This window comes from Pseudoalteromonas sp. SR44-5, from assembly GCF_014163675.1.
In the GTDB taxonomy this organism is placed as follows: Bacteria; Pseudomonadota; Gammaproteobacteria; order Enterobacterales; family Alteromonadaceae; genus Pseudoalteromonas; species Pseudoalteromonas rhizosphaerae.
This window is the reverse complement of sequence record NZ_JACJDT010000013.1, coordinates 57,672-112,220: the sequence shown is the minus strand read 5'-3', so window position 1 is coordinate 112,220 and position 54,549 is coordinate 57,672. Positions and strand designations below refer to the sequence as shown.

Genomic DNA, 54,549 nt, shown 5'->3' with positions numbered 1-54,549 from the left:
TGAGCAAGTTGCTGAAGACGAGCCAGTTGTTGAAGACGAACCAGTTGCTGAAGACGAACTAGTTACTGAAGATGAAGCAGTTGTTGAAGATGAACTTACAGATGCGTTAGAAGATGAATATCATGGTGATTTCGCGACTGAACTTGAAGATCCACTGGAACAATCGTTGTCAGATGATCAGCTTGATGATGATTTTATGGCTGATCTCACCCAAACAGATTTTGATGCATTGCTTAGTGAGTTGGCTGAACCTGAGTCTTTAGAAATAGATGATAGCAGCGAGTTTGAAGTTGATTTCAATGCGTTACTCAGTGAAGATCTTGCTGCACTTGAAGAGCTTTCAGTACCTGATGATGTGCCGTCGGCGGAGCAATTAAGTGAAGACGTGAATACATCAACAAATGAGGACATCGTTGCGGATGAATTTGTCGATATTGATGCTTTGATTGAACAAAGTGATGATACAAGCTTAGATTATGAACCTTATGATGATGTAAATATGGATGTCGGATTAAGTGAGTTTGATGCCTTACTTGCTGGAGATAACCCAACTGATGTGGATGCTGAAAGTGGCGGTTATTCTGCAAAACTTGATTTAGCACGTGCTTATATTGAAATAGGGGATATGGATGCAGCCCTTGACGCTATTGACGAAGTGATAGCAAATGGTCCCGAAGAAGTACAAGAAGAAGCACAAAGCTTAAAAGCAAAATTACTGTAAGTTGTTTCTGCATTTATAGTTAAAACGGGGAGTAAATTTAGTTTACTCCCCGTTTTTTTAGCAATAGAAAAAAGGTCGCTTGGCTACTGTGCGCTTAATTTGTATAGAGTCACTTTTATTGCAGCGTCAGATAGCATAAAATGCCCCGTTCATTAGCACAGTAGGTAAAGCAGTAATTATGCGAGTAGCACTTGGAGTTGAGTACAACGGCGCCCGTTATAGTGGTTGGCAACGTCAATCGCATGTAAATAGCGTACAACAAGAAGTAGAAACCGCGCTTTCGCGTATTTGTAATCATCCAGTTGAAATAGTCTGTGCTGGGCGCACTGATGCCGGCGTGCATGGCACTGGGCAAGTGGTGCATTTTGATACCGATGCTGAACGCGATATGGTTGCATTTACTATGGGTATGAATACCTTGCTACCGAAAGATATTGCTATTCGCTATGCAAAACCGGTGAGTGATGATTTTCATGCACGTTTTAGTGCTACAGCTCGTCGTTATCGTTATGTTATTTACAATAACGCCTTTCGAGGAGCAATATTAAATGAAGGCGTTACGCATTTTCATCACCCACTTGATGAAACTAAAATGCAAGAAGCATGTCAATATCTATTAGGCGAGCATGATTTTACGTCATTCAGAGCTTTGCATTGTCAAGCGAATACTGCTACACGTACTATTCATCACTTGTCAGTTGAGCGTCAAGGCAGTTATGTGATTATTGATATTAAGGCTAATGCATTTTTACACCACATGGTGCGTAACATTACCGGTTGCTTAACCGATATTGGTATTCATAAGCAGCAACCTGTGTGGCTAAAAGAGTTACTTGATTTAAAAGAGCGAGCCAAAGCCAGTGCGACGGCAAAGGCGGCAGGTTTATACTTAGTTGATGTTGACTATCCGGCGCGGTTTGAAATTCCGTCGACACCACTTGGCCCTTTATTCTTAACGGATGTGAAGGGTTAATTGGTGATAAATTAAACATAACCTTGCAGGCATTTCACTACTAAGACCAGTTTTTTATACCGCCTGTGTGGAATTCATGTTTTAATTGAAAAAATTTGTCTGTCAATAATGATTTGGCAGGAACGCAGCAAAGCACAGAATAGTATTAAGAGAGTTGCAAATGAGTTGGTTAGAAAAAATCCTACCTAAAACAACAAAGTCTTCGGCTCGTAAAGAGATCCCTGAAGGTGTTTGGGCAAAGTGTACAGATTGTGATTCGATTTTATATAAAGCTGAATTAGAAAAATCACTCAATGTATGTCCTAAATGCAATCACCACATGCGTGTGAGTGGCCGTAAACGCCTTGAGCACTTTTTGGATGATGGCGACCGCCAAGAACTTGGCACACAGCACGAACCAAAAGATATTTTAAAGTTTAAAGACTCGAAAAAATATTCAGATCGTATCGCCGCCGCACAAAAATCAAGTGGCGAAAAAGACGCATTAGTCGCGATGAAGGGACGCTTAAAAGGCATTCCAGTGGCCGCCGTCGCATTTGAATTCTCATTTATGGGTGGGTCAATGGCATCGGTTGTTGGCGCACGTTTTGTGGATGCTGTTGATCAGTGTTTAGAGCATAACATGCCGCTAATTTGCTTCTCAGCTTCAGGTGGCGCACGTATGCAAGAGGCACTAATGTCGCTTATGCAAATGGCTAAAACCAGTGCTGCACTTGCTAAGATGAGCGAACAAGGCTTACCGTTTATCTCAGTAATGACTGACCCAACTATGGGCGGTGTATCAGCATCATTAGCTATGCTAGGTGATATCAACGTGGCGGAGCCAAAAGCATTAATCGGCTTTGCGGGTCCTCGTGTAATTGAACAAACTGTGCGCGAAACCTTACCTGAAGGCTTCCAACGAAGTGAATTTCTACTCGAGCATGGTGCCATCGATATGATTATTGATCGCCGTGAAATGCGTGACACACTTGCCCGCATACTAGCTAAATTTATGAACTTGCCTTCTACGGAACAAGAGCATAGAGTAGCGTAAATTTCAGCTTTACTGATTACACGCTATGACAAAAAATCTTCCTAGCCAATCATCAAGCCTTGATGATTGGCTTTGTTATTTAGAAAGTGTTCACCCAGCAAATATTGCCATGGGTTTAGAACGCGTTGCCAAAGTTGCCAATACCATTGGTTTACTAGATAGCCCAAGTAAAATTATTCTAATAGCCGGCACCAATGGCAAAGGCACCACTGCCCGATGTTTAGAATCACTGCTGCTTGCCCAAGGTTATTCGGTTGGTACCTATGCCTCTCCTCATTTAATTCATTATAACGAGCGAGTGCGCATTAATGGCGCTGAGCTTGATGATCAATTTCATGTTGATGCGTTTGACTTGCTCGAGCAAGGCCGCGGTGACACGCCACTGACTTATTTTGAGTATGGCACCTTAGGCGCACTGGCTATTTTTAAACGCCATAGCGTTGATTATGTGCTGTTAGAAGTGGGTTTAGGTGGGCGTTTCGATGCTACCAATATTGTTACTCCATTTGCCAGTGTGATCACCACCATAGATCTAGATCATAAAGAGTACCTTGGTGATACGCGAGAGCTTGTGGGTTATGATAAAGCAGGGATCTTCCGTACTGGCACACCTGCCATTGTCGGCGATTTAAATATACCGCACACAGTCACCGACTACGGTCATGAAATTAACACGGTGATGCATTTATCAGGGCGTGACTTTATATTTAAAGAGCATGCGCAAAGTTTTAGTTGGCAATATCAAGCCCATCACTTTGAGTTTGCTAAACCATCAATCCCATGCCAAAACGCGGCAACGGCACTAACCACATTAGCCGTGTTAGATTTATTACCTAGTGAGGCAGTGATCCGTGATTGTTTAGCTAATTTAGTTGTTGAAGGGCGTTTTCAGCAACTAAGCAGCAAACCTATGGTCTATACTGATGTGGCACATAATGCTGAATCTGCACGCTATTTAGCTAAAAAGTTAGCTAACCTGCAAGATCAAGGCTTTAAAGTTCATGCGTTAGTCGCTATGCTGGCTGATAAAGACAAAGTCGCTGTATTAAATGAAGTTAGCCCGGTAGTTGATGCGTGGTGTTTAGCCGGACTTAATTGCTTTCGTGGCGATAAAGTAGAGAATTTAGCTAAATCCATGGATAATGTGCATACAAGCGCGCCAATTGAAAAATATCAAACAGTTGCAGACGCATTGGATGGTGTGTTGCCACAGCTTGATGAGAAGACGGTGTTAATCATATTTGGCTCCTTCTTAACTGTTGCAGCTGCTATCAATTATTGGAAAAAATAGAGAGGAATCAGGTGAACTCAGGCTTTATAAATCGTTTAGTCGGCACAACTATTGTGGTGATTGCAGCTATCGTGTTTATTCCTAATATTCTTGATGGCGAAAAAGTACATTACAAAGAAGGCTTTAAAGCCATTCCGGAACGTCCTGAGTTCACAACTATTGACTTGCAAGATTCAATAGATGATCAAGTGGCTAACGCACAACAGCCAAACGAAGAGCCTGAGGAAGATATATTGCCAGATGATGACCTAATCTCAAGTTCCTCTGATGCGGTTGAAGAGACGACGCTAGTAGCGAAAAAAATGGTTGAAGCATCGACTGAGCAAACTACTGTAGCAACGACTACAGCACAACCTGTTGAAAAAAAGTCTGAGCCATCACGTAAGCCTGAAGAAAATTTATCGAAAATGGCATATGTAATTCAGTTGGGGAGCTTTTCGCATAGTGCGAATGTAAAATCGCTACAAGCTAAACTAAGTGACAAAGGGTTTAAAACCTTTACCCGTCCAGTTAAAACACCAAATGGTACTTTAACCAAAGTTTTTGTGGGTCCGTCGCTTGATAAAGCCCAGCTTGAGAGCAAACTCCCTGAATTAAAAGCACTTACTAAACTTAACGGAAAAGTTACCCAATTTGAAGTAGCAAAATGATCTGGCATTTAGTGCTGACCTCTTATAGAATGCGCCCCAAATTAACGACTAGTTGGTTCATATGATCTGGGTTGATTACGCCATCTTTGGCATTATTGCACTGTCTACTATTATCGGTTTAATTCGTGGCTTTATAAAAGAAGCAATGTCTTTGGCTGTGTGGGCTGGCGCATTTATCATATCTAGCTTGTTTTACCAATATTTAGCATCATTCCTAACAAGTATTTCTGAACCCCTTTTAAGAAATGCAGCGGCCATTGCCATATTATTCTTTGCGACGCTATTGTTAGGCGGATTGTTAAACTACCTTCTAGGTGAACTTGTACAACGTACTGGTTTGTCTGGCACAGACCGTGTCTTCGGCATTGTCTTTGGTGCACTTCGTGGCGTGTTGGTCGTGAGCGCGTTACTCTTCTTTCTTGATGCTTTTACTGGTGCACCCAATACGCACTGGTGGGGTAACTCTATTTTGATCCCAGAATTTGGCTTTGTTGTTGAGTGGTTTTTTTCATACCTCGAAAATAACTCTAGCTTTTTAAATTCGGTCAACCGTTAATCGGCGAGGAAAAATTTCATGTGTGGTATCGTTGGAATAGTCGGAACATCTCCTGTAAATCAGGCGATTTATGATGGCTTAACTGTTTTGCAACACCGTGGTCAAGATGCCGCGGGCATCATTACCATTGAAAACAACACCTTTAGTTTACGCAAAGCAAATGGCTTAGTGAAAGATGTATTTCACACCCGTCATATGAAGCGTTTACAAGGCACTATTGGTATCGGCCATGTACGCTATCCGACAGCAGGTTCTTCTAGCTCGTCTGAAGCGCAGCCGTTCTATGTTAACTCACCGTTCGGTATTGCTTTAGCACACAACGGTAACTTAACCAATGCAGAGCAGCTTAAAGATCAATTGTTCTGTGAAGCACGTCGCCACGTTAACACAACCTCAGATTCTGAAATTTTACTTAACATCATGGCTCATGAATTAAGTAAACCAAATAAACTACATCTTGACCCTGAAGATATTTTTAACGGTATCACCGAAGTTATAAATAAAGTTCAAGGCGGTTATGCCACCATCGCTATGGTAATTGGCCATGGTATTATCGCGTTTCGTGACCCAAATGGTATTCGTCCATTAGTGTTTGGTAAACGTGAAACTGCAAATGGCACCGAGTATATGTTTGCCTCTGAAAGCGTTGCGTTAAAAACCGATGGTTTTGAATTTGTGCGTGATGTCGCTCCTGGTGAAGCGATATATGTTACTGAAGGCGGTGAGTTTTACTCACAAACATGCGCAGATAAAGTATCTTATTCGCCATGTATCTTTGAATTTGTTTACTTTGCACGTCCAGACTCAAATATCGATCGCATGTCTGTTTACGCTACACGTGTAAATATGGGCACTAAGCTTGGCGAAAAAATTGCTCGCGAATGGGCTGATAAAGATATTGATGTTGTTATTCCAATCCCAGAAACATCATGTGATGTGGCATTGGAAATCGCCCGCGTACTTAATCTGCCATATCGCCAAGGGTTTGTTAAAAACCGTTACATTGGCCGTACGTTTATCATGCCTGGTCAGGAAATGCGTAAAAAGTCAGTACGTCAAAAGCTCAATGCAATTGACCGTGAGTTTAAAGGTAAAAACGTATTACTAGTTGATGACTCGATTGTACGTGGCACTACTTCAGCACAAATTGTTGAAATGGCGCGTGAGTCTGGTGCTAAAAACGTTTACTTTGCTTCTGCTGCACCTGAAATTCGCTTTCCGAACGTGTATGGTATTGATATGCCATCTGCGGCTGAGTTGATTGCCCATGGACGTGAAGTTGAAGATATCAATGCAAGCATTGGCTCAGATGGTTTGATTTTCCAATCGTTACCTGATTTGATTGCTGCCGTAGCGCAGGAAAACCCAGAAATTACACGATTTGAAACATCAGTATTTGATGGCCAATATATTACCGGTGGTATCGATCAGAATTATTTGAATCGTATTGAACAGCTGCGTAATGATTCGGCAAAAAGTAGTCGTGAAAGTGCCATGTCTTCTGGTTTAGAGTTACATAATCAAGAAGAAAACGGCTCAGATTAATCTCTGCCTAGCGAAATAAAAAAGGAGCTAAATTTAGCTCCTTTTTTGCGAAGGAAAGAAAATAATAACACTACTTTATACTACATTTTACAGCTTCTAACGTTGAACTAGGTATCATGTAAAGGTTGGACTTACGATACCGTTGGTCCACAATATGGCGGTGACAGCTAAAATAATCACCAGTAAAATTAGTCCGCAAGTTACCACAGAGCTTGCGTAAATAAAGCCACGCTCTTGCGGTATATGCATCAAAATGGGCACACCGGTATACAGTAAGTAGACCGAATAGCCTAAAGCGACCAAACCCAAACATACAACAAACCATAGCTCTGGCCAAAATGCCGCTAGTGCAGACATAAATACTGGTGTTGAAGTATACGCTGCAAGTTCTAAGGTTTGGGTAAAGGTTGGTTCTGCACCAAAAGTAACAGCCATCCAATGTGCTAAATAAGCCAGCGCAAACACACCCACAATTAAAGCGCCATACATAGCTGCAGCAATCAGTATTGCACTATCGTGGGTTAAAAATACCGGATTACCAGCCCCGATACTCCAGCCTAAATAAACCGATGAGTAATAACCCATTGCAGATGGAAACAACGCTATCAGTAATATATGTGATAGGCTATATGTTAAGCTCTCGTGGCGGTTATCTATTGTTTGCCACTCTTCGAGTGGATGGGCATATATGCCCCAAAGATGGTTTAGTATCATAATTGTGTGCCCCATGAAAAGGAATTATACCAATCGTGTTAAGTTACTGACCATTTATAGCGACAGAGAAATACAGTGATAACAAGGCGTAAATTTTGACATGTAGTTGTTCTACTTGAAAAAATTATAACGCAGTTAGCGCTTTATTTAGCTCGCTAGAATGGTTAAATATTTAAGTCGATTGGTATTAGTTCGCTGTTTTATTTTTATACAGCTTGTATTAAGTTATGGTTCAGTAATGGGGTCTTGTCAAGAAACACCAATGAGAGACGAAAGCAAAAAAATCAGCGGGGATATATTTAACTAGAGTTCGGGTTATTTAATTAATCAAACCCCCAGCTTTGTTTTATTATCAGTCATTTTTCATGATAAAATCATTTTCTTAATGACAGATACTAATGAGCAACTCCCTTCGTGCCACATAGCAAACTTTTAGAACCGATTAAGCAATTTTTACGTTGTGAAACCCCTTTAGGGTGGATTGATGAAGCCACTAAAAAAGAAAACCTAGCGGTTATTTTAATTGATCATCTCATCTGTGAGCTTAAAGCCGCGCAATCTGCGATGTTTTTAATTCGTAAATACGCCGTGGATAAACAAAGCAGCGATGCCTTGCTTGAGTGGCTGAAGCCGTTTGAAACGCTGATATACAAACGTGAAGGGAATTGGCGCGATCTTGCGGCTAAAAACAAACTGACTAAAGCAGTGATCCCAAAATCTGATTCAGCTTATGGGCAAGATTTGGTTGATAAAATGGTGATGTTGATCAAAGAAGAGCTGCACCACTTTTATCAAGTATTAGAGATCATGGATGAGTACGGTATTGAGTATCAAAGTATTACGCCGTGTCGTTATGCTAAGGGTATGCTAAGACATGTAAAAACCTTTGAGCCAGATGCACTGGTCGATAAGCTCATAGTCGGTGCTTACATCGAAGCTCGTTCGTGCGAGCGTTTTGCCGCGCTTGCACCCCATGTAGATAAGCGTTTAGGTGATTTTTATATTTCGTTATTGCGCTCTGAGGCACGCCACTATCAAGACTATTTAACTCTTGCCCAAGAAATTGCTGGTTTTGATATTACCGAGCGGGTTAAAGAGTTTGGTGAAATTGAAGCGCAGTTAATTACATCTTTTGATGACGATTTTAAGTTTCACAGTGGTACGCCGGTAAATAAAAGCGCTTAACCAACACTAACATGTGCTGCAGCTTTCAAGCCATGCTGTAGCACATACTTTATTATCAAAAGTGTTTTTAAATTAGACACATCAAAAACTCTCACCTAATATTTAAAGCAAGTTAATTTTTTTATTTATCAGTTATTTTATTGCTTTGCAATGCATTGTAAATGAAAGGCCATTGCTATTATTATTTTGGTGGGTATATATGGATGAAAAAGAGGGATTATTTGTATTTTCTGCTGAGGAAGAGTTAGTAAATACTGACCTTAAAGTATGGAAAATTCTAACCGTTGAGGATGATCTCGATTATCAACATGCATTAGTTAATAGCTTAAAAGAATTAAAGGCCAAAGAAGGCTACAAATATGAGTTATTAGCGGCCAACTCAGTACCAGAAGCTGCGCTTGCTTTAAGTATGCACCCAGATATAGCACTTGTTTTTATCGATGTGGTTATGGAAGAAGATGACTCCGGACTGCGTTTGGTAAATACCATCAGAGAAGTGATTGGCAACGCTGAAATGCGTATCGTGTTACTAACAGGGCAGCCCGGTTTAGCCCCTGAAACCGATGTGATGAAAATGCTCGATATTGATGAGTACTGGAATAAGTCTGACATTTCTGCGCAAAAGCTTGAATCAATCGTTAATAGTAATATGCGAACTTGGCAATATATTTCGCAAATAACAGCCGCTAAACAAGGTTTGCAACTTGTGCTTGATGCATCAAGGAGCATTAATAGCAAACATGATATGGGCTCATACTCAGCTGCCGTGCTGCAAGAACTAAGCAATATTTTAAAAATATCCGAGGGAGGCGGGATCCTTTGTTCAAGCAACCTTGATAAAGGCGACAATGCAATGATCCTCACTACCAACGGCTGCTTTAATGGTATGAAAGGACAAAAAGTAGATAGCAATTTACTGGCCGATATGTACGATGACTTCCAGCTAGCGATTCAAGAGAAACGTCATGTGTTTTCAAATCAGCATAGTATCTTCTTCTTCCCAGCAACCATTGCTGAAGGCACGCACTATATTACCTTGGTAAAATCAGATAATCCCATTAGTGAAGAAAACGAATATTTATTGAAAGTATTTAGTGAAAACGTCAGTAGCGGATTTGCTAATATTTCATTATTAAATAGATTAACCGAGCTTGCCTATACCGATGTTTCATTAAACTTACAGAATAGAAACTGGTTAACTCGCGAAATTAAAAATATGAACGTATATGAAAAATCCAAAATGCGTTTAATTATTTTTGATATTTATCAGTTTGATGAAAAAGCATTTACCTTTGGTTATGATTTTTGTAGAAAAATCATAAAACTGGTACATAAAAGTATTGTAGATGTTTTTTCAATATATGACCCCAGAATTGCGATTATTAGTAATAGTAGCTTTGGCATGCTCATTAATGTTGATTTTGATATTACAGATGATATTGCGCGTTTTCATAATAAACAAAAGTACGAAATTGAAAATGTTAAGCAATTTATTGACGTAAGAGTGTTGGAGTTAAAGCTAAGTTGCGCATCAAATATTACTCCCGAAAAAGTAATTAGCCTGGCAGAGTCGAGTTTAAATTACATGCAAGTAACTCAAGCGAAGTTTATTTTGCATACCGATGAGAAAACAGTGGCAATAACAAGGCGCTATGAGTTAATGGCGCGCTTGAGAACGGCTATTAGTACCAAAGAATTGCGTGTCGCTTTGCAACCAAAAATGTGCTTGAAAACATTAAAACCAATTGGTTTTGAAGCGCTAGCTAGATGGCAGTTAGCTGATGGCAGCTTTGTAAATCCTGAAGAGTTTATAGAACTTGCTGAAACAGCTGGTTTAATTAATGAGCTAGATAATGTTATTTTTGAAAAAATACTACAAATAATTAATCAACTTAAAAAATGTGGTATAAATTTACCTATTGCGTTTAACGCATCATCTTATGACTTGATCGATCCTTCTTACTTTGAGTCTATCAAAAGTCGGATTGAGGAATATAAAGTATCTCCCTCGATGCTGGAACTTGAAGTGACAGAAACCCAAGCGATCAGTAATTACAACTTTATTAAAGAGGCTTTATCACGATTTATGGCATTGGGTATTAAAGTGAGTATTGATGACTTTGGTACGGGTTATTCATCGTTAGCACATATAAATGAAATACCGTCGAATGCGATAAAAATTGATCGCTACTTTGTCAGCAACCTTGAGCATAATATAAATAATCAATACATGATAAAAATGATCATCAGTCTCGCAAAGCAATTTGATTTTAAAGTTATTGCTGAGGGTGTTGAAAACGAATTTGAGGTGCAATGGTTAAAACAAGCAGGTTGTGAAATGGCCCAAGGTTACTTTTTTGCAAAACCATTATTTTATGATGATTTACTGATCTGGTTAGCACAGTTTGATAATGTAAATGACTAAAAAAAGTAACTCATTTTATAGCGACAAAAAAGGCGTACTCATAAAGTCGCTGTTTATTTTATTTGTTGCGATATTAATTGGCTGGCTGGTATACGAGCAAGTTTATCAGTCAAAAGTAACCATAATAAAAGAGCGCCAAGATGAAAAACTAGTGCTTGTGAGTACTGATTTATCTAAAGAGCTAAGCAGTATTAAAAAACTCACTCAGCTGTTAGCAAATGGCCAAGTATTAAAAAGTAATACAGGTTTAAATACATTGAGCGCTCAACAAAGCGACAAGCTCATAAATGATTATTTTTTAAATTTTGCTTCTGTATCAACCAATATCTCACAAATACGTTGGCTTGAACGCAGTGGTAAAGAACGTTATAGAATTAATTTCAGCAATAAAAAAAGCGAAATTGTTGAGGTATCACAATTACAAAATAAGCAAAATCGTTATTACTTTAAAGAAGGGATGTTAGTTGCACCACCGAATACATTTATTTCAGAAATTGATTTAAATATTGAGCGTGGAAAAGTTGTTGTCCCGCATGAGCCAACAATTAGGGTGACTTACAGAACGCAAGGTGGTGATTATTTAATAGATGGCTTGTTAGTAGTGAATTTTAATCTGGATTATTTATTTAGTAATATTCGACAATATGATGAAAAAAACACCCAAGTAAATATTCTAAATCATGATGGTTATTGGTTGTATAATAAGGATCCCGCATTACAGTTTGGGTTTATGTATAATCAAGTTAATAACTCGCTAGCAAATAACTCTCCAGCGCTTTGGCAACACATCATTGAACATGACGTACAAAGCACCTCACGTATTTTTCATGACAGTTTATATACTTTCAGGCGATTCTCTATTGTTTCACTACGTGAATCAACACAAAGAACCGCAGATTCAGATAAAGAGATTATTATACTTATCGGTAGCCCTAAAGAGCTGCTGTATAATGCAAAAATGACTGCTTTTCAATATGCTGCTCTGTGTAGTGTTGTTTTATGTATTTGCGGTTTTGGTTTTAGTTACCGTGAATATTTATTCCAACAGCAACTAATTACTTTATCTTATAAACTACAGCGTGAAAAAGTAGAGTTAGATAGCGTCAACAAACAGCTCGATTTAACTATAAGGCAGCAGCAGCAATTACAAACAAGCTTACTCGAAGCTCGAAAACTATCGTCTTTAGGGTTGTTGGTGGCGGGGGTTGCTCATGAGATGAATACACCCATTGGCGGTGCTATTATCTCAGTATCTAACGCGAATGTGGTTATTAATAAGTTGAGTGACGCGATAAAAACCGGATTAACTAAATCGCAATTAGATAAAAGCACACAGAGCATTGAGGAAAATTTAGGGTTAGCTAAAATTAATTTAAATAAGGCAGCGGTATTAGTTAAAAGTTTTAAAAAAATGGCGATAGACCGTCATAATGATGATGTCATCACATGTAATATAAGAAAAATAACTGAAGATTTACTGATCTCCCTTAATTCAAGATTAAAAAACTCAAACGTAAAAGTGAAAACCTTAGTTGATACTGACCAAGATATAAAAAGCCGACCAGGAATTATTTCCCAAGTGCTAGAAAACCTGATAATGAACGCACTAACCCACGGGTTTGCCAAAAATCAAGTCGGTGAAATTGAGATAAAAATAGCACAAGCTGCTAGTCAATCCATTAAATTAACCATTTCAGATAGCGGTGTTGGGATTAAAGCAGAGTCTCAACAGTACATCTTTGAGCCTTTTTACACCTCAGCTCGTGGTATTGGCAATACTGGGCTTGGCTTATATATGGTGCACCAATGGGTTACACACATTTTGCAGGGGGAAATTAAATTACAGTCCAATCCACACTCTACAGAGCGCTTTAAAACTGAGTTTACTATTACTATACCCAAACTATCTTAAGATGCAGAATTCGTTGCTTGGAGTGATAGTCATATAAGCATTTGTGTTTTAACGTTTTAAAAATTGTAGGTATTGCTCAGTCTTAGCTTCTGAAAAGCCATGGCGTAGGAGAACTTGTGCGGCCTCACCATTATTTACAATGGTGTTGAAACCGTTTTCTAATTGTATTAATTGTTGCTTACTTTGCACAGCAGATTTGGAAAAAATAATATATAGGTAGTGGGACGCTAAATGAGGAGGGATATATACGATTGACTGTCCTGTTTGTAATTGTGGATGATTGTTTAACCAGTACTCACCGACTTCTTTGGTACCAGCTACTAAATCAACGCGGCCAAGCTGTAACACGCGTAAGCTGCTGATCAAGTCATTAGTCGCTGTAATGGCTAAATTATGTTCACTACTAAAACCCTCGCTAACTATATAATTACTACCTTTACTTATGCTGTATGGCTGTAATGACGTTAAACTGCCATCGTAATTTATTTTGCTACTTTTTCGTTTAAATAATCCAGTAAATGACTTTGCTAATGGTCGTGAATAGTGGAATGTTTTTTCTCGCTCGGCGCTATAATAAGCCCCTAAAAGAGCTGTTCGCTTATTTTTTTCAAGTAATCTTAGTGCACGAGCCCAAGTTGTAAACTCAATGCTAGCTTCAATATCTTGGCTTGCTAATGCAGTAATAATAATATCAGCTAACCAACCTTGTTGCGGCAGTTGCTCTGAAAAATACGGGGGAAAAGGCTCGGTAACAAAAAGCCATTTATCTTGGCTGTATGTATGGCCTGCGTAAAATAAACAAATAAGTATGAAAAATAATTTAAGCATTACGACCAGTACTAAAAACGATCAATATAGTAAGCGTAGACAATATTTTATATTTGTGCGAATGGTTCACTTACTAGTTCTTGTGTCTGTGCGGTAACAACTAAATAAGAGCCTTGAGTATACCAATCACCCAGCACTGTGCGAGTGAGTGTTTGCTTATCTACTTCATAATGATGCACATTAGGGCGATGGGTATGGCCATGGATCATATGTTTTACTTGGTGTTTTGCAAATGTTGCTAGTACCGCTTGTTCAGTAACATCTAATATTTCAAGCGCTTTACCGGTTTGATTTTGCTTTGATTTTTCTCTGGCATTTTGCGCAACTTTACGACGATACCAAAGTGGCATAGCAAGCATTAATCTTGGCCACCACCAACTGCGGCCTTTTTTACGAAACTTTTGATATTCAATATCTTGTGTGCACATTTCATCGCCATGCAAAATGACAGTGGGAGTGCCATATAAGTCAATTACCAGCTGTTCGGGTAATAAAGTCATTCCTGCTTGTTTGGCGTATTTATCGCGCATAATGAAATCACGATTGCCATGCACAAAATATACTGGGGTGCCGTTATCACTCACTACTTTTAAATGCTTTGCAACTTCAGTTGAGAGTGCGGTTACATAGTCATCACCAACCCATACTTCAAAAAAGTCACCGAGTATATATAGCGCGTCTACATCCTTATTAATAATATGCGTATCTAAAAACTGATAAAAAGCTGCACTGATATCTGGGCGATTTTCACTTAAATGGAGGTCGGCAATAAAGTAGGTTTGGCGAGTCATAGGTAAGTCTTTTAAAAATAAATAAAGCGGGCATATACGTATAGCATAGATACCCGCTAAAACGCCACGTTACGTGGGTAAGCGTACTATTAGTTTACAGTTACGCTTGTGATGATAACGTCATCAAGAGGTACGTCTTGATGAAAGCCTGTGCTACCTGTAGCAACGGCTTTAATTTTTTCTACTACGTCCATGCCTTCAACAACTTCAGCAAATACACAGTAACCCCAGCCTTGAGATGTTTCGCTGCTGAAGTTTAAGAAGTCATTGTTATTCACGTTAATGAAAAACTGTGCTGTTGCTGAATGTGGATCAGGAGTACGTGCCATAGCAAGTGTACCAATCTTATTAGAAAGGCCATTGTTTGCTTCATTTTGAATAGGATCATGCACTTCTTTTTGTGTCATACCTGGTTCAAAACCACCGCCTTGTACCATGAAACCATCAATTACACGGTGAAAAATAGTGCCGTCGTAAAAGCCTGCGTTAGCATACTGTAAAAAGTTTTTAACTGTGTTTGGCGCATCTTCTTTGAGCATGTTAATGGTGATATCACCAAAATTTGTGTGTAGAACAACCATGTGGTTTCCTATTAGCTGATTTATTTGCCGCTATTTTATCTTAGTTAGCTAAGATTAACAAAGTGCTTATTCAATTGATAAAGCGCTAGAGCAGGGGCTTTTCAAGTGTTAACATAGCGATTCAAGTAAATAGTCAAGGACTTAAAATAAATGGTAAATATATACAACACACTCACGCGTCAAAAAGAGCAATTTAAACCTATGGTCGACGGCAAGATCGACATGTATGTGTGTGGTATCACCATTTATGATTATTGTCATATTGGTCATGCCCGCACATTTGTTAGCTTTGACGTGATCGTACGTTATCTTCGTCACATTGGTTATGATTTAAAGTATGTGCGCAATATCACCGATGTTGATGACAAAATCATTAAGCGTGCGAATGAAAATGGCGAAGCGATTAACGACTTAACTGTGCGTATGACAAAAGCAATGCATGAAGATTTTGATAGTCTAAACATGTTACGTCCAGACATTGAACCTACAGTCACAGGTCATATGGACGAAATTATCGAAATGGTTGAACGACTAGTTACTAAAGGCCACGCCTATGTTGCAGCCGACGGCGATGTTTTATTTGACGTCTCAACGTTTGAGCAATACGGTGCATTGTCACAGCAAGATTTAACTATGCTACAAGCCGGTTCGCGTGTTGAAGTAGCACAAGATAAAGATGATCCACTTGATTTTGTGTTATGGAAAAAAGCCAAAGCGGGTGAACCATCATGGACATCACCGTGGGGCGAAGGTCGTCCAGGTTGGCATATTGAATGTTCGGCAATGAGCTCAAAGCATTTAGGTGAGCATTTTGATATTCATGGCGGTGGTTCAGATTTACAGTTTCCACACCATGAAAATGAGATTGCGCAATCATGCTGTGCAAATAACGGCAAGTACGTCAATACCTGGATCCATACGGGGATGGTACAAGTAAATAAAGAGAAGATGTCAAAATCATTAGACAACTTCTTTACTGTTCGTGATGTACTTAAAGAATATGATGCTGAATCGGTTCGTTATTTTTTAATTTCTGGTCATTACCGCAGCCAGTTAAATTACTCGCAAGAGAACTTAGATCAAGCACGTTCGTCGCTTGAGCGTATTTATACGGCACTTCGTGGTGTTGAGCCTATCAGTTGTGATTTAGCAACAAATGAACATGTGGCTAAATTTAGAAAAGCAATGGATGACGACTTTAATACACCAGAAGCATTACCGGTGTTATTTGAATTAGCCAAAGAGCTAAACCGTGTAAAAGACGTTGATGCTGAGCAAGCGGGTAAGTTAGCATTTGTACTGCGTAGTCTTGGGGAAGTGTTAGGGGTTGCTCAACAAGCACCAGAGGCATTTTTACAAGGTGGCCAAGCAGATGACGAAGTTGCCCAAATAGAAGCGTTAATAGTTAAGCGTAATGAAGCGCGCGCGGGTAAAGATTGGGCTGCGGCCGATGAAGCGCGTGATGCTTTAAATGCACTTGGAGTAATACTGGAAGACTCTGCAGGTAAAACTACATGGCGTAAAGCGTAATTAATTACCTTACTAGTGCCAGTCAAATAGGCATTGCTGAATAAGACGTATTTTAGTAAGTATTATTTTAGTAAGTATTGTATTAGTAAGTATTACAAAGGGTTGCCAATTTGGCAGCCTTTTTATTTTTTCTAGCTTGACCTCAACTTAACCTTAGGTTTTACCTTTGCGTTTCTTAGTTATTTTGAAAGGAATGAAATGAATATTTTTCTTGCCATGATCCCTGCTTTTTTATGGGGCACCACCTATGCGGTCACTAAATATGCCACCCCAGATTGGCCGCCAATATTACTTGGCGCGTTGCGAGCATTACCTGCGGGTTTACTGTTATTTGTGCTTAAACCATCATGGCCTAAAGCAAAACAGTGGCGCGGTTTAGTATTATTAGCTGTGGTTAATATTGCCCTGTTTTTTAGTTTTATTTTTATTATGGCGGTTAATTTACCAGCGGCAATTGCCGGTGTTGGTATGGTCTCTGTGCCTGTGGTTGCGTTGATTTATGCGTGGGTTTTTAAAAAGCAGCGTCCAGCGTTTTTGCAATCGGTGTGCGCACTTATATTAGTGATTTTGGCTTGGCGATTATTTGATCCCCAGCATGTCACGATTAATGCCTTAGGAGTATTCGCTTTAATTGGTGCGTTGTTAACAATTGTTGTTGGTAGTACTTTAGTGCAAAAAATGTCTAGCCACACTCATTGGTGGACGGTATTAACATGGCAGCTAATCATTGGCGGATCATTGTTATCATTAGTAGCAATGACTCAAGCTATTTACTTTGATCCACAACAATATCAAGTACTTGCTAATGGTGTCAGTTCAATACAGTGGCTTGCATTATTTTGGTTAATTGTGCCAAATACAGCGCTTGCGTATATCTTGTATGTTTGGTTACTTGGCCGGATGACGGTGGTTGAGTTTACTTTCGGTACGATTGCTAATCCGATCGCAGGTATTATTTGCGCCGTGGTATTACTAAGTGAGCACTATCAAGTTTGGCAATATACGATAATGGTTTTAATGATTTTCTTCTCTGTGCTGCCGCAATTGTTAAAGCTAACACGGCGCCAGCGCTCAGCTAAAATAGCCTCATAAATAACAACAAAGGGTTGCTAAACAGCAACCCTTGTTAATTCTTGATGCGACGTTATAGGCTAATTAGCTATGGTATTTTTCACAGGCTTCAAGGGTATTTTCAATCAAGCTTGCTACTGTCATTGGGCCTACGCCGCCAGGTACTGGCGTGATGAAATGTGCTTTTTGTTCAGCGATCTCATACTGTACGTCACCGACTAATTTGCCGCTATCTAAACGATTAATGCCTACATCGATCACAATTGCACCTTCTTTAACCCAATCCCCAGGAATAAACTCAGGTTTACCAACTGCCACAACTAACAGATCAGCACGGCGTACATGAGTTTCTAAATCTTGCGTAAATTTATGACACACAGTGGTTGTACAACCTGCAAGTAATAGTTCCAATGCCATAGGACGACCAACAATATTTGAAGCGCCAACAACAACTGCATGCATGCCTTTGTATTTTACACCGGTCGAATCAAGCAGTGTAATAATACCTTTTGGCGTACATGGGCGAAGAGCAGGCATACGCTGTGCTAAACGGCCAATGTTATAAGGATGAAAGCCGTCAACATCTTTGAGTGGAGTGATATGCTCAAGGATTCTTTCAACATCAAGACCAGCAGGAAGAGGAAGTTGTACTAAAATACCATCAACTTGTGCATCGTTATTGAGTTCATCAATTAAATCTAATAATGCTTGCTCGTTTGTATCTGCTGGTAAATCAAATGATTTAGAAATAAAGCCAACTTCTTCACAGGCTTTACGTTTTGAACCTACATAAACTTGGCTTGCAGGATCTTGCCCTACAAGTACAACTGCAAGTCCAGGTGCGCGCAAACCGTTTGCAACACGTTCACTTACTCTTTGTGCTACTGCACTGCGTACTTGTTTAGCTATTGCCTTACCATCGATGATGTTTGCCGTCATGGGTGACCTTTAATTGGGGTTAGTTAACTTAATACCGATACTTTAAAAAAACGAATGCATATAGAAATAGGGGTAATATAATGCTAATAAAGAACACGTTCTTTATTACTCGTTTTTAATATGCTTACTATTTTCGCAGAAAAGCGCTAATGCGCCAAGTTGCTTTTCTGATATAGCCGCTAATTATATAAAACAGTTGAAATTTTAGCTGATCGTCACAATATTTGACCATTATGAACTAAAAATGACCGATTGATTTATTTTCTTAAAAAAAGGTTTGACCTGACACGGTCAAATCACTATTATGCACCCCGTTGTCAACGAGGTCACTCGCTAACAATAGTAAGCATCGGCGATTAGCGCAGTTTGGTAGCGCACTTGGTTTGGGTCCAAGGGGTCGCAGGTTCAAATCCTGCATCGCCGACCACTTTCTCATTTATAAAGAATGGTAATGATTGGTTTGGGTATATCCTATACAGTCACAAGTTAAATGCTGAAAAGCAGGTAACTATTCTATTATAATAGATTGGCTTATTGGTAAACTATGAAGTTTTCGATGCGCCCATAGCTCAGCTGGATAGAGCAACGCCCTTCTAAGGCGTCGGTCGAAGGTTCGAATCCTTCTGGGTGCACCATTTGAAAACATGTAAATATAGCGGTGGTTGTAGCTCAGTTGGTAGAGCCCCGGATTGTGATTCCGGTTGTCGTGGGTTCGAGCCCCATCAGTCACCCCATTTACAAAAAATAATATCGGCGATTAGCGCAGTTTGGTAGCGCACTTGGTTTGGGTCCAAGGGGTCGCAGGTTCAAATCCTGCATCGCCGACCACTTTCTCAAAAAGTGGTCTCAAATACACAGTTTGAGTGTTCAATGAAAACGAGGTTTAATACTTCAATATCGGCGATTAGCGCAGTTTGGTAGCGCACTTGGTTTGGGTCCAAGGGGTCGCAGGTTCAAATCCTGCATCGCCGACCACTTTCTTAATTAATAAAAAACAATTCAAAATTCATATTTCACAGCTTAATTTTAAAGCTAAAATATTGCTAACTTGCTAACTTGCTAACTTGCTACCTTGCTAACTTGCTAACTTGCTAACTTGCCACTCAAACGCCTACTTTTTATCCGCTATGCTTGCTTAATCCGCTATCTGACCAAATAATTGCCCCCTAGACTCGACTATCATAAATATTAGGTTATAATGCCGCGTCTATTGTTTAACATAGTGCCCGAAGGGCAGAGCAGCATTGGTATCTTATAGTGAAGATGGGGTTGATAAGTCGCTTTAATGACTTTAAACGTGCCAAAACGCATAGTGATTACCGTGTTTGTAAGGAAGGCGAACAGTCGCCAAAATTGAAGATTGAGGTATATCATGCAAGTTTCTGTTGAGACGACTCAAGGCCTTGAGCGCCGTCTGACCATCACCGTTCCTGCAGAGAACGTTGAGACCGAAGTAAAAAAACGCTTACAACAACTGTCTAAAACCCAGCGTATTGATGGTTTCCGTCCTGGTAAAGTACCAACGTCTGTAATCAACAAACGTTACGGTGGCGCAGTTCGTCAGGAAGTAGCTGGTGAATTAATGCAACGTAACTTCTACGAAGCAATCGTAGCTGAAAAAATTAACCCAGCTGGCGCACCAACATTTGCTCCTAAAGCACTTGAAGCGGGTAAAGATTTAGAATTTGCTGCAACATTTGAAGTTTACCCTGAAGTTGAAGTTCAAGGTTTAGATAAAATTGCTGTAGAAAAACCTGCTGTATCAGTGACTGACGAAGATTTAGCAAACATGCTAGAAACACTTCGTAAGCAACATGCATCATGGGCTGAAGTTGACACAGCTGCTGGCGAGAAAGACCGTGTAACGGTTGATTTCGTAGGTACTATCGACGGTGAAGTGTTCGAAGGCGGTAAAGCTGAAGATTTCCCATTAGAACTTGGCCAAGGTCGTATGATCCCAGGTTTTGAAGATAACATCGTAGGTAAAAAAGCAGGCGAAGAAGTTGTTTCTGACGTAACTTTCCCTGAAGATTACCACGCTGAAAACCTTAAAGGCAAAGCAGCTCAATTCACAATCACTGTGAAGAAAGTTGAAGCGCAAGAGCTACCTGAATTAAGCGAAGAGTTCGCAACTAAATTTGGCGTAACTGAAGGCGGCGTTGACGCACTTAAAGAAGAAGTTAAAAAGAACATGACACGTGAACTTGACCAAGCGGTTAAAGCGAACGTGAAAGACCAAGCAATCAAAGGTCTTTTAGCTAACAACGAAATCGACGTGCCTAAAGCGCTAGTAGATCAAGAAATTGATGCACTACGTCAGCAAGCTGCACAACGTTTTGGTGGCGACGCTAAAAACATGCCTGAGCTTCCAGCTGAATTGTTCCACGAGCAAGCTGTAACACGCGTTAAAACTGGCCTATTATTAGGTGAAGTAATTAAAGCGAACGAGATCAAAGTTGATGATTCAAAAGTTGAAGCATTAATTGCAACAGTGGCTTCTGCATACGAAGATCCAACTGAAGTTGTAGAATACTACAAAGCAAATGATCAACTTATGCAGCAGATGCGTAATGTAGCAATGGAAGAGCAAGCTGTTGAAGCTATTTTAGCTAAAGCAAATGTGACTGACGTTGAAAAAGCATTTGATGACATCATGAATCCGCAGCAAGGTGCTTAATAAGTCATTGACTTAAGCCCTCGCTAACGATTAAATGGCTCGTGTTACTCTGTATTATGCAGTGTGCCCGAGCCATTTTAGTTTGTGGCCTTCAATTTCGCCAAAAAATAACTATGCTTCCTTATAATAAGGATAAGTATAAGCGCATAAGGAATTAGATAAATATGAACACTGGTATTACAGATCCACTCAATGCATTAGTACCTATGGTTGTTGAACAAACAGCGAAAGGCGAGCGCTCGTATGATATTTATTCGAGACTATTAAAAGAGCGAATCATTTTTTTAACAGGTCAAGTTGAAGACAACATGGCTAATCTGATCTTAGCGCAAATGCTATTTTTAGAATCAGAAAACCCAGAAAAAGATATCTTTTTATATATCAATTCACCGGGTGGTTCAGTGACTGCGGGTATGGCAATCTACGACACCATGAATTTTATTAAACCAGATGTAAGTACAATTTGTGTTGGTCAAGCGGCTAGCATGGGTGCATTCTTATTAACAGCTGGTGCAAAAGGCAAACGTTATTGTTTACCTAATTCACGCGTGATGATTCACCAACCATTAGGTGGTTTCCAAGGTCAAGCATCTGACTTTGAAATACACGCTAAAGAAATCCTGTCTATTAAAGACAAATTAAACCGTTTAATGGCAGAGCATACTGGCCAACCATTAGATGTGATTTCAAAAGATACAGACCGTGATAACTTTATGAGCGCAACTCAAGCCGTTGATTATGGTTTAGTTGATGCGGTATTTACTAATCGCGAAAGTAAGTAAATATAACAGCGAGTAGTTAACGCTACTTGCTGAAGTCGTTTACACTGTGAAAACCAAAGATTTTTGGTATAGTAAAACGTATTGAAATAGCTGCTAAGTAGTTTGGCAGCCAACGTATAAGATGAGGTAGCTGAATGTCTGACACTCCTACAGACGGCGACAAAAGTAATAAATTGTTATACTGCTCTTTTTGTGGCAAAAGCCAGCATGAAGTTCGTAAACTCATTGCAGGGCCTTCAGTATACATTTGTGATGAATGTGTTGAGCTGTGTAATGACATTATCAGGGAAGAGATCAAAGACATTGCGCCTAAGCACAATACCTCTGATAAACTGCCTGCACCAAAAGAAATTCGTAATCATTTAGATGATTATGTTATTGGTCAAGATCACGCTAAAAAAGTATTGTCAGTAGCGGTTTATAATCACTACAAACGATTACGTAATCAAAGCACCAAGGTCGACATTGAGTTAGGTAAAAGTAATATCCTACTTATTGGCCCAACAGGTAGCGGTAAAACATTATTAGCAGAGACATTAGCGCGTTTACTTGATGTGCCATTTACTATGGCTGATGCAACCACATTAACCGAAGCCGGTTATGTGGGCGAAGATGTTGAAAACATCATCCAAAAGCTACTGCAAAAATGTGACTACGACGTTGAGAAAGCACAACGTGGTATTGTTTACATCGATGAGATTGATAAAATTTCACGTAAATCTGACAACCCATCAATCACCCGTGACGTATCAGGTGAAGGCGTGCAACAAGCACTACTTAAATTGATTGAAGGGACTGTGGCATCAGTGCCACCACAAGGCGGACGTAAACATCCACAGCAAGAGTTTTTACAGGTAGACACCTCTAAAATCTTATTCATCTGTGGTGGCGCATTCTCTGGTCTTGATAAAGTGATTGAGCAGCGTAGCCATAAAAATACCGGTATCGGTTTTGGGGTTAACGTAAAAGAATCTGCGGCGAGCCGTTCTTTAAGTGAAACATTTAAAGATGTTGAGCCAGAAGATTTAGTGAAATATGGTTTGATCCCAGAATTCATCGGTCGTTTACCTGTTGTGGCAACCTTAACTGAACTCGATGAGTCGGCTTTAGTGCAAATATTAAATGAGCCTAAAAACGCCTTAACGAAACAGTACGGCGCATTATTTGGTATGGAAGACGTTGAACTTGAATTCCGTGATGACGCACTGCGTGCTATCGCTCATAAAGCGATGGAGCGTAAAACAGGTGCCCGTGGTCTTCGTTCAATCGTTGAAGCGGTGTTACTCGATACTATGTACGAACTTCCTTCAATGGAAAACGTCAGCAAAGTCGTGATTGACGAAACCGTGATCAAAGGTGAATCAGATCCTATTTTGATTTATCAAAGCGCTAGCCAAGATAAAGCAGCGTCTGAGTAAAATTTACTCATTTTGATAATAAAAAGGAGCCTAGTGCTCCTTTTTTTATAATTTATTTAATCCAGTTGCGTTAAATTGTTGAACTTTACTTAGGTTATCCCCATATACTTGAGTAATCTTTAAAATAAATGAAGAGCGAAGAGAAAAATAATGACGCTTGAGAGAACAGATCGAGTCGAAATCCCGGTGCTAGCACTGCGCGATGTCGTGGTATATCCGCACATGGTGATCCCGCTTTTTGTAGGCCGTGAAAAATCAATAAAATGCCTTGAAGCGGCAATGGATAAAGACAAACAAATTTTCCTTGTTGCGCAAAAAGACGCGACCGTAGATGAGCCTGAGCAAGATGATATTTACCGTGTTGGTACCATAGCCACGGTATTACAATTGCTTAAACTTCCTGATGGCACAGTCAAAGTACTGGTTGAAGGCACACAGCGAGCAAAACTAGAAAGCTTTATTGATAATGAAGACTTTTTTGTTGCTAATGCGCAGTTTATTGGTTCAGAAGAAATCGATGAGCAAGAGCAAGATGTATTTATTCGCAGTGCCATCAGTCAGTTTGAAGGCTATGTAAAGCTAAATAAAAAAATACCACCAGAGGTGTTAACCTCGGTCAGTGGCATTGATGAAGCGCCGCGCCTTGCCGATACTATGGCAGCGCACATGCCGCTGAAAGTGCCTGAAAAGCAAAAAGTACTCGAAATCACCAATGTTACAGAACGTCTTGAATATTTAATGGCGTTGATGGAAGGTGAAATTGATTTACTGCAAGTTGAGAAAAAAATTCGTACCCGCGTTAAAAAGCAGATGGAAAAGTCGCAACGTGAGTATTACCTCAATGAGCAAATGAAAGCCATTCAAAAAGAATTAGGCGAGCTTGACGACGTACCAGATGAATTCGAAGCACTGAAAAAGCGCATTGAAGAATCAGGTATGAGCAATGACGCACAAGAAAAAGCGAACTCTGAACTTGCTAAGCTTAAAATGATGTCGCCTATGTCGGCAGAAGCCACGGTTGTACGTTCATACATAGACACATTAATTAATGTGCCGTGGAAAAAACGTTCGAAAGTGAAAAAAGACTTAGCGGGCGCACAAAAGATTTTAGACAGCGACCATCACGGTCTTGATAAAGTCAAAGAACGCATCATTGAATATCTCGCTGTGCAACAGCGTACCAATAAACTCAAAGGCCCTATTTTGTGCCTTGTGGGTCCACCGGGTGTTGGTAAAACGTCATTAGGTCAATCGATTGCTCGTTCTACAGGGCGTAAGTATATTCGTATGGCACTAGGTGGTGTTCGTGATGAAGCAGAAATTCGTGGCCACCGTCGTACTTACATAGGTTCAATGCCAGGTAAGTTGATTCAAAACATGAGTAAAGTGGGCGTTAAAAATCCATTATTCTTGTTAGATGAAATCGATAAAATGTCATCAGATATGCGTGGCGATCCTGCATCGGCACTGCTTGAAGTACTTGATCCTGAGCAAAATAGCCATTTTGCGGATCATTACTTAGAAGTCGATTATGACTTATCTGACGTAATGTTTGTTGCTACATCAAACAGCTTTAACATTCCTGGTCCGTTATTGGATCGGATGGAAGTGATCCGGTTATCGGGTTATACCGAAGATGAAAAGCTGAATATTGCCAAAGAGCATTTAATTGTTAAACAAGTTAAACGCAATGGCTTAAAAGATGGTGAATTAATCATCGAAGACAGTGCAATCATCGGCATTATTCGTTATTACACCCGTGAAGCGGGCGTACGTAACTTAGAACGCGAAATATCTAAGTTATGCCGTAAAGCGGTGAAGAATATCTTGCTTGAAAAAGGCACTAAAACAGTCACTATTAATGCTGACAACCTTGAAGATTTCTTAGGTGTGCAGCGCTATGATTATGGTAAAGCTGAAGACGGCGATCGCATTGGCCAAGTTACAGGTTTAGCGTGGACTGAAGTGGGCGGTGATTTGCTGACCATCGAATGTGCCGCAGTACCAGGCAAAGGTAAACTAAGCTACACCGGGTCACTAGGCGATGTAATGCAAGAGTCGATTCAAGCAGCTATGACAGTTGTACGTAATCGCGCTGATGCATTTCGTATCAACAGTGATTTTTACGAAAAACGTGATATTCATGTTCACGTACCTGAGGGGGCAACTCCAAAAGATGGACCAAGTGCTGGCGCCGCGATGGTAACAGGTTTGGTATCAAGTCTTACAGGTAACCCGGTACGTGCTGATGTGGCGATGACGGGTGAAATCACCTTACGTGGTGAAGTATTACCAATTGGTGGCTTAAAAGAGAAACTATTAGCCGCTCATCGTGGTGGAATTAAAACGGTCATTATTCCAAAAATTAACGAACGTGACTTAAAAGAGATCCCTGACAATGTATTGGCAGGACTTGATATTCACCCAGTTACGTGGATTGATGAGGTTTTAAAACTGGCTTTAGTACACCCAGTTGAGAGTTTTTCAGTCGAAACATCAAAAAACCAGTAAAAAAGCGAAAAAAAGTGCTTTAAAGGGCTTTTCAAATCTAGATGGTATGATAAGTTAAGCACTGGTTTTCAAGCCGAGGCCTTATGTGGCCTAGGCTGAAGAAAAATTACAATCGTATGAGCATGAAAAAGTTTGCTCTAAAATTTTCAAAATAGTGATGTTAGTTTAAAAAACAATCGCTCTTGATAATAACAATGAAAGAGGATGATATTGTGAATAAATCTCAATTAATCGATCAAATCGCAGCTGATGCTGACATTTCTAAAGCGGCTGCGGGTCGTGCACTTGATTCATTCATCGAGGCTGTTTCTGGCGCTCTTAAAGATGGCGACTCAGTAGCATTAGTTGGTTTCGGTACTTTCTCAGTACGTGAACGTGCTGCACGTTCAGGCCGTAACCCACAAACTGGCGAAACAATTCAAATCGCTGCAGCGACTATCCCAGCTTTTAAAGCAGGTAAAGCGCTTAAAGATGCATGTAACAGCTAATCACTGCTCTTTAGTGAGTTAGTTTGGTAGTGTAAGAAGTTAATCGCTTTTACAGCTTAATTAACGTTCTTTCTCGCCAACTGCTTCAAGTAAAAAAGCGTATCTGGTAAGATACGCTTTTTTTACATAAGCAAGGCGATTTCTGCCTCGAATAGAATAGAGATAAATAAATGCTTGAGAAAATCAGAGAAGGTTCACAAGGACCGGTAGCTAAAATTATTTTAGGCGCGGTGATTTTATCTTTTGCCTTAGCAGGGATCGGTGGTTACTTAGGTCAAACCACAGAGCAGCCCGTAGCTGAAGTAAATGGAGTTAAAATTAGCCAAACCGAGTTTAGCCGTGCGTTCCAAAATGAACGTGCACGTTTAGAGCAACAATTTGGCGAATACTTTGCACAAATTGCTGCTGATCCAAATTACATGGCACAAATTCGTCAAGGCGTCGTTGACCGTCTAGTACAACAAGAATTGCAAACTCAACTAGCGGCCGAACTTGGCTTACGTGTTAGTGACGACAGTGTTCGTAAAGCGATTTTAGAATTGCCATACTTCCAAATTGGTGGGCAATTTAACAACGATCGTTACTTACAAGTTATCCGTCAAATGAACTTTCAACCTGACGCATTTCGTGAATATTTACGTGAAGAAATGACTCGTAGCCAGCTAATTTCAGCGGTTGCAGGTACCGATTTTGCTCTAAATAGCGAACTGACTAATGCCGTTGCGCTACAACAGCAAACGCGCAATATTGACTATGTCGTGATCAGCAAAGAGTCTTTACAGCAAAACGTGACAGTAACAGAGCAAGAAATTGCCGATTACTATGATCTAAATATGTCGCAGTTTTTAGCGCCAGAGCAAGTATCAGTAAACTACATTGATTTAAATGCAGCTAACTTAACACTTGAAACTCATGTTAGCGAAGCAGACGTTAAAGCATATTATGATCAAAACAAAGCACAATACGTCGAACCTGAAAAACGCCGTGTATCGCATATCTTAATTGATAACAGTGAAGATGATGATGCAGCAAAAGCCAAAGCAGAAGACTTGTTAGCACAATTACAACAAGGCGGTGATTTTGCGGCATTAGCAGAATCATCATCTGATGATACCGTTAGTGCTGAAATGGGTGGTGACTTAGATTGGATCGAACGTGACATGATGGATCCTGCTTTTGAAGATGCGGCATTCGCATTAGCAAATAAAGGGGATTTTTCAGACGTTGTACAATCTGAGTTTGGTTACCATATTATTCAGTTAACTGATATTCAGAGCCAACAAGTAAAAGCGTATGACACTGTTAAAGCTGATTTACGTGCTGAGCTTGAGCGTACTGAAAAAGTAAATGCATTCTATGAAAAGCAAACAGAAATGGGCGCTATTGCATTTGAAATTTCAGATACCTTAGTTGATGCTGCAGAAGTTGCCGGTGTTGAAGTACAAACAACAGCATTAGTTGACCGTAATTCTCTACCTGCGCCGCTTAATACACCAGCGGTATTAGCTGCAATATTCTCACCAGATGTGCTTGAAGATAAAATGAACTCTGAAGTTATCGAAGTGGGCGATGAGCATGTTGTGTTAGTGCGTGTTAAAGAGCATGTACCAGCTGCAACAAAAGCACTTGCTGATGTATCAGAGCAAATTAAAGCACGTTTAGTTAGTGAAAAAGCTTCAGAGCTTGCGAAAGAAAAAGCAACAACACTATATGCTGAAATTGAAGCTGGCAAGAGCTTAAATGACCTAGTAACTGAGCAAAGCTTAGAACTTCGTCAAGAAGCGGCACTAACCCGTCAAGCTTACACTGTTTCGCCTGCAATCGTTCAACATGCCTTTAAAATGGCACACCCAACTGACACACCAGTAGTTGAAAAAGTTGACCTAAACAACGGTGACGCGGCAATCGTAGCACTTAAAACAGTGACTAACGCTACTGTTGAAGACGAAATTGACGCACAGCTTAAGCAAAATATTACTATGGCCCAAGTTAACAAAAACTACATGGTATTCATTGAAGCTTTAAAAGCAAATGCAGAATTAAACTTACCTAAAGCGCAAGCCGCCACAGAGTAATGCTTAATTAAGCAAACCGAAAAAAGCGCCTAATGGCGCTTTTTTTGTGGGTAGAATATATAGGTACTAGGTACTAGGTACTAGGTGAAAGGTGAAAGGTGAAAGGTGAAAGGTTAAAGGCTAAAGGTACTAGGTTAAAGGTGCTAGGTTCGAGTTTAGTTTACAAAATTGGGTAGCGTGCAACGAAAGCCTTTGCGCCTGTGAAGTTTTAAATAGCAGTTGTGACAATTATTATTGATATTAGAATGGCAGAAAAACACACTAAGAATTATGTGATAGTGTTAAAATGTATGTTGGCAAAAAATTGAATCTTAACTACTGTATATATTATCAGTGTAATTGACGTATTTTTGCTTTTATCTGTATAAACACAACAGAAATTTCTAGTTGAGGAAATTATATGAACTTGAATCCACAAACTGAAGCTAACAAAGTACTTGAAACACTTTGGCTTAATCAGGACTTTCCTGTTGATCCTGTCTCGATAGCTAAAAAAATGGGATTACAAGTTTTGGATACAGAACTCCCACCTAGTGTTTCCGGCGCCTTGATTAAAGAGGCTGGTGCTGATCCGATCATCGCTTTACATTATGCTGATCACAGTAACCGAAAACGATTTACCTGCGCACATGAATTAGGTCATTATGTTTCCAGGATTGAGTCTAACGATGAAAGCCTTGAATATGAGTATGTTGACTTAAGAGGCCCAAATGCTTCAAACGGAACTGATGCTGATGAAATATTTGCAAATCAGTTCGCAGCTAACTTATTAATGCCTGAAGCAATTTTAAAAAAATTATTGCGTTCAGGTAAAAATCATTTTAATTTAGCAATGTATTTCGGGGTTTCTCATGAGGCGCTTAAGCATAGATTAAAAGCATTGAGGCTTTTATAATGACGGTACAAGAAAAGGGAAATTTAGCATCGTTAATAAAAGCGAGCCTGCAAGATAAAAGTAAAACTACCCCGACAGATCCTTTAGTTTCAGAGAAAGTTGAAGATTCAAAAGCAGACAGAGAATTAAAAAAATCCTATGCAAATTGGTTTATTAAAATACTTATAGGCCAACTTATCGTGATGAATATTGTATTTTTTTGCGTAGGATTTGGTTGGCTGGCTTTTGATGAATGGTCGTTAAATTTATATATGGGTGGTACATTAGCGGAAGTGTTCGGCGTAATTTTAGTAATCACCAAGAACCTGTTTCCAACCAAGCCAACAAATAGATGATTTTTCAGACTGTTTGGAGTTGATTAAGGTTCTATTTTTCCAGAACCTACTATTTCTGAGTTAAACGTAAGCACTATCCCAAATACGATGTTCTCATTTCGCATAAAGCGGTTGATAAATCCGCTTTACTATTGGCTTTCGTTTTTTAACCACAAACAGCGATAGATATATATCCCTTAACTGCTCTGGCTTTTCCTAGAACCTAGAACCTTTTTTTAGCAACTCAACAACTTCTGAGTGACTTTTGATTTTGGCTTTTGGAATACATCCTCGGTTCTACCGTATTCAACAATTTCACCGTGATCGAGTACTACAAGTTGATCGCTGATGTGGCGTACTAAACTTAAGTGGTGAGTGATCAAGATATAACTGAGACCCGTGTCCTGTTGAAGCTTGAGTAGCAGGTTGACGGTTTGTGCGCGTACAGAAGGGTCCAGAGACGATAATGCTTCATCAAGTACCACAACCTTAGGGTCTAGTATTAATGCACGTGCTAGAGCGACACGTTGCAGCTGACCGCCACTGAACATATGTGGGTAGTAATACTGATGGTCGTTTAATAAACCTACTTTAGACAGTGTTGCGGTGATTTTTTCAGCGCGAGTTACTTTATCCAAAGAAGTATTATATTGCAGGCAATCGTCGAGCATATCGCCGATCGTTAAACCTGGGTTTAGCGAGGCTTCGGAGTCTTGAAAAATCATTCTAATATGGCGGCATTGCTGATCGCGAACGCCTTTGTTTTCGATGATGTTGCCATCGAGTAGGATTTGCCCAGCATCTGCGCTGTCTGCTCCAGCGAGTAATTTTGCTAGGGTACTTTTACCAGAGCCAGTTTCGCCAATAATAGCCAGTGTTTCACCTTGCTCTAAACAAAACGAGATGTTTTTTAATACCTCAAAACGCTTACGTGAAAATAACCCTGCACGCAGGTTAAAGCTTTTTGACAAGGCTTGCACTTTTAACAGAGGTTGCATTATTTCATCACCTTAATGAGAGGGAAATGACACGCATAACTATGACCATGTTGTTTAGTTAAAGGCGGTGTTACCACACAAGCTTTTTGTGCCTGCGGACAGCGAGGACCAAGGCGACAGCCTATAGGTAAATGCTGTAAGGTTGGGATTGTCCCTTTTAGTGCATAAAAAGGTTCTTTATGGGCAAGCCCTTGCTCATAATCCGGTAAGCTTTTTAATAATGCTTGTGTATAAGGGTGGCGAGGCTGGGCAAAAATACGCTGGGTTGGACCTGCTTCAACCATTTGCCCGCAGTAAAGTACATGCATGCAATGAGACCAATTAATGATTTCTTCAAGTTCATGGGAGATCATTAAAATTGACATGTTTTTAAGTTGATTTAAACTTTTTAATAACCGGAATACCTGTGCTCGTGTGGTACTTTCAAGAGCTGTAGTTGGCTCATCGGCGATCAGTAACTTAGGTGTACGAGCAATGGCCATAGCAATCATGACCTTTTGACATACGCCTTCTGATAGTTCGTGAGGGTAGCTCGATAGTACTTTTTCGTGATCTTTAATGCCCACTTTGTGGATCAGCGCTTTTACTCGGTCTTTACGTTCGCGGTTACGCTTTAAGAAAAACCCGGAGTTTGCTATTTCAGGGAGCGTTTCGGCTATTTGCTCAAATATTTTTGCGGTAGGATCAAGACAACGACTGGGATCTTGATAAATCATTGCGATGTCACTGCCTACAATTTTACGCCGTTGTTCGCTTGATAAGCGCATTAGATCCACACCGCGCCAATGCATACGGTCGGCGGTGATGTGCCAGCGTTTATTTAATACACCCACAATGGCTTTAGCAATTAAGCTTTTACCTGAGCCAGATTCGCCCACTAATGCATGTACTTCACCTTCTTTGAGGCTCAAGTTCACTCTATCTACGGCGCGAATAACGGTATCAGAGGTGCGCAGCTCTATGGTCAGATTTCGTATATCAAGTAATTGCATTTAATCAGCCTTACGTGCTTTGAGCACTTGGCGTAGCCCGTCGCCCACTAAGTTGGTCGACAGCACGGCTAAAAAGAGTAACACCCCAGGTAAGCCAACGGTCCAAGGTGCTAAATAAATTAAACCCAGGTTTTCAGCTAAAATTGCCCCCCACTCTGTGGTTGGTGGTTGTGCCCCTAGTTTTAAAAAGCCTAAAGCGGAAATATCTAAAATAGCGGTCGATAATGCCATCGTAAAAATAACCACAATATGCTCATAAATATTTGGAAAAATCCCGCGCGAGAGAATATGCCAATTCGATGCGCCATCAAGCTTAAATGCAGTAATGTAATCTTTATTAAGCTCAGTGACGATGAGGTTACGCACCGAGTGAATAAATTGCGGTAATAGCGCTAAAATAATTGCCCACACGGTATTCATCAGGCCTGGGCCTAATATCGCAATAATAATAATCGCTAACAATAAAGACGGTATTGATAAGGTTATATCAAGTAGATGATTTAAAAAGCTTGAGCGAATACCTCGGCTAATGCCGGCAAATGTGCCTACTAACACACCTATGATGGTGGTGATCAGCGCAGCAATGACTGATAAGCCAAAGGTATAAGTTGCGCCATTCATAAGCCGTGAGAGTACATCGCGACCTAAGTCGTCAGTACCGAGTATAAAACGTACATCGCCCATTTCATGCCACGATGGAGGAATAAGTAACGCATCACTGTGTTGCTGGTTTACTCCATATGGTGCAATCAGTGGCGCAGCCGCAGCTAAAATAGCAAAGGCGATAAAAATCCATAACCCCACTAAGGCAGGATGATTGGATTTAAATTTGCGCCAAAATCGCGCTAATGGCGATTTGTTTGACTCTTCTGAAAATAAATTAAACTTTGCCATGCGCTTGATTCCGTGACAGCGGGTCGAACAAGGTATAGGTTAATTCTGCAATAATAGTCGCCAGAATTACAAACATCGATACCGCTAATAAGCCACCTTGAATGGCAGGGTAGTCTCGTTGATAAATACTATCAATTAACCAACGGCCAACACCGGGCCATGAAAAAATCACCTCAGTGATCATCGCCAGAGTGATCAAGGTACTAAACTGCAAACCAATTTGCTTTATAACCGGTAACAAGGCATTACGTAAGGCATGATGCATAATTAATTGGGCACGGTTTAAGCCTTTGGCTCGGGCAGTTTTAATAAAACTTTGCTCAAGCACATGTAACATTGACTCTCGTGTAAAGCGCACTAATACAGTTGTAGGGTACATTGCCAGAACAATGGTCGGCAGGGTTAAATGATGCAGAGCATCAAGCATTGCTAGACCAGAATAAGGAAAGTCTGCTAATACAATATCAATCAAAATAAAGCCAGTTTGGGAGGGGATCTCGTACAGTAAGCCCATTCGCCCTGACATCGGGAACCAACCTAGTTGTAATGAGAACACCATGATCAGCAGCAAAGCTAACCAAAATACCGGCATTGAGTAGCCCACTAATGTTGTGGAGTTAACCAGTTTATCTGGCCAGCGCCGATGATAGGCCGCCGCCAAGATACCTGCCGGAACGCCAACCACAACAGAAATAATTAACGCATAAATACTTAGCTCTAACGTGGCTGGGAATAGCTCGATAATATGAGTAAATACGCTGTCGCCCGAAGCGAACGACACGCCCCAGTCGCCTTGCACAATACGCGCAATAAAAGCAAAATATTGCATTAAATAATTATCGTTAAAGTGATATTTTTCTTGTAGTTCACTGGTTTGTGAAAAACTGGTATTACTGATACCACTTAAATTACTAAGCGGATCGCCGGGAAATAAATAACTGAGTGAAAATGTAAATACACTCAAGGTAAACATCATAAATAACAGTAAGCCTAAACGGCGGAAAATATAATTTAACACCATTATTTTTTCCTCGCGTTGGCTAAGGAAATTGCGCCAAATGGGCCAAGTGGAATACCTTCTACATCGGCACTACTTGCTTGAAAACGCATACCGTGGGCAAGTGGTAATAAAGGTAGTTCACGCACTATCATCGCTTGTGCTTGTTGATAATAGGCTTTTCGTTTGGCTAAATCGGTGGTATCAAGCGCTTGTGTCAAGAGTAAGTCAAATTCAGGATCACACCAATTCGCAGGGTTTTTACCACTAAATGCCGCGGTGCAACTGAGTAGCGGGCTAAAAAAGTTATCTGGATCCGGTGTATCTGCAGCCCAACCTAATAACACGCTGTCATGGCGGTGTTCACCTATGCGTTGAATAAATGTGTTCCACTCATACTCAACAATACTGACGTTTACACCAATTTTTCGTAAATCGCTTTGCATTAGCTCGGCCATTTTACGTGCGTTAGGATTATAAATTCGGCTCACTGGCATAGCCCAAATGGTCATATCAAAGCCATTAGGAAGGCCAGCCTCAATCAACAGTTTTTTAGCTAGATCAGGGTTAAATCCGGGTAGTTTAGCTTGTGGTTGATATGCCCATGATGTTGGCGGTAATAACGATTGCGCACGAATACCGTTGCCGTAATAAACTGCTTGCATGATTTTTTCAACGTCAATGGCATGGGCCAGTGCTTGGCGTACTCTTAAATCGTCAAATGGTGGGCGCTCGGTATTAAACGCCCAATAACCTACATTAAGATTGGTTTCTTTTTGTACGTTAATGTCATCGCGTTGGGCTAAAATACTTAATTGTGCGCTACTTGGGTGTGCGGTTACATCGCACTCTTTAGTGAGCATTTTTGCAATTCGGGTGGTGCCATTTGGGGTGATGTCGTAAACCAACTGCTCCAGCACTACATGGTGTTTCCAATAGTCAGGATTACGATAATAGCGGACTAAATGATCGCGGCGATACTCTTTATAAACATAGGGGCCAGTACCAACAGGGTATTGATCAAAAAGATTAACTTGGTCGCGCTGTTTTAATTGCATGGCATATTCGCGAGACAAAACCACTGCAAAATCAGTTGCCATATTGGCTAAAAAACTGCTTTCGGCATTAAATAATTCAAAGCGCACTTGGTAGTCGGACACGCGAACAATTTGCCGAATTAGCTGGTCGATGCCGACACTTTGAAAATAAGGGTAATTGGCATCCCCAACAAAGTGATAAGGATTATACACATCGAATAAACGGCTAAAGGTAAAGATTACATCATCAGCGTTAAACTCTCTGCTTGGGGTAAAGTATGCAGTAGTATGAAACTTCACTCCTTTGCGCAAGGTAAAGGTAACTGACTTGCCGTCTTTACTTATTTTCCAGTCAGTGGCCAGTTCACTTTTAAATTCAGCGGTCACGGGATCGATACTGATCAAACGGTCATACAATTGATTTGCAATAATATCGATCGTCGAACCTGTGGTCGTCACTTGGGGATTGAACGACACAGGGTTAGCCTCAGCGCAATAAACTAAGCCCTGATTCTTTTCTTCTAGTGTTTTTTCTTTGGTATCTAAGCAACCCGTTAGGCATACCGTTAAGATACCAAGTAATAATTTATACACTCGTTTAGCCTCTGACTATTATTGTTGATCTAACAAGTTGTATTTTTTCAAATAGCCTCGTAGTTGATGATACGTTAAACCAAGTACTTCTGCAGTTTTCTTTTGATTAAATTGACTATATTCAAGCGCTTTTTTTATTAAATCAATTTCAAATTCATTTGAGAGGTCTTTTAAGCTACATGGAAACTGAAATTGCGGGGTACTTGTTGCAACTATCGGTTCATTGGCTACAACTGCAACAGGAGCTGCTTCTACGGCTTTAGTGGGGAGTTTTTTAATTCGTTGCTTAGGTCTAAAGCGGCTTTCAAATGGGTCTAAAATAATCTGGTGAACGGGAATATGTTCACTGCCATGGCGATATAAGCTTCGTTCCACGACATTTTTAAGTTCACGTATATTACCTGGCCAATCATGCCCTTGCAGTATTTCCACAGCACTGCGGGTGAAACCACTGAATAGTTGCCAGTCCAAATCACGGGCCATATTCATCGCAAATTGCTCAGCGAGTAACATGATGTCTTCCTGACGTTCGCGCAGTGGCGGTAAAGTGATTACATCAAATGCGAGCCTGTCGAGTAAATCGCTTCTAAATTCACCTTGCTCGGCTAAATAAGGAAGGTCTTCATTGGTTGCGCAGACTAAGCGAGTATCGACCTTGACGGTTTGTTTGCCACCGACTCGCTCAAATTCACCGTATTCAATTACCCGTAATAGTTTTTCTTGCACCATGGCAGAGGTATTTGCTAGTTCGTCTAAAAATAGCGTACCGGCATTGGCACGTTCAAACCGTCCTTCGTGGCGTTTACTTGCGCCGGTAAAGGCACCACTTTCATGGCCAAACAATTCGCTTTCAAGCAAGTTTTCGTTAAGTGCCGCGCAGTTGAGCTTAATGTAGCTTTGCTCCCAGCGCTTTGATAAAAAGTGTAAACGGGCGGCGATCAGTTCTTTACCTGTGCCACGTTCACCAATAATCAGTACTGGTTTATCTAAACTTGCCAGCTGTGAAACTTGATCAAGTACCGCTAAAAAGCTGTCTGATTGGCCGAGTAAATTATCTTGTTGGCGAAATTGGCTCATATTCCCTAACTCTTAGTCATTTTTACTAACAGTTAGTGTATTTCATAATTAGGGAGAACTAAAGGAATTTGTATTTTTAGTTTAACATTATGAAAATATTACTGTATTTTATGTTTTATAAAGTTGGCAAGCATATTGTAACAGTAACAGCAGACCAATTAAGTTAAACACTACAGAGGTAAATGTTATGGGAATTTTTTCGCGTTTTGCAGATATTGTTAATTCTAATATCAATGCCATTTTAGATAAAGCAGAAGATCCTGAAAAAATGGTACGTCTGATCATCCAAGAGATGGAAGACACATTAGTTGAAGTACGTTCAACCTCTGCGAAAACATTAGCAGAGAAAAAAGAATTAGTACGTCGTGTCGATACATTAAAAGAGCAAGTCGCTCAATGGCAAGATAAAGCCGAGCTGGCATTGAGCAAAGACCGTGATGATCTAGCCCGTGCTGCATTGCTTGAAAAGCAAAAGTCAGCACAAGCGGTTGCTGCTGTTGAAGATGAACTCAGTCACATAGAATCTCACATTGATAAGCTGCAACAGGAAGTAAGTACGCTACAAGACAAGTTAGCGGATGCAAAAGCACGTCAAAAAGCGATTATTTTACGTCAACGCTCAGCTGAGTCACGCCTAGAGGTGAAAAAAGCATTAGACAGTTCTAAAGTTGAAGATGCATTAAATCGCTTTGAGCGCTACGAAACTAAGATTGATGGACTAGAATCACAAGTAGAATCGTACGACTTAGGCAAAAAGTCATTGGCTGATGAAATTGCTGAGTTACAGCAAAACGAAAAAATCGATGATGAATTAGCTGCACTTAAAAAGAAGCTTGCTGATAAATAAAGATAATAAATAAAGGGGGAGTCATCCCCCTATGCTTGATAAATTAATGGATGTGTAGGAGAGGGTTATGTTTGATGCAGAAGTGTTTGTTGCTCCAATTATCATTTTTATGGTTGTGGTAGCACCCCTTTGGTTAATTTTACATTACCGAAGTAAAAAGCAAGTAAGCCAAGGCTTGAGCGAACACGAACACCGCCAGTTACTTGAGCTTGCTCAAAAAGCAGATAAAATGGCTGACCGAGTAGAAACTTTAGAAGCACTACTTGATCAAGAGGCCCCACAGTGGAGGCGCAAGGTATGAGTGCTAAACGTGAACTGCTAAGAGATCCAGCACGTGGTAAAATAGCCGGTGTATGTGCAGGGCTCAGTGATTATTTCAATATGGAATTGTGGTTAGTACGTATTATCGTAGTAACGGCAGTGTTACTAGCTGGTGGCCCGTTGTTTGTTGTGGCTTACATCGCAGCGTGGTTTATTTTAGATAAAAAACCTGCCAATGCACAAAGCAAAACTGATGCGGCAAAACACGAAGATCCTCTTGAAGTAAAATTTAAAGTATGGCAAAAAGGTGAGCCACCACGTCGTGCTTTACAAGATTTAAAAGACCGTTTGGGACGTGTTGATATACGTTTACAAGATATGGAACGTTATGTTACTTCAACCGAGTTTACGGTTAGCCGTGAAATCAATAAGCTGTAAAGGACTTAATAGCACTTTAGCCACCTAATTTATAATGGCGCTGAAGTGCTAGCTCATTATGATAAACACTTCATCTGCAAAAAACGCCTTTAATAAACTCAAAGGTAAGGCTGAAAAAGCTGTTCACCGTAGTTTAGATCAACACGTAAAATTAGCGGTAACTGGCCTCAGTGGCAGTGGTAAAACCGCTTTTATTACCGCTTTAGTAAAGCATTTAACCAGCCAAGCAACAGACAAAAACTTACCGTTTTTTGATGTTATGCAGCAACAGCGCCATATCGCCACAAAAATAGTGCCACAACAAGCGCTGACCATTCCTACATTTGATTACCCTAAAGCCCTGAGTGCTTTATTGCCGCTTGAAGGGCAACCACACTGGCCTGCATCAACCGAGCGCATAAATACTTTACGTCTAGCAATTAAATACCGGAGTGACGCAGGCTTACGTGGTCACTTTGCACCGCAATCAACCTTGTATTTAGACATTATTGATTACCCCGGTGAGTGGCTGCTTGATTTACCCATGCTAGAGCAAAGCTATCAACAATGGAGTGAGCAGCAATATGCACTGTTACAGCGCTCTCCTCGGGTTGAAAAGGCACAAGCATTTTTAACTGCACTGAGCGAGCTTGATTTAACAGCACCAGTAGATGAAAGTGCGCTAAGCGCGATTGCTACGCACTATCAAACACTGTTAGTGAGTCTTAAAAAAGACACTAAATTGGCGATGCTACAACCTGGACGCATGCTGATGCCAGGTGAATTACAAGGTGCACCGTTATTACTGTTTTTCCCAGTTGCGCAGGCTAATGATGAGATGGTTGCAGGGTCTAACTTGGCGCACTTGCAAAAGCGCTTTAATGCTTATGTGAAAGAAGTGGTTAAGCCATTTTATACACAACACTTTCGCAACTTTGATCGGCAAATAGTGCTTGTTGATGTGCTCAGTGCGCTCAATGAAGGGCCTGAGACGCTGCAAGAGCAAGGGGATGTGATCAAACAATTACTCGCGCATTTTAACTATGGCGAAACTGGCTTTTTGAAACGCTTGTTTAAACCCAATATAGATAAACTATTGTTTGCTGCGAATAAGTCAGATCATATTAGTAGTGCACACCATAAAGATTTAGCGCTGTTGTTGGACTCATTAGTGCACGAGCAAAGTAATCACTTAAAATTTGATGGCGTTAAAATAGAAACTATGGCGATGTCATCTATTACGGCAACCATGCCAAAACAAGTGGTTGAGCAAGGTAAAACCCTCAATTGTATTTATGGTAAGCCGTTATCAGAGTCGCAATGGTTGACCTACTTACCACCGCAGCCACCAATGCGCATGCTCAATAAAGATGAGTGGCCAAGCCATGGTTTTGAGTTTTTATCGTTTGCACCAATGCCAAGTCCAGACAAGCAACTAAAACACATTCGTTTAGATCATGTCATGCAGTACCTTTTAGGAGACAAACTAACATGAGCAAGACCGCTTCAGGCTTTCAAGCCGGCAGACGTATTGATACTAGTGAACAGCCAATAGACAATGAACTTACCTTGACCCCAGCTAAAGTGATCGATCAAGGGGAGTATGAATATGAGCACGTTATCGATGAGCCCCAAGATGAAGAGATTGATTTAACCCCTGTTTATAAAAAGTCAAAATGGCAAACTCTGAAAGGGGTGTTTGCGATTAGCTTTATAACTTTAGTGTTAGCTGAATTTATATTTTCTATGGTTGTGACATTTCAGCAATCCATCATCTTAGGCAGCGTATATTTAATTGCAGTGCTCAGTGGCGTGTTGTTATTGGGGCGCTTGTTATGGCGCGAATATAGAATGTTGCGCAGCTTAAAGCGCAATCAATTACATCGTCATGAAGCGGATCGATTGCTCAACAGCGAACAGGTTGGTGGGGCACTACCTTGGCTTGAAAAACTCAATAAACATCAGCAGTTAACCGGCTTTGATGAGTTTAAAGCAAGCATTGATAGCCATCATAGCGATAAAGAGATCATGACCTTGTACGCCGATAGTTTGTTAGTGAAACAAGATACTCAAGCTAAAAAGCTGATCAACCGTTTTGCCACTGAATCAGGCTTGTTAGTGGCATTAAGTCCATTAGCGCTGGTGGATATGATGGCAGTGCTTTGGCGGGGCACAAAACTGATTGAGCAAATAGGTAAGATTTACGGTATCGGATTTGGTTATGCTAGCCGGATCAAGCTCTATCGTATGTTGATCAAGCAAGTGATGTTTGTTGGCAGTGCTGAGTTAGTATCGGATTTAGCTGCTACAGCGCTCAGTGCTGAATTACTAGGTAAATTATCAGGACGTGCAGCACAAGGCTTAAGCGCGGGTATATTTACCGCACGCATTGGTTATAAAGCGATGGAACTAAGCCGTCCTTTACCACGACTTGAGCATAAGCGCAGCTTGCTTAAAGGTACTGCGCAATTGATTGCCAGCAAAATTATGAGCCGCAAAGCTTCGCCGTCAGGAGCAGGCACGAAAGAAACGAGCTGACAATAAATCTGTACAGTGGTGAACGGCCACTGTACTAACTACATCCCAATTTATAGCCATCTGAGCATCTGGCATGCTTGTGCTTTATCCTGCGATACGTTTTGATTATGGGATCAATAATAATCAAAAAAGATCAGACAATGAACAAACTCCACATCGACAGCCAATGTATCCATGGACCAGAAAAAGCCAATGATCCGCATGGCGCACTTACTGCTCCTTTATACCAAACTTCAACGTTTCATTTTAGCAGTGCCGCGCAAGGTGCAGCACGTTTTGCTGGTGAAGAACCGGGCTATATTTATACCCGTTTAGGTAACCCGACGACGACAGAGCTTGAACAAAAAGTCGCACAACTTGAAAGTTGCGAAGCCGCTGCAGCAACAGCCACAGGAATGGGCGCGGTTTCTGCATCGGTATTAAGTTTTTTATCGCAAGGCGATCACTTAGTCGCATCAAGCGCTTTGTATGGCTGTACGTTTGCTTTCTTCGCACATATGTTGCCGCGTTGGGGGATTGAAGTGACGTTTGTAGATATGACCGATGAGCAGCAATTACGCGATGCAATTAAACCGAATTCAAAAATGATTTTTGCCGAAACCCCAGTTAATCCAACTATGGCGGTAATTGATTTAGCGTTAATAGGACAAGTGGCAAAACAACACAATTTGATCAGTGTAATAGATAACACCTTTCTCACGCCGTTACTGCAAAAGCCAATTGATTATGGCATTGATTTAATTGTTCACAGTGCTACTAAATATTTAAATGGTCACGGTGATGTTGTGGCAGGTTTGGTGTGTGGCAGTCAAGAGCACATTACATTAATTAAAATGACCGTACTTAAAGATATTGGTGCAACAATTAGTCCACACGATGCATGGCTTATTAATCGTGGTTTAAAAACCTTAGCGATACGAATGCAGCGTCATTGTGAAAGTGCGCAAATTATTGCTGAATTTTTAGAGCAGCATCCCCAAGTTAATACCGTTTATTACCCCGGACTTGCATCTCACCCAGGATTTAAGTTTATCGGTAAGCAAATGAAAGCCTCTGGTGGCGTTATTGCCTTTGAATTAAAAGGCAGCCTAAAAGATGGCGAGCAGTTTATTAATAATACCCAATTGTGCACACTCGCCGTGAGTTTAGGAGACGCCGAAACACTCATTCAACATCCGGCATCGATGACTCATTCACCGTATTCACCCGAAGAAAGAGCAGCTGCGGGTATTAGCGATGGTCTGATCAGACTATCTGTTGGCCTTGAAGATGTTAACGATATAATTAACGACCTTAACCGCGCTTTTACTTTTATTGCATAGCCTGTAATTTTATATTTACGGTTTGTGTTGCTTCTATCCCTTTAAAAATAGCACTGTAAACTTTTTGATCTTAAAGTGTAATGTTTGGTGTACAAAAGTGGGTTTGGTGCTAATAGCTGATGTTGTCTCAGCTATTAAACTTTGCCTTACATTTGCTTAGTATCTCCTTAACAGGTTGATACCGATATCGGTTTAACACTAAGAAGGTTATTATGGCTAAAGCAAGTAAATACACCTCCAAGACACCAGATGAAAATGGCGTTATCCATTGGAGCGAAGCAGAAAATAAAATATGGTCAGAACTAGTCGCGCGCCAACTAAAATGTATTGCAGGCAAAGCTTGCAATGAATACATGGAAGGGCTTGAAAAAATAAACCTGCCTCATGACCGTATTCCGCAGTTAAGTGAGCTTAATGAAGTATTACTAGCGACTACCGGCTGGCAAGTTACACCTGTGCCAGCTTTAATTGACTTTGATGAATTCTTTCGTTTATTAGCAAATAAGCAATTTCCAGTCGCAACCTTTATTCGTAGCCGTGAAGAGTTTGATTACCTGCAAGAACCTGATATTTTTCATGAAATATTTGGTCATTGTGCAATGCTTACTAATCCTGATTTTGCCAAGTTTACGCATAAATATGGCCAGTTAGGTTACGCTGCCGAGAAAAAAGATCGGGTTTACCTTGCCCGTATGTATTGGTTTACGGTTGAGTTTGGCCTAATGCAAACAGATGATGGCCTGCGTATTTATGGTGGCGGTATTTTATCAAGTCCAGGTGAAACACAATACGTGTATTCAGATAAGCCCGAGATAAACCCGATGAATGTATTGGATGTATTACGCACGCCGTACCGAATTGATATTATGCAGCCTTTGTACTACACCATTAATTCTATCCATGATTTATTTGATATTTCACAGCTGGATATTATGGCGTTAGTTGCGCAAGCAAAAGAATTAGGGTTACATGACCCAAAATTTCCTCCTAAAGAAAAATTAGCAAGTTAAGGATTTAAGATGTCATCATTAAGCGCACAAAAATGTGAAGCCTGTCACGTAGACGCTCCACAAGTATCAGATACCGAGTTAGCTGAATTAATTAAAATGATCCCAGATTGGGTGCCTGAAGTACGCGACGGTATTATGCAATTAGAGCGTGTTTATAAATTTAAAAACTTTAAACAAGCCATCGCTTTTACTAATAAAGTAGGTGATATGGCTGAAGATGAAGGCCATCACCCGGGCTTGCTAACAGAGTGGGGCAAAGTAACGGTAACGTGGTGGAGCCATTCAATTAAAGGCTTACACAAAAATGATTTTATTTGCGCTGCCAAAACAGATGAAGTTTTCGCTGCGCTATAAATAAAACACAGCAATTGTTCTGCCCAAAGAACATGAAAGGCGCTTAATTAGCGCCTTTTTTATTGTTTTAAGCTTTGGTTATTACATTTTATATCGCAGCAAAGTTAACCCCTGCGGCGAAGTTTGCTACAATCGCTCGTCTTTACTCAAATTTTATAAGGTAGTCGCGGGTGGTTAACCTAGGTCAATTGTTTGGTGAACTAAAAACGTGTTTAAGAAAAGATCAATTCATCTTTAAAAAACGCCTTCACGGCATAAAAAAAATAACCGATGAAACAAAACAAGCAGCCGTGATTGAAAAAATCACTGCAGATATAGCACGTAGCCAACAATTGCGAGAGGTGCGCTTAGCTCAGTTACCTAAAGTAACTTACCCTGAGCAGCTCCCCGTCAGTCAGAAAAAAGACGACATTAAAGAGGCTATCGCCAATAACCAAGTGGTTATTATCGCGGGTGAAACCGGCTCAGGTAAAACCACGCAAATTCCTAAAATGTGTTTAGAACTTGGCCGTGGCGTTGATGGTTATATCGGTCACACCCAACCAAGACGTTTGGCTGCGCGCAGTGTCGCGGATCGGATTGCTCATGAAATGCAATGTGAACTTGGCCAGCAAGTGGGTTTTAAAATTCGTTTTAGCGATCAAGTATCAAATAACAGCTATATAAAGTTGATGACTGACGGTATTTTACTGGCGGAAATTCAACAAGACCGATTTTTAAACCAGTATGACACCATTATTATTGATGAAGCTCATGAACGTAGTTTAAACATTGATTTTATTTTAGGTTATTTGAAAAACCTATTACCAAAGCGTCCTGATTTAAAAATAATTATTACCTCTGCGACCATTGATCCAGAGCGATTCTCAAAGCATTTTAATGATGCACCGATTATTGAAGTGTCAGGACGAACATTTCCGGTGGATGTGCGTTATCGTCCTTTGGTTGAAATTGATAAAAATGATATGGAGGCTGAAGGCGACCAGCTGCAAGGTATTTTTGATGCCGTTGATGAGCTGTGCCAAGAAGGCCCAGGCGATATTTTAATCTTCTTAAATGGTGAACGGGAAATACGCGATACTGCTGATGCCCTTAGTAAACGTAATTTAAAAGGAGCGGATGTTTTACCTTTGTATTCGCGCCTTTCTAACGCAGAACAAAACCGTATTTTTGCTCCCCATAGTCGTCGTCATATTATTTTATCGACCAACGTTGCTGAAACCTCACTTACTGTGCCGGGTATTCGATACGTTATTGATCCTGGTACCGCGCGCATTAGCCGTTATAGTTATCGTACTAAAGTGCAGCGTTTACCGATTGAGCCAATATCACAAGCCAGTGCCAATCAGCGAAAAGGCCGCTGTGGCCGTGTTGAAGCGGGTATTTGTATTCGTTTATATGCTGAAGATGATTTTAATTCGCGCCCAGAGTTTACTGATCCAGAAATACTACGTACTAATTTAGCCTCAGTTATTTTAAAAATGCTCGGCTTAGGGTTGGGCGATATGGCCGAGTTCCCATTTGTACAAGCACCAGATAGCCGTAATATCAACGATGGCTTAACGTTACTAGAGGAACTTGAAGCGGTAAAACCTAGTCGTCACAATAACAATACACAGCTTACTAAATCGGGTATTGAACTGAGCCGCTTACCGGTTGACCCGCGTTTAGCTAAAATGGTACTAACAGCACAAAAGCTGGGTGCGCTGCGTGAAGTGATTATTATTGTGGCGGCGTTATCGATTCAAGATCCACGCGAGCGCCCGCAAGAAAAACGCGCTGCTGCAAACGAAAAGCATGGCCGTTTTGACGATCCTGATTCAGATTTCATCGCCTTTTTAAATTTATGGAATTACTTAGAAGAGCAGCAAAGTGAGCTAAGTAACAGCCAATTCAGAAAGCTGTGCCAAAAGGATATGCTCGCTTATATGCGTATTCGTGAGTGGCAAGATATCGTTTATCAGCTCAGTACTGTGTGCAATGAAATGGGCATGAAAGCGACCAGCAATGTTGCCGATGGCGATAAAATCCATCAAGCGCTATTGAGTGGCATGCTCAGTCACATTGGTTTTAAAGATGAAAAGCAAGTATATAAAGGCGCTCGCAACAGTCAGTTTCATGTATTCCCAGGCTCTGGATTATTTAAGAAAAGCCCAAAATGGTTGATGTCGGCAGAGCTGGTTGAAACCAGTAAATTATATGCACGTATTAATGCCAAAATTAACATCGATTGGGTTGAACCATTAGCACAACACTTAGTAAAACGCAGTTACAGTGAGCCGCATTGGGAGAAAAAGCCCGGCGCAGTGATCGCTTTCGAACAGCAGGTATTATACGGGCTGATCATAGTGTCAAAGCGTCGCTGTGTGTACAGTAACATTGACCCGAAAGTTAGCCGCCAGTTGTTTATTCGCAGTGCCTTAGTAGAGCAAGATTTAGGTCAAAATGAAGGGTTTTTGCAGTTTAATCGCGAACTGATTGAAGATATTCAAACTCTAGAAAATAAAAGCCGCCGTCGTGATATTTTAGTTGATGAGCAAACCTTATATGAGTTTTACGATAAGAAAATTCCTGCTCAAATAAACAGTCGTGCAGCATTTAATAAATGGTATAAAACGCAAAAGCAGCAGGATAAACATTACTTGCAAATGACACGTGATGATTTAATGCAACACGGTGCTGATAGTGTTACTGAGTTTGATTACCCCGATGTATGGCAACAAGGTAATTTAATGTTGCCGTTGAGCTATCATTTTGATCCAGGCCAAGCGGTCGATGGGGTTGCAGTGCAAATTCCGGTGGCCTTACTAAACCAAGTAGAAGAAGCTGGCTTTGACTGGCATATTCCTGCATTTCGTCATGAGTTGATCACCGGTTTAATTAAATCTTTACCTAAATCACTACGTCGTAATTTTGTGCCTGCGCCAAATTATGCAGATGCGGTTCTTGCAGCAATCGAGCCTATGCAAGGTAACTTCATTGAGGCACTCAGTACGCGTTTATTACGTATGACAGGTGTAAAAGTTGATCCAGAGGCCTGGGATTTAACCACCCTTGCGACTCACTTACGACTGCAGTTTGAAGTTCGTGATGAAAAAGATAATGTACTTGCCCGAGGTATGGATTTAGCGAAACTCAAAGCGCAATTGCAGGGTAAAGTGACGCAAACGCTGTCTAAAGTGGCAGATAAAGGCATTGAAAAAGCTGACCTATTGCAATGGGATTTTGGCAAGTTACCGGTATCCTATGTGAAAAAACAAGGCCAGTATGAAATCAAAGCGTATCCTGCGCTGGTAGATAAAAAATCATCGGCGGCAGTGGAGCTATTTGATAACGAAGTTAAAGCGCAAACCGCCCATCAGCAGGGGTTACGCCGTTTGGTATTACTGAATGTACCTTCGCCGATAAAATATTTGCAACAAAACTTACCCAATAAGGCTAAATTAGGTCTATATTTTAATCCGTTTGGTAAGGTTGCTGATTTAATTGATGACTGTATTGCCGCAGGCGTTGACAGTTTATTGGTGAAATTAGGCGATGTACGCACCGAACAAGCGTTTGAGCAAGTAAAAGAGCACGTGCGCGGTGAGCTCGGCGATGCGGTTGTTGCTATTGCAACCCAAGTTGAGCAAGTGTTGAGTATTGCGCATGCGTTACATAAAAAAATGAAAGGGCGAGTTGATTTAACCATGATCACTGCACATGGAGATATAAAAAGCCAACTGGGATCTTTGGTATTCAAAGGCTTTGTTTCAAATCATGGCGCAGACAAACTTAGTGATTTAATTCGTTACTTAAAAGCAATAGAAAAACGCTTAGAAAAGTTGCCAGTTGATCCAAATCGTGACAGATTATGTGTACTTGAGTTAGAAAAGGTTGCTCAAGAGTATCAAAAACAGCTGAAAAAAGTGCCGCCTGGAATGCCTGCTCCGCAACAATTGCAGGATATTTTTTGGATGCAACAAGAGCTTAGAGTATCCTTGTTTGCGCAAACGTTAGGGACACCGTATCCGATTTCAGCTAAGCGTGTATTGAATGCTCTGAAAGAAATTGATTGAGTTTGGTATTTAGTAAACATCGAATACCTTGGAAGGAAATATTTGTTAGATGAGAAGGAACTGATATTAACCATGCGCTCATCCGCTAATACACACCCGCGTTTACTAGTTGTAGATGACGAGTACTTTAATTTTGAAATGCTCAAAGTCGCTTTATCAGCGGATTTTGAGCTCAGTTATGCTGAATCAGGGAAGAGCTGTTTATCGTCGGCTATTGCAAATCCACCGGATGCGATTTTACTCGATGTATGTATGCCCGGCCTAGATGGTTACGACACGTGTCGAATGTTGAAGAACACCCCTGAAACTCGTAATATTCCTGTTGTTATGGTGTCAGGCTTAGAATCCGTACAGGAACAACAAGCTGGTTTTGATGCCGGTTGCGATGCCTATGTGGTGAAGCCTTTTTCGGTCGTGGGGTTATTAGAAAAAATCAATACGGTTGTTTAGGAGTTATTATGCTAAATGAAGATAAACGTAATTTTAGACGTATGCAATTAAATGCACAGGCAAAATTAACCACACTTGAGCCAGTCGCTGATCAACATTTTGATGCTGTATGTGTCGATTTAAGTGCAACTGGGTTGTCACTGCAGTTGGATGAATTACTTGAACTGGGCACCATTGTGAAGGTGAATATTGATTCGACCAGCCCTGCCATTGCACCACTTGATGCAACAGCAAAAGTCGTTCGTGCCAGCAAAGAAAGTGATGGCACGGTAACCGCTGGGCTAGAAATAATGCAGTTTAATTAACCTGATGAACTCAGGTTAATTAGTTGCAGTCAGTTTAGTAAACTTTACAGATCAGGCCTTTTAGGTAAAAACCTTCAGGGTAACTGCCTGCGATTGGATGATCAGCAGCTTGGTTTAAACGCTCCATGATCAACAAATCCTTACCAGCATCAAGGGCTGCATCAGCAACCACTTTTTGAAATAAATTTTGCTCCATTAAACCTGAACATGAGAACGTAAGCAACGTACCACCTGGTTTAAGAATTTGCATGGCAATCATATTGATATCTTTATAGCCACGACACGCACCCGTTAGTTGTGCTTTGTTATCAGCAAATTTAGGTGGGTCCATAACGATAGTATCGAATAACACCCCATCTTCACGGTATTGGCGTAGTAATTTAAATACATCTTGTTTTATGAAGTCAACTTTATCTAAATCAAGATTATTGTGCTCGACATTACGTTTTGCGGTATCAAGCGCGGGTTGCGATACGTCAACGTTAGTAACATGCTCGCAGCCGCCACGCAGTGCATACAATGAAAAGGTACCTGTGTAGCTAAAACAGTTAAGTACTCTTTTATCTTTTGAAAAACGCTCTAATGCAGCACGGCTATCACGTTGATCAAGGTAGAAACCGGTTTTATGACCTTCGAGAATGTCTACTTCAATTTTAAAACCATTTTCTTCAATTAATACTGGCTGCTCAGGCTTATTACCCCATAACACGCCCATAGTCGGCTCTAAGCCTTCTTTGGTGCGCACATCGACATCAGAGCGCTCATACACGTTACAGCCTGGGAAAATAGCGATTAAAGCGCCAACTATTTCACCTTTATGGCGCTCAGCACCGGCACTTAATAACTGACACACTAAAAAGTTGTCAAATTTATCAATGGTTACACCTGGTAAAAAATCAGACTCGGCGGCACATAACCGAAATCCCGTTAAGCCACCTTCAGTAATTACTTGCTCGCGTGCCGCAAAGGCACGACGTAAGCGACGTTCAAAAAAAGCTTGGTCGATGATTTCTGTTTCATCAAAGCTCCAAACACGCGCGCGGATCTGTGAGTGCGGACTGTAAGCCGCTGTAGCTAAAAATTTACCATTACTATCGTGAATGGTCACTGTGTCACCTAAACCTGGCTTACCTTTTATTTTTTTGATGGCTTTTGAAAACAACCATGGGTGTTTTCTTTTTAGTGATTTTTCACGACCAGCTTCTAGGTATACGACAGATGACATTAGGCTTCTCATTACGGATAAATTAAGAGCGTATTTTAGTGAAGCAGGCTCGAACATACAATGAATGTTTTGCACAACAGCCTATAACCGCGGTAAAGTAACAGTAATTCAATGCATTAATTTGAAATTACAGGATTTATGGAACAACGTTTGCCCGTTTTAGTATTATCTGAGCCGTTGCAACAGCTAGAAAATCATTGCCGTGCTTTTATTTTGTCGTTAGTGAGTGCTGATGTCGCCCACGATATTACCCATATTGAACGAGTCGTGCGTGTTGCAAAACAGCTCTGCTTTGCTGAAGATGCTTCGATGGACGTGGTGTTACCCGCAGCATGGTTGCATGACTGTGTTGCAGTGGCTAAAAACCACCCGGATCGCGCTAAAGCTTCAACAATGGCCGCAGATAAAGCAATTTCATTTTTAGCGTCAATAGGGTACGACGCGCAATATTTTGATGCCATTCATCATGCTATTGTAGCCCATAGTTTTAGTGCTAACATTGCAATTGAAAGTGTGGAAGCACAAATCGTTCAAGATGCTGATCGTATGGATGCTTTAGGAGCAATTGGTGTCAGCCGCTGTATGAAAGTAGGGGGCTCAATCGGACGCAATTTATATCACCCTGACGATCCATTTTGCGCCCACCGCAGCCCGGATGACAGCTTGTATACATTAGATCACTTCTTCATCAAGCTATTACATATTGCACAGAGTATGAATACACCTTCAGCAAAAGCAGAAGCGGTGCGTCGTACTGAATATATGCAGGTATTTATTGAACAACTTAAGTCGGAGATTGGCTAATGGCAATGCCTACTTTATCTGGTGTCGATCATTGCCATTTAAATGTGACTAACCTTGCGCAAGCCGTCACGTGGTACAAAACAGTCCTTGGATTTAATATTGTGCCAGAGCTTGCTTTTTGGGATGAGGGTACTGGGCCTTTAACACTAGAAGATCCTGCGGCAACTATTCGCTTAGCGTTATTTGAGCGAGAGGGCAGTAGTAAAGGGATTGCATTTGGCGCATCTGGAGAGCAGTTTATCGCTTGGCTTAAGCATTTGGCTGACTTAAATATTAAAACCGTGGTTGCTGATCACAAAGTTACATACTCTGTTTATTTTCAGGATTTAAGTGGTAATAGTCATGAAATCACCTCTCATGACTATGCATATATCTCGGCCAATATCTAGCATATGGTTAGCTTAGGTAGGCAGAGTACACTGCTAAAACAGCATCTAGCTGGCCTTCAAATAGTGCGATAAGCTGAGGATCAAAGTGTTTACCAGCTTGCTCGCGCATATGACTTATGGCTTCATCAACGCTCCAAGCTTGCTTATAGGGACGTTTAGAGGTAAGTGCATCGAATACATCGGCGATTGCCACAATACGTCCTTCAATCGAAATTTCCTCACCTTTAAGACCGTTTGGATAACCTGATCCATCCCATTTTTCATGATGCTCCATCGCAAGTATATAGGCGAGCTGCAATAACGGCGATGACGAGTTTGCTAAAATTTTAGCGCCGATTTTGGCATGCTGTTTCATGTGTTCAAATTCTTCGGCTGTTAATTTCCCTGGTTTAAGCAAGATTGCATCGGGAATGCCGATTTTACCAATGTCATGCATCGGTGCTGCTTGTTTGAGAAGCTCAGCATGTTGTTCAGTCATTCCATAGGCTAGTGCTAAAATTTTACTGTATTTACTCATGCGCACAATATGCTCGCCAGTATCGGTGTCTTTATACTCGGCAGCGCACCCTAAACGATGGACTAAATCAACGTGAGCCAACTTTAGCTGCTCAGCCTGAACTAGGGATAAATGAGTTTTAACACGCGCTCTTACGATTGCAGGACTAATAGGCTTGGTTATGTAATCTACCGCGCCAATTTCAAAACCTTTAAACTCATCACTTTCATCCGCAAGTGCAGTCACAAAAATGACTGGAATATGCTCAGTAGCAGGGTTTTGTTTAAGCAGCTGACATACTTCAAAACCACTCATATTTGGCATCATAATATCGAGTAGAATGAGTTTGGGTGGCTCTTTTTCAACTAACGCGAGCGCGGCATCACCCGATTTAGCAAAAGAGAGGCGATATTGATTCCCTAATACTTCGCGCATGACTTTAAGGTTGGCGGGTTCATCATCAACAATAAGAATTCGTGGGCGTTCGGTTATTAAGTCCATCAGTGTGTTTCCAAATTTGCTGCCTGATTGAGCAGCTCTATTAATGCAATAAGAGTACTCTGGGCATTGTCAAAGTCAAACTGGTCGAAATATTCGATTAATGCATCCACATCACTTTGATAAGTAGCGGGGGCATTGTCTGCTAATGTTGCTAACAACTCATCATTGAGCTCTGCATTTTCTGCGTCTTTACGCAGTTGTTCACACAGTATTTTAAATTCGCTGAGCGATAGTACTTGGGTATTTTTTTCGCTGCTTTGCACTGCTATACAGCTGCTGGTTTTTCTAGCTAACAACTCATTGACCGCATTAAACTCTATCTGCAATTGCTGAATTATTTGCGCCTGCTGCTCAGGGGCTTGGCTGTTTTCTAAGGTTGAAAGTAGGGCCATCATAGTCGGTAAACCTAAATTACCAGATAAGCCTTTAAGGGTATGTAATGTGCCATTAATATCTTTTAAGGCATTTAGTCCATCATTAAAGATAATGTCACATGTTGCCTGCTGCTCTTTAAAAAAACGGTGTATTTCGCTCAGCTGTTTACACTTACTGCCCCAAAGTTGCTGTCCTTTTTTAAAATCAATATGCTGTGCTGTGGGATCACTGTGAGCAATTTGCGTTTCTATATTTAAACCAAAGCCAAGCACTTGCGCAATCTCTTGATTCAATTGATTGATATCAACAGGCTTATTGGCGAAGCCATTCATACCCGCTTTTTTAGCCGTTAATTTATCTTGCTGTAAGACACTGGCGGTGAGCGCAATGATCGGAGTCTTTTTTAGCTGTCGTTGTTGCTCAATTTCACGAATTTTTTCGGTCGCGGCAATACCGTCACATTCAGGCATATGGATATCCATTAAAATGACATCAAAATCTTGTTTTTCAAAAATAGCGATCGCTTCTAAGCCGTTGCTTGCAGAGCTAATCGTATGCTGATCTCGCGACAATAATAACTGTAGTAGCTCAACATTTTGTGCTATGTCATCAACGACTAAAATGCGCAGCTTAGGTAATTGCGTATACAACTTATCAAAGTAATTGACTTGGGTTTCATCACCGACCTCTAAAGGCAATGAAAAATAAAAGCAGCTGCCTTTATCTTCTTCACTGACTACGTTGATTATGCCACCCATCAGCTCAACGAGTTGCTTACTGATAGTAGTACCAAGTCCAGTGCCACCAAAACGACGTGTAGTAGTCCCGTCAGCTTGTTCAAAAGGCTGAAATACCGCTTTAAGACGATCTTTAGCAATACCAATACCGGTATCTTGTACTTCAAAAAATAAGTAATTATTTTGTGTCGTACTGACAGTGACATTCACTGAGCCCTGAGCTGTAAACTTAACTGCATTACCAATTAAATTTGTTAAAACTTGGCGAATTCGGTCTGGATCACCGTAATAAGTAGGGTGAACAGACTCTTTGATGGTAAGTGTTAGTTCTAGATCTTTCTTTTTTGCTTCTAACCAAAATGTAGAAATAATACTATCAAGCACCGCTTGAAGATTAAAATGCACTAATTCAATGGTCAGCTTACCTTTTTCAAGTTTTGCAGAATCCAATATTTCATTTAATAGCCGTAACAGCGAGCGAGCCGCATTATTTACGATAATTAAGTGCTTTTGTTGGTCTTGATCAAGTGGGGTATCCATCAATAAATCACTAAAGCCAATAATCGAATTCATCGGTGTGCGAATTTCGTGACTCATATTCGCCATAAATGACTGTTTGGCTTGAGCTGCATCTTCGGCGGCTATTTTCGCCAACTTTAATTTATCTTCGTATTCACGACGTTCACTAATATCGATAATAACGCCGTCGATCCAAATCGCTTCACCTTGCTTGTTGAACTCAAAGCTACCTTTCTCAAGCACCCAAATTAGCTTGCCACTTCGATGACGTAGTCGGTATTCAATTGAGTATTGCGATTTAGCAGCGATCGCTTGCTCGACCGATTTATTGATGCGTTTGTTATCATCTTTAAAAATCAAATCACTAAACTGAATATGCTGATTAATAAATTCCGATGGCACATAGCCAGTTACTTCATTAATGCTAGGGCTAATAAAAATCATGCTCCAGCTTTTATCCAACTGGCAGCGAAATACCACGCCAGGCATATTATTCATCAGCGAGCGGTATTGTTGTTCTTTCGCTATGAGGTTTTGTTGTAGTTTGCGTTGCTCAGTCAAGTCAGTAATAAAGCCAACAAATATTGACTCTTGTCCTGGCTGGTTTGCTTCACCAATACCTAAGCGAATAGGAAATAGGTGACCTTGTTTATGTTTAGCAAGAACATCACGATTGACGCCAATAACTTTACCTAAATCGATGTGATGTGCCTTTAATAGATATTCATCATGCTCGGCTGCGATGTCATCTGCCATCAGCATTTTTATGTTTTTACCCTTTACATCAGTGCTATGCCAGCCGAAAATATTCTCTGCAGCGTTATTAAAGCTTAAGATAATACCGCGATTGTTAATTGTTACTATGCCATCTATAGCGGTCGATAAAATAGCCTCTAAGCGAGATTCATTCCCTGTTTTTTCTTCAAGTAACATGCGATAGCGTACCATACCGTTAATGATAGCAACTATCGCGGTTAGAATAATGGTGGCGAACACTACGCTAATAGCAACAAATGTAAGCTCTGAGCTGGCGCTGTCATTACCAATTAATGGCGAGGTTGCAACAAACCGTGTTGCCGCCATTCCCATGTAATGCATACCTGCAACAGCAAAACCCAAAATGATTGCGCTGATCAACCGCGTCTGCAAAGAATTTAGTGTTGGGAGGTGCTTTTTAATATTAAAGCGAGCATATAAAGATATAAACGCCAGTACAACGGCAACGATAATTGACAACCCAAACATCAATGGATCGTAGCGTAGCAGCGGGCTCAATTCCATTGCTGCCATACCACTGTAATGCATAGTGCCGATACCTGCGCCGAGTAGTACCGAGGGCAGTATTAAACTGAAAATAGTGGCGTTATTTTTTACTAATAATGACACGCCAGTTAGGCAGGCTAAAAATGCTGGAATGAAAGATAAAAAGGTGAGTGTTGGGTCG

Annotated in this window: 47 protein-coding genes and 5 tRNA genes (1 of these 52 cut by a window edge); 38 read left to right on the top strand and 14 right to left on the bottom strand. The window is 40.7% G+C overall.

The genetic code is table 11. The annotated features are described in order from the left end of the window. From H5154_RS09845 to purF, 7 genes are all read left to right on the top strand, one after another. A partial coding sequence (locus tag H5154_RS09845; RefSeq protein WP_310736607.1) for a FimV/HubP family polar landmark protein occupies positions 1–721 on the top strand: 721 nt, incomplete at its 5' end. A gap of 178 nt (positions 722–899) precedes the next feature. After that, positions 900–1,694: a tRNA pseudouridine(38-40) synthase TruA gene (truA, locus tag H5154_RS09840; protein ID WP_149980769.1), complete on the top strand. Its 795-nt coding sequence runs from the start codon at positions 900–902 to the stop codon at positions 1,692–1,694. 160 nt (positions 1,695–1,854) lie between these two features. Further along, positions 1,855–2,730, top strand: a complete 876-nt coding sequence (accD, locus tag H5154_RS09835) for an acetyl-CoA carboxylase, carboxyltransferase subunit beta (protein ID WP_145241496.1) — start codon at positions 1,855–1,857, stop codon at positions 2,728–2,730. Positions 2,731–2,755: 25 nt separating this feature from the next. Further along, positions 2,756–4,021 (top strand): bifunctional tetrahydrofolate synthase/dihydrofolate synthase, encoded by a 1,266-nt coding sequence (folC, locus tag H5154_RS09830; RefSeq protein WP_182718157.1) that lies wholly within the window; start codon positions 2,756–2,758, stop codon positions 4,019–4,021. 11 nt (positions 4,022–4,032) lie between these two features. After that, complete coding sequence (locus tag H5154_RS09825) at positions 4,033–4,671, top strand: SPOR domain-containing protein (protein ID WP_182718156.1); 639 nt, start codon at positions 4,033–4,035, stop codon at positions 4,669–4,671. Between the two features lie 61 nt (positions 4,672–4,732). Beyond that, complete coding sequence (locus H5154_RS09820; protein WP_054206292.1) at positions 4,733–5,227, top strand: CvpA family protein; 495 nt, start codon at positions 4,733–4,735, stop codon at positions 5,225–5,227. Positions 5,228–5,245: 18 nt separating this feature from the next. Next, on the top strand, positions 5,246–6,772 hold the full coding sequence (gene purF, locus H5154_RS09815; protein WP_182718155.1) for an amidophosphoribosyltransferase: 1,527 nt from the start codon (positions 5,246–5,248) through the stop codon (positions 6,770–6,772). Positions 6,773–6,886: 114 nt separating this feature from the next. Here purF and H5154_RS09810 read toward each other — a convergent pair whose 3' ends face one another. After that, positions 6,887–7,486, bottom strand: coding sequence for a Yip1 family protein (locus H5154_RS09810; RefSeq protein WP_182718154.1), 600 nt, complete (start codon positions 7,484–7,486; stop codon positions 6,887–6,889). A gap of 414 nt (positions 7,487–7,900) precedes the next feature. Here H5154_RS09810 and miaE point away from each other — a divergent pair, with 414 nt between their 5' ends. From miaE to H5154_RS09795, 3 genes are all read left to right on the top strand, one after another. Beyond that, on the top strand, positions 7,901–8,671 hold the full coding sequence (gene miaE, locus H5154_RS09805; RefSeq protein WP_182718153.1) for a tRNA isopentenyl-2-thiomethyl-A-37 hydroxylase MiaE: 771 nt from the start codon (positions 7,901–7,903) through the stop codon (positions 8,669–8,671). 199 nt (positions 8,672–8,870) lie between these two features. Beyond that, positions 8,871–11,096 carry an EAL domain-containing protein gene (locus H5154_RS09800; protein ID WP_182718152.1) on the top strand — a complete coding sequence of 742 codons (2,226 nt, stop codon included), beginning with the start codon at positions 8,871–8,873 and terminating at the stop codon, positions 11,094–11,096. Continuing rightward, positions 11,089–13,008, top strand: a complete 1,920-nt coding sequence (locus H5154_RS09795) for a sensor histidine kinase (RefSeq protein ID WP_182718151.1) — start codon at positions 11,089–11,091, stop codon at positions 13,006–13,008. The genes H5154_RS09800 and H5154_RS09795 overlap by 8 nt, the downstream gene beginning before the upstream one ends. A 48-nt stretch (positions 13,009–13,056) precedes the next feature. Here the strand turns inward: H5154_RS09795 and H5154_RS09790 are convergent, their stop codons facing one another. The 3 genes from H5154_RS09790 to H5154_RS09780 all read right to left on the bottom strand — a co-directional run bounded on the left by H5154_RS09790 (position 13,057) and on the right by H5154_RS09780 (position 15,208). Continuing rightward, positions 13,057–13,836, bottom strand: coding sequence for an ABC transporter substrate-binding protein (locus H5154_RS09790; protein ID WP_182718150.1), 780 nt, complete (start codon positions 13,834–13,836; stop codon positions 13,057–13,059). 47 nt (positions 13,837–13,883) lie between these two features. Continuing rightward, complete coding sequence (locus H5154_RS09785) at positions 13,884–14,627, bottom strand: UDP-2,3-diacylglucosamine diphosphatase (protein ID WP_182718149.1); 744 nt, start codon at positions 14,625–14,627, stop codon at positions 13,884–13,886. Positions 14,628–14,716: 89 nt separating this feature from the next. Continuing rightward, positions 14,717–15,208, bottom strand: a complete 492-nt coding sequence (locus H5154_RS09780) for a peptidylprolyl isomerase (RefSeq protein WP_145241476.1) — start codon at positions 15,206–15,208, stop codon at positions 14,717–14,719. 150 nt (positions 15,209–15,358) lie between these two features. On the opposite strand from H5154_RS09780, the gene cysS reads away from it, so the two are divergent. Both cysS and H5154_RS09770 read left to right on the top strand, forming a co-directional pair. After that, complete coding sequence (cysS, locus tag H5154_RS09775) at positions 15,359–16,738, top strand: cysteine--tRNA ligase (RefSeq protein ID WP_182718148.1); 1,380 nt, start codon at positions 15,359–15,361, stop codon at positions 16,736–16,738. A 198-nt stretch (positions 16,739–16,936) separates the two neighbouring features. Continuing rightward, positions 16,937–17,830, top strand: a complete 894-nt coding sequence (locus tag H5154_RS09770; RefSeq protein WP_182718147.1) for a DMT family transporter — start codon at positions 16,937–16,939, stop codon at positions 17,828–17,830. Between the two features lie 63 nt (positions 17,831–17,893). On the opposite strand, the gene folD is transcribed toward H5154_RS09770, so the two are convergent. Next, a complete protein-coding gene (gene folD / locus H5154_RS09765) occupies positions 17,894–18,748 on the bottom strand; it encodes a bifunctional methylenetetrahydrofolate dehydrogenase/methenyltetrahydrofolate cyclohydrolase FolD (RefSeq protein ID WP_149980758.1) in 855 nt (284 codons plus the stop codon). Positions 18,749–19,098: 350 nt separating this feature from the next. Here folD and H5154_RS09760 point away from each other — a divergent pair. From H5154_RS09760 to H5154_RS09700, 13 genes are all read left to right on the top strand, one after another. Further along, positions 19,099–19,175: transfer RNA gene (locus H5154_RS09760), tRNA-Pro, on the top strand. Between the two features lie 131 nt (positions 19,176–19,306). Then, a tRNA-Arg gene (locus H5154_RS09755) sits at positions 19,307–19,383 on the top strand. Between the two features lie 23 nt (positions 19,384–19,406). Further along, positions 19,407–19,482 (top strand) — tRNA-His (locus tag H5154_RS09750). A gap of 17 nt (positions 19,483–19,499) precedes the next feature. Further along, positions 19,500–19,576 (top strand) — tRNA-Pro (locus H5154_RS09745). 70 nt (positions 19,577–19,646) lie between these two features. Then, a tRNA-Pro gene (locus H5154_RS09740) sits at positions 19,647–19,723 on the top strand. 397 nt (positions 19,724–20,120) lie between these two features. Then, positions 20,121–21,425 carry a trigger factor gene (tig, locus tag H5154_RS09735; protein ID WP_182718146.1) on the top strand — a complete coding sequence of 435 codons (1,305 nt, stop codon included), beginning with the start codon at positions 20,121–20,123 and terminating at the stop codon, positions 21,423–21,425. Between the two features lie 164 nt (positions 21,426–21,589). Continuing rightward, positions 21,590–22,207, top strand: a complete 618-nt coding sequence (gene clpP, locus H5154_RS09730; RefSeq protein ID WP_064668127.1) for an ATP-dependent Clp endopeptidase proteolytic subunit ClpP — start codon at positions 21,590–21,592, stop codon at positions 22,205–22,207. A 134-nt stretch (positions 22,208–22,341) separates the two neighbouring features. Beyond that, positions 22,342–23,625, top strand: coding sequence for an ATP-dependent protease ATP-binding subunit ClpX (gene clpX / locus H5154_RS09725; RefSeq protein ID WP_182718145.1), 1,284 nt, complete (start codon positions 22,342–22,344; stop codon positions 23,623–23,625). A gap of 150 nt (positions 23,626–23,775) precedes the next feature. Continuing rightward, positions 23,776–26,136 carry an endopeptidase La gene (gene lon / locus H5154_RS09720; protein WP_145241462.1) on the top strand — a complete coding sequence of 787 codons (2,361 nt, stop codon included), beginning with the start codon at positions 23,776–23,778 and terminating at the stop codon, positions 26,134–26,136. A 185-nt stretch (positions 26,137–26,321) separates the two neighbouring features. Next, positions 26,322–26,624 carry an HU family DNA-binding protein gene (locus tag H5154_RS09715; protein ID WP_301562686.1) on the top strand — a complete coding sequence of 101 codons (303 nt, stop codon included), beginning with the start codon at positions 26,322–26,324 and terminating at the stop codon, positions 26,622–26,624. Between the two features lie 170 nt (positions 26,625–26,794). Continuing rightward, positions 26,795–28,699 carry a peptidylprolyl isomerase gene (gene ppiD, locus H5154_RS09710; protein WP_182718144.1) on the top strand — a complete coding sequence of 635 codons (1,905 nt, stop codon included), beginning with the start codon at positions 26,795–26,797 and terminating at the stop codon, positions 28,697–28,699. A gap of 400 nt (positions 28,700–29,099) precedes the next feature. Beyond that, positions 29,100–29,594 carry an ImmA/IrrE family metallo-endopeptidase gene (locus H5154_RS09705; RefSeq protein ID WP_182718143.1) on the top strand — a complete coding sequence of 165 codons (495 nt, stop codon included), beginning with the start codon at positions 29,100–29,102 and terminating at the stop codon, positions 29,592–29,594. Beyond that, complete coding sequence (locus H5154_RS09700; RefSeq protein ID WP_149980753.1) at positions 29,594–29,929, top strand: hypothetical protein; 336 nt, start codon at positions 29,594–29,596, stop codon at positions 29,927–29,929. The genes H5154_RS09705 and H5154_RS09700 overlap by 1 nt, the downstream gene beginning before the upstream one ends. A 215-nt stretch (positions 29,930–30,144) precedes the next feature. On the opposite strand, the gene H5154_RS09695 is transcribed toward H5154_RS09700, so the two are convergent. From H5154_RS09695 to pspF, 6 genes are read right to left on the bottom strand one after another with little or no spacing between them, the layout of a single operon-like run. Further along, positions 30,145–30,906 (bottom strand): ATP-binding cassette domain-containing protein, encoded by a 762-nt coding sequence (locus H5154_RS09695; protein ID WP_149980752.1) that lies wholly within the window; start codon positions 30,904–30,906, stop codon positions 30,145–30,147. Continuing rightward, positions 30,906–31,898, bottom strand: a complete 993-nt coding sequence (locus H5154_RS09690) for an oligopeptide/dipeptide ABC transporter ATP-binding protein (protein ID WP_182718142.1) — start codon at positions 31,896–31,898, stop codon at positions 30,906–30,908. The genes H5154_RS09695 and H5154_RS09690 overlap by 1 nt, the downstream gene beginning before the upstream one ends. After that, complete coding sequence (locus H5154_RS09685; RefSeq protein ID WP_145241450.1) at positions 31,899–32,792, bottom strand: ABC transporter permease subunit; 894 nt, start codon at positions 32,790–32,792, stop codon at positions 31,899–31,901. Continuing rightward, a complete protein-coding gene (locus H5154_RS09680) occupies positions 32,779–33,813 on the bottom strand; it encodes an ABC transporter permease subunit (protein ID WP_182718141.1) in 1,035 nt (344 codons plus the stop codon). Before H5154_RS09680 ends, H5154_RS09685 begins: the two co-directional genes overlap by 14 nt. Further along, positions 33,813–35,420, bottom strand: coding sequence for an ABC transporter substrate-binding protein (locus tag H5154_RS09675; protein ID WP_145241446.1), 1,608 nt, complete (start codon positions 35,418–35,420; stop codon positions 33,813–33,815). Before H5154_RS09675 ends, H5154_RS09680 begins: the two co-directional genes overlap by 1 nt. An 18-nt stretch (positions 35,421–35,438) precedes the next feature. Continuing rightward, the gene (pspF, locus tag H5154_RS09670; RefSeq protein ID WP_145241444.1) at positions 35,439–36,497 is read right to left on the bottom strand and encodes a phage shock protein operon transcriptional activator; all 1,059 of its coding nucleotides are present in this window, start codon (positions 36,495–36,497) and stop codon (positions 35,439–35,441) included. Between the two features lie 187 nt (positions 36,498–36,684). Here pspF and pspA point away from each other — a divergent pair, with 187 nt between their 5' ends. The 11 genes from pspA (at position 36,685) to H5154_RS09615 (ending at position 48,059) form a co-directional block, all read left to right on the top strand. Next, positions 36,685–37,344 (top strand): phage shock protein PspA, encoded by a 660-nt coding sequence (gene pspA, locus H5154_RS09665; RefSeq protein WP_145241442.1) that lies wholly within the window; start codon positions 36,685–36,687, stop codon positions 37,342–37,344. A gap of 67 nt (positions 37,345–37,411) precedes the next feature. Next, positions 37,412–37,645, top strand: coding sequence for an envelope stress response membrane protein PspB (gene pspB, locus H5154_RS09660; RefSeq protein WP_145241440.1), 234 nt, complete (start codon positions 37,412–37,414; stop codon positions 37,643–37,645). Then, positions 37,642–38,043 carry an envelope stress response membrane protein PspC gene (pspC, locus tag H5154_RS09655; protein ID WP_145241438.1) on the top strand — a complete coding sequence of 134 codons (402 nt, stop codon included), beginning with the start codon at positions 37,642–37,644 and terminating at the stop codon, positions 38,041–38,043. The genes pspB and pspC overlap by 4 nt, the downstream gene beginning before the upstream one ends. A gap of 58 nt (positions 38,044–38,101) precedes the next feature. Then, positions 38,102–39,517, top strand: coding sequence for a YcjX family protein (locus H5154_RS09650; RefSeq protein ID WP_220493271.1), 1,416 nt, complete (start codon positions 38,102–38,104; stop codon positions 39,515–39,517). Next, positions 39,514–40,560 carry a TIGR01620 family protein gene (locus H5154_RS09645; protein ID WP_182718140.1) on the top strand — a complete coding sequence of 349 codons (1,047 nt, stop codon included), beginning with the start codon at positions 39,514–39,516 and terminating at the stop codon, positions 40,558–40,560. The genes H5154_RS09650 and H5154_RS09645 overlap by 4 nt, the downstream gene beginning before the upstream one ends. A gap of 140 nt (positions 40,561–40,700) precedes the next feature. Next, on the top strand, positions 40,701–41,882 hold the full coding sequence (gene megL, locus H5154_RS09640; protein ID WP_182718139.1) for a methionine gamma-lyase: 1,182 nt from the start codon (positions 40,701–40,703) through the stop codon (positions 41,880–41,882). A 212-nt stretch (positions 41,883–42,094) separates the two neighbouring features. Beyond that, entirely contained in the window at positions 42,095–42,892 is a 798-nt protein-coding gene (gene phhA / locus H5154_RS09635; protein ID WP_145241432.1) for a phenylalanine 4-monooxygenase, read from the top strand. Between the two features lie 9 nt (positions 42,893–42,901). Then, a complete protein-coding gene (locus H5154_RS09630; protein ID WP_149980747.1) occupies positions 42,902–43,246 on the top strand; it encodes a 4a-hydroxytetrahydrobiopterin dehydratase in 345 nt (114 codons plus the stop codon). A 170-nt stretch (positions 43,247–43,416) separates the two neighbouring features. Next, entirely contained in the window at positions 43,417–47,304 is a 3,888-nt protein-coding gene (gene hrpA / locus H5154_RS09625; protein WP_182718138.1) for an ATP-dependent RNA helicase HrpA, read from the top strand. Positions 47,305–47,376: 72 nt separating this feature from the next. Beyond that, positions 47,377–47,754, top strand: coding sequence for a PleD family two-component system response regulator (locus tag H5154_RS09620; protein WP_145241521.1), 378 nt, complete (start codon positions 47,377–47,379; stop codon positions 47,752–47,754). An 8-nt stretch (positions 47,755–47,762) separates the two neighbouring features. Further along, the gene (locus H5154_RS09615; protein WP_145241426.1) at positions 47,763–48,059 is read left to right on the top strand and encodes a PilZ domain-containing protein; all 297 of its coding nucleotides are present in this window, start codon (positions 47,763–47,765) and stop codon (positions 48,057–48,059) included. Positions 48,060–48,093: 34 nt separating this feature from the next. Here the strand turns inward: H5154_RS09615 and H5154_RS09610 are convergent, their stop codons facing one another. Then, entirely contained in the window at positions 48,094–49,284 is a 1,191-nt protein-coding gene (locus tag H5154_RS09610) for a class I SAM-dependent methyltransferase (RefSeq protein ID WP_145241424.1), read from the bottom strand. A gap of 138 nt (positions 49,285–49,422) precedes the next feature. On the opposite strand from H5154_RS09610, the gene H5154_RS09605 reads away from it, so the two are divergent. Both H5154_RS09605 and H5154_RS09600 read left to right on the top strand, forming a co-directional pair. Continuing rightward, the gene (locus H5154_RS09605; RefSeq protein ID WP_145241422.1) at positions 49,423–50,088 is read left to right on the top strand and encodes an HD domain-containing protein; all 666 of its coding nucleotides are present in this window, start codon (positions 49,423–49,425) and stop codon (positions 50,086–50,088) included. After that, the gene (locus H5154_RS09600; protein ID WP_145241420.1) at positions 50,088–50,477 is read left to right on the top strand and encodes a VOC family protein; all 390 of its coding nucleotides are present in this window, start codon (positions 50,088–50,090) and stop codon (positions 50,475–50,477) included. Before H5154_RS09605 ends, H5154_RS09600 begins: the two co-directional genes overlap by 1 nt. A 7-nt stretch (positions 50,478–50,484) precedes the next feature. Here the strand turns inward: H5154_RS09600 and H5154_RS09595 are convergent, their stop codons facing one another. Both H5154_RS09595 and H5154_RS09590 read right to left on the bottom strand, forming a co-directional pair. Next, positions 50,485–51,474 (bottom strand): two-component system response regulator, encoded by a 990-nt coding sequence (locus H5154_RS09595; RefSeq protein WP_182718137.1) that lies wholly within the window; start codon positions 51,472–51,474, stop codon positions 50,485–50,487. Further along, positions 51,474–54,549, bottom strand: the 3' portion of a protein-coding gene (locus H5154_RS09590) for an MHYT domain-containing protein (RefSeq protein WP_182718136.1). 266 nt of this gene lie beyond the right edge of the window; only the last 3,076 of its 3,342 coding nucleotides appear in the window; the start codon falls outside the window, past its right edge; it ends in the stop codon at positions 51,474–51,476. The genes H5154_RS09595 and H5154_RS09590 overlap by 1 nt, the downstream gene beginning before the upstream one ends.

What these genes read in the sequence shown, in the direction of transcription:
- truA (WP_149980769.1), top strand. Translation starts at nt 900, where the DNA reads ATGCGAGTAGCACTTGGAGTTGAGTACAACGGCGCCCGTTATAGTGGT.
- accD (WP_145241496.1), top strand. Translation starts at nt 1,855, where the DNA reads ATGAGTTGGTTAGAAAAAATCCTACCTAAAACAACAAAGTCTTCGGCT.
- folC (WP_182718157.1), top strand. Translation starts at nt 2,756, where the DNA reads ATGACAAAAAATCTTCCTAGCCAATCATCAAGCCTTGATGATTGGCTT.
- H5154_RS09820 (WP_054206292.1), top strand. Translation starts at nt 4,733, where the DNA reads ATGATCTGGGTTGATTACGCCATCTTTGGCATTATTGCACTGTCTACT.
- purF (WP_182718155.1), top strand. Translation starts at nt 5,246, where the DNA reads ATGTGTGGTATCGTTGGAATAGTCGGAACATCTCCTGTAAATCAGGCG.
- H5154_RS09810 (WP_182718154.1), bottom strand. Translation starts at nt 7,486, where the DNA reads ATGATACTAAACCATCTTTGGGGCATATATGCCCATCCACTCGAAGAG.
- H5154_RS09800 (WP_182718152.1), top strand. Translation starts at nt 8,871, where the DNA reads ATGGATGAAAAAGAGGGATTATTTGTATTTTCTGCTGAGGAAGAGTTA.
- H5154_RS09795 (WP_182718151.1), top strand. Translation starts at nt 11,089, where the DNA reads ATGACTAAAAAAAGTAACTCATTTTATAGCGACAAAAAAGGCGTACTC.
- H5154_RS09790 (WP_182718150.1), bottom strand. Translation starts at nt 13,836, where the DNA reads ATGCTTAAATTATTTTTCATACTTATTTGTTTATTTTACGCAGGCCAT.
- H5154_RS09785 (WP_182718149.1), bottom strand. Translation starts at nt 14,627, where the DNA reads ATGACTCGCCAAACCTACTTTATTGCCGACCTCCATTTAAGTGAAAAT.
- H5154_RS09780 (WP_145241476.1), bottom strand. Translation starts at nt 15,208, where the DNA reads ATGGTTGTTCTACACACAAATTTTGGTGATATCACCATTAACATGCTC.
- cysS (WP_182718148.1), top strand. Translation starts at nt 15,359, where the DNA reads ATGGTAAATATATACAACACACTCACGCGTCAAAAAGAGCAATTTAAA.
- H5154_RS09770 (WP_182718147.1), top strand. Translation starts at nt 16,937, where the DNA reads ATGAATATTTTTCTTGCCATGATCCCTGCTTTTTTATGGGGCACCACC.
- folD (WP_149980758.1), bottom strand. Translation starts at nt 18,748, where the DNA reads ATGACGGCAAACATCATCGATGGTAAGGCAATAGCTAAACAAGTACGC.
- tig (WP_182718146.1), top strand. Translation starts at nt 20,121, where the DNA reads ATGCAAGTTTCTGTTGAGACGACTCAAGGCCTTGAGCGCCGTCTGACC.
- clpP (WP_064668127.1), top strand. Translation starts at nt 21,590, where the DNA reads ATGAACACTGGTATTACAGATCCACTCAATGCATTAGTACCTATGGTT.
- clpX (WP_182718145.1), top strand. Translation starts at nt 22,342, where the DNA reads ATGTCTGACACTCCTACAGACGGCGACAAAAGTAATAAATTGTTATAC.
- lon (WP_145241462.1), top strand. Translation starts at nt 23,776, where the DNA reads ATGACGCTTGAGAGAACAGATCGAGTCGAAATCCCGGTGCTAGCACTG.
- ppiD (WP_182718144.1), top strand. Translation starts at nt 26,795, where the DNA reads ATGCTTGAGAAAATCAGAGAAGGTTCACAAGGACCGGTAGCTAAAATT.
- H5154_RS09705 (WP_182718143.1), top strand. Translation starts at nt 29,100, where the DNA reads ATGAACTTGAATCCACAAACTGAAGCTAACAAAGTACTTGAAACACTT.
- H5154_RS09700 (WP_149980753.1), top strand. Translation starts at nt 29,594, where the DNA reads ATGACGGTACAAGAAAAGGGAAATTTAGCATCGTTAATAAAAGCGAGC.
- H5154_RS09695 (WP_149980752.1), bottom strand. Translation starts at nt 30,906, where the DNA reads ATGCAACCTCTGTTAAAAGTGCAAGCCTTGTCAAAAAGCTTTAACCTG.
- H5154_RS09690 (WP_182718142.1), bottom strand. Translation starts at nt 31,898, where the DNA reads ATGCAATTACTTGATATACGAAATCTGACCATAGAGCTGCGCACCTCT.
- H5154_RS09685 (WP_145241450.1), bottom strand. Translation starts at nt 32,792, where the DNA reads ATGGCAAAGTTTAATTTATTTTCAGAAGAGTCAAACAAATCGCCATTA.
- H5154_RS09680 (WP_182718141.1), bottom strand. Translation starts at nt 33,813, where the DNA reads ATGGTGTTAAATTATATTTTCCGCCGTTTAGGCTTACTGTTATTTATG.
- pspF (WP_145241444.1), bottom strand. Translation starts at nt 36,497, where the DNA reads ATGAGCCAATTTCGCCAACAAGATAATTTACTCGGCCAATCAGACAGC.
- pspA (WP_145241442.1), top strand. Translation starts at nt 36,685, where the DNA reads ATGGGAATTTTTTCGCGTTTTGCAGATATTGTTAATTCTAATATCAAT.
- pspB (WP_145241440.1), top strand. Translation starts at nt 37,412, where the DNA reads ATGTTTGATGCAGAAGTGTTTGTTGCTCCAATTATCATTTTTATGGTT.
- pspC (WP_145241438.1), top strand. Translation starts at nt 37,642, where the DNA reads ATGAGTGCTAAACGTGAACTGCTAAGAGATCCAGCACGTGGTAAAATA.
- H5154_RS09650 (WP_220493271.1), top strand. Translation starts at nt 38,102, where the DNA reads ATGATAAACACTTCATCTGCAAAAAACGCCTTTAATAAACTCAAAGGT.
- H5154_RS09645 (WP_182718140.1), top strand. Translation starts at nt 39,514, where the DNA reads ATGAGCAAGACCGCTTCAGGCTTTCAAGCCGGCAGACGTATTGATACT.
- megL (WP_182718139.1), top strand. Translation starts at nt 40,701, where the DNA reads ATGAACAAACTCCACATCGACAGCCAATGTATCCATGGACCAGAAAAA.
- phhA (WP_145241432.1), top strand. Translation starts at nt 42,095, where the DNA reads ATGGCTAAAGCAAGTAAATACACCTCCAAGACACCAGATGAAAATGGC.
- H5154_RS09630 (WP_149980747.1), top strand. Translation starts at nt 42,902, where the DNA reads ATGTCATCATTAAGCGCACAAAAATGTGAAGCCTGTCACGTAGACGCT.
- H5154_RS09620 (WP_145241521.1), top strand. Translation starts at nt 47,377, where the DNA reads ATGCGCTCATCCGCTAATACACACCCGCGTTTACTAGTTGTAGATGAC.
- H5154_RS09615 (WP_145241426.1), top strand. Translation starts at nt 47,763, where the DNA reads ATGCTAAATGAAGATAAACGTAATTTTAGACGTATGCAATTAAATGCA.
- H5154_RS09610 (WP_145241424.1), bottom strand. Translation starts at nt 49,284, where the DNA reads ATGTCATCTGTCGTATACCTAGAAGCTGGTCGTGAAAAATCACTAAAA.
- H5154_RS09605 (WP_145241422.1), top strand. Translation starts at nt 49,423, where the DNA reads ATGGAACAACGTTTGCCCGTTTTAGTATTATCTGAGCCGTTGCAACAG.
- H5154_RS09600 (WP_145241420.1), top strand. Translation starts at nt 50,088, where the DNA reads ATGGCAATGCCTACTTTATCTGGTGTCGATCATTGCCATTTAAATGTG.
- H5154_RS09595 (WP_182718137.1), bottom strand. Translation starts at nt 51,474, where the DNA reads ATGGACTTAATAACCGAACGCCCACGAATTCTTATTGTTGATGATGAA.